The 57,671-nt window shown below is 43.9% G+C and carries 49 protein-coding genes and 1 tRNA gene (1 of these 50 running past the window's edge); 31 read left to right on the forward strand and 19 right to left on the reverse strand.

From position 1 onward, the window contains the following. Positions 1 to 234: the 5' end (the start) of an efflux RND transporter periplasmic adaptor subunit gene (locus ACO05V_RS19855; RefSeq protein ID WP_421855727.1), read on the reverse strand. Its footprint begins 921 nt before the window's first position; only the first 234 of its 1,155 coding nucleotides appear in the window; it begins with the start codon at positions 232 to 234; the stop codon falls past the left edge of the window. Between the two features lie 114 nt (positions 235 to 348). Here ACO05V_RS19855 and ACO05V_RS19860 point away from each other — a divergent pair, with 114 nt between their 5' ends. Continuing rightward, positions 349 to 1,086 (forward strand): response regulator, encoded by a 738-nt coding sequence (locus tag ACO05V_RS19860; RefSeq protein WP_421855729.1) that lies wholly within the window; start codon positions 349 to 351, stop codon positions 1,084 to 1,086. Further along, the gene (locus ACO05V_RS19865; protein ID WP_421855731.1) at positions 1,083 to 2,159 is read left to right on the forward strand and encodes an ATP-binding protein; all 1,077 of its coding nucleotides are present in this window, start codon (positions 1,083 to 1,085) and stop codon (positions 2,157 to 2,159) included. The genes ACO05V_RS19860 and ACO05V_RS19865 overlap by 4 nt, the downstream gene beginning before the upstream one ends. A gap of 94 nt (positions 2,160 to 2,253) precedes the next feature. Here ACO05V_RS19865 and erpA read toward each other — a convergent pair whose 3' ends face one another. From erpA to ACO05V_RS19885, 4 genes are all read right to left on the reverse strand, one after another. Next, positions 2,254 to 2,595: an iron-sulfur cluster insertion protein ErpA gene (erpA, locus tag ACO05V_RS19870; protein WP_421855733.1), complete on the reverse strand. Its 342-nt coding sequence runs from the start codon at positions 2,593 to 2,595 to the stop codon at positions 2,254 to 2,256. Between the two features lie 75 nt (positions 2,596 to 2,670). Continuing rightward, entirely contained in the window at positions 2,671 to 4,257 is a 1,587-nt protein-coding gene (locus ACO05V_RS19875) for a peptide chain release factor 3 (protein WP_421855735.1), read from the reverse strand. A 257-nt stretch (positions 4,258 to 4,514) separates the two neighbouring features. After that, positions 4,515 to 5,120 carry a DUF1349 domain-containing protein gene (locus ACO05V_RS19880; RefSeq protein ID WP_421855737.1) on the reverse strand — a complete coding sequence of 202 codons (606 nt, stop codon included), beginning with the start codon at positions 5,118 to 5,120 and terminating at the stop codon, positions 4,515 to 4,517. A gap of 40 nt (positions 5,121 to 5,160) precedes the next feature. After that, on the reverse strand, positions 5,161 to 5,769 hold the full coding sequence (locus ACO05V_RS19885) for a short chain dehydrogenase (protein ID WP_421855739.1): 609 nt from the start codon (positions 5,767 to 5,769) through the stop codon (positions 5,161 to 5,163). 123 nt (positions 5,770 to 5,892) lie between these two features. Here ACO05V_RS19885 and ACO05V_RS19890 point away from each other — a divergent pair, with 123 nt between their 5' ends. Next, entirely contained in the window at positions 5,893 to 6,447 is a 555-nt protein-coding gene (locus ACO05V_RS19890; protein ID WP_421855741.1) for a TetR/AcrR family transcriptional regulator, read from the forward strand. Position 6,448: 1 nt separating this feature from the next. Here the strand turns inward: ACO05V_RS19890 and ACO05V_RS19895 are convergent, their stop codons facing one another. The 3 genes from ACO05V_RS19895 to ACO05V_RS19905 form a co-directional block, all read right to left on the reverse strand. Then, positions 6,449 to 7,081, reverse strand: a complete 633-nt coding sequence (locus ACO05V_RS19895; protein ID WP_421855743.1) for an oxidoreductase — start codon at positions 7,079 to 7,081, stop codon at positions 6,449 to 6,451. Positions 7,082 to 7,239: 158 nt separating this feature from the next. Continuing rightward, complete coding sequence (locus tag ACO05V_RS19900) at positions 7,240 to 10,365, reverse strand: efflux RND transporter permease subunit (RefSeq protein WP_421855745.1); 3,126 nt, start codon at positions 10,363 to 10,365, stop codon at positions 7,240 to 7,242. A gap of 3 nt (positions 10,366 to 10,368) precedes the next feature. Then, entirely contained in the window at positions 10,369 to 11,559 is a 1,191-nt protein-coding gene (locus tag ACO05V_RS19905; RefSeq protein ID WP_421855747.1) for an efflux RND transporter periplasmic adaptor subunit, read from the reverse strand. Between the two features lie 93 nt (positions 11,560 to 11,652). On the opposite strand from ACO05V_RS19905, the gene ACO05V_RS19910 reads away from it, so the two are divergent. Beyond that, positions 11,653 to 12,231 (forward strand): TetR/AcrR family transcriptional regulator, encoded by a 579-nt coding sequence (locus ACO05V_RS19910; RefSeq protein WP_421855749.1) that lies wholly within the window; start codon positions 11,653 to 11,655, stop codon positions 12,229 to 12,231. Between the two features lie 21 nt (positions 12,232 to 12,252). Here the strand turns inward: ACO05V_RS19910 and ACO05V_RS19915 are convergent, their stop codons facing one another. From ACO05V_RS19915 to ACO05V_RS19930, 4 genes are all read right to left on the reverse strand, one after another. Further along, positions 12,253 to 13,143, reverse strand: a complete 891-nt coding sequence (locus ACO05V_RS19915; RefSeq protein ID WP_421855751.1) for a DMT family transporter — start codon at positions 13,141 to 13,143, stop codon at positions 12,253 to 12,255. Between the two features lie 135 nt (positions 13,144 to 13,278). Then, positions 13,279 to 14,592 (reverse strand): Na+/H+ antiporter NhaC family protein, encoded by a 1,314-nt coding sequence (locus ACO05V_RS19920; RefSeq protein WP_421855753.1) that lies wholly within the window; start codon positions 14,590 to 14,592, stop codon positions 13,279 to 13,281. Between the two features lie 312 nt (positions 14,593 to 14,904). Beyond that, positions 14,905 to 17,244, reverse strand: a complete 2,340-nt coding sequence (locus tag ACO05V_RS19925) for a glucose/quinate/shikimate family membrane-bound PQQ-dependent dehydrogenase (protein WP_421855755.1) — start codon at positions 17,242 to 17,244, stop codon at positions 14,905 to 14,907. Between the two features lie 226 nt (positions 17,245 to 17,470). Next, the gene (locus ACO05V_RS19930; protein ID WP_421855757.1) at positions 17,471 to 18,664 is read right to left on the reverse strand and encodes an FAD-dependent monooxygenase; all 1,194 of its coding nucleotides are present in this window, start codon (positions 18,662 to 18,664) and stop codon (positions 17,471 to 17,473) included. 331 nt (positions 18,665 to 18,995) lie between these two features. Between ACO05V_RS19930 and ACO05V_RS19935 the strand changes: the two genes are divergently transcribed. From ACO05V_RS19935 to ACO05V_RS20000, 14 genes are all read left to right on the forward strand, one after another. Continuing rightward, entirely contained in the window at positions 18,996 to 20,450 is a 1,455-nt protein-coding gene (locus ACO05V_RS19935; RefSeq protein ID WP_421855759.1) for a circularly permuted type 2 ATP-grasp protein, read from the forward strand. Between the two features lie 2 nt (positions 20,451 to 20,452). Next, positions 20,453 to 21,397 carry an alpha-E domain-containing protein gene (locus ACO05V_RS19940; RefSeq protein ID WP_421855761.1) on the forward strand — a complete coding sequence of 315 codons (945 nt, stop codon included), beginning with the start codon at positions 20,453 to 20,455 and terminating at the stop codon, positions 21,395 to 21,397. Further along, positions 21,394 to 24,768: a DUF2126 domain-containing protein gene (locus ACO05V_RS19945; protein WP_421855763.1), complete on the forward strand. Its 3,375-nt coding sequence runs from the start codon at positions 21,394 to 21,396 to the stop codon at positions 24,766 to 24,768. The genes ACO05V_RS19940 and ACO05V_RS19945 overlap by 4 nt, the downstream gene beginning before the upstream one ends. Positions 24,769 to 24,797: 29 nt before the next feature. Continuing rightward, positions 24,798 to 27,377 carry a circularly permuted type 2 ATP-grasp protein gene (locus tag ACO05V_RS19950; RefSeq protein ID WP_421855765.1) on the forward strand — a complete coding sequence of 860 codons (2,580 nt, stop codon included), beginning with the start codon at positions 24,798 to 24,800 and terminating at the stop codon, positions 27,375 to 27,377. Continuing rightward, positions 27,374 to 28,255, forward strand: coding sequence for a transglutaminase family protein (locus tag ACO05V_RS19955; RefSeq protein ID WP_421855767.1), 882 nt, complete (start codon positions 27,374 to 27,376; stop codon positions 28,253 to 28,255). The genes ACO05V_RS19950 and ACO05V_RS19955 overlap by 4 nt, the downstream gene beginning before the upstream one ends. 220 nt (positions 28,256 to 28,475) lie before the next feature. Further along, positions 28,476 to 29,861 (forward strand): DEAD/DEAH box helicase, encoded by a 1,386-nt coding sequence (locus ACO05V_RS19960; protein ID WP_421855769.1) that lies wholly within the window; start codon positions 28,476 to 28,478, stop codon positions 29,859 to 29,861. Positions 29,862 to 29,972: 111 nt separating this feature from the next. Beyond that, positions 29,973 to 30,386, forward strand: a complete 414-nt coding sequence (locus ACO05V_RS19965; RefSeq protein WP_421855771.1) for a hypothetical protein — start codon at positions 29,973 to 29,975, stop codon at positions 30,384 to 30,386. Positions 30,387 to 30,648: 262 nt separating this feature from the next. Continuing rightward, positions 30,649 to 31,926: an ABC transporter substrate-binding protein gene (locus ACO05V_RS19970; protein ID WP_421855773.1), complete on the forward strand. Its 1,278-nt coding sequence runs from the start codon at positions 30,649 to 30,651 to the stop codon at positions 31,924 to 31,926. Between the two features lie 77 nt (positions 31,927 to 32,003). Beyond that, positions 32,004 to 32,900 carry a carbohydrate ABC transporter permease gene (locus ACO05V_RS19975; RefSeq protein WP_421855775.1) on the forward strand — a complete coding sequence of 299 codons (897 nt, stop codon included), beginning with the start codon at positions 32,004 to 32,006 and terminating at the stop codon, positions 32,898 to 32,900. Beyond that, positions 32,900 to 33,766, forward strand: coding sequence for a carbohydrate ABC transporter permease (locus tag ACO05V_RS19980; RefSeq protein ID WP_421855777.1), 867 nt, complete (start codon positions 32,900 to 32,902; stop codon positions 33,764 to 33,766). Before ACO05V_RS19975 ends, ACO05V_RS19980 begins: the two co-directional genes overlap by 1 nt. A 4-nt stretch (positions 33,767 to 33,770) precedes the next feature. Continuing rightward, positions 33,771 to 34,850 (forward strand): ABC transporter ATP-binding protein, encoded by a 1,080-nt coding sequence (locus ACO05V_RS19985; RefSeq protein WP_421855779.1) that lies wholly within the window; start codon positions 33,771 to 33,773, stop codon positions 34,848 to 34,850. A gap of 47 nt (positions 34,851 to 34,897) precedes the next feature. Then, on the forward strand, positions 34,898 to 35,530 hold the full coding sequence (locus ACO05V_RS19990) for an SGNH/GDSL hydrolase family protein (protein ID WP_421855781.1): 633 nt from the start codon (positions 34,898 to 34,900) through the stop codon (positions 35,528 to 35,530). Beyond that, on the forward strand, positions 35,523 to 37,964 hold the full coding sequence (locus ACO05V_RS19995) for a beta-mannosidase (protein WP_421855783.1): 2,442 nt from the start codon (positions 35,523 to 35,525) through the stop codon (positions 37,962 to 37,964). The genes ACO05V_RS19990 and ACO05V_RS19995 overlap by 8 nt, the downstream gene beginning before the upstream one ends. 348 nt (positions 37,965 to 38,312) lie before the next feature. Then, positions 38,313 to 39,200, forward strand: coding sequence for a substrate-binding domain-containing protein (locus tag ACO05V_RS20000; protein ID WP_421857039.1), 888 nt, complete (start codon positions 38,313 to 38,315; stop codon positions 39,198 to 39,200). Positions 39,201 to 39,291: 91 nt separating this feature from the next. On the opposite strand, the gene ACO05V_RS20005 is transcribed toward ACO05V_RS20000, so the two are convergent. Continuing rightward, positions 39,292 to 41,283, reverse strand: a complete 1,992-nt coding sequence (locus tag ACO05V_RS20005; RefSeq protein WP_421855785.1) for a methyl-accepting chemotaxis protein — start codon at positions 41,281 to 41,283, stop codon at positions 39,292 to 39,294. A 187-nt stretch (positions 41,284 to 41,470) separates the two neighbouring features. Then, positions 41,471 to 42,862 carry an L-cystine transporter gene (locus tag ACO05V_RS20010; protein ID WP_421855787.1) on the reverse strand — a complete coding sequence of 464 codons (1,392 nt, stop codon included), beginning with the start codon at positions 42,860 to 42,862 and terminating at the stop codon, positions 41,471 to 41,473. 304 nt (positions 42,863 to 43,166) lie between these two features. Here ACO05V_RS20010 and ACO05V_RS20015 point away from each other — a divergent pair, with 304 nt between their 5' ends. From ACO05V_RS20015 to ACO05V_RS20065, 11 genes are all read left to right on the forward strand, one after another. Further along, the gene (locus tag ACO05V_RS20015) at positions 43,167 to 45,632 is read left to right on the forward strand and encodes an HD domain-containing phosphohydrolase (RefSeq protein ID WP_421855789.1); all 2,466 of its coding nucleotides are present in this window, start codon (positions 43,167 to 43,169) and stop codon (positions 45,630 to 45,632) included. Positions 45,633 to 45,793: 161 nt separating this feature from the next. Further along, complete coding sequence (gene modA, locus ACO05V_RS20020) at positions 45,794 to 46,552, forward strand: molybdate ABC transporter substrate-binding protein (RefSeq protein ID WP_421855791.1); 759 nt, start codon at positions 45,794 to 45,796, stop codon at positions 46,550 to 46,552. A gap of 9 nt (positions 46,553 to 46,561) precedes the next feature. After that, positions 46,562 to 47,245, forward strand: a complete 684-nt coding sequence (modB, locus tag ACO05V_RS20025; protein WP_421855793.1) for a molybdate ABC transporter permease subunit — start codon at positions 46,562 to 46,564, stop codon at positions 47,243 to 47,245. Then, entirely contained in the window at positions 47,242 to 48,396 is a 1,155-nt protein-coding gene (modC, locus tag ACO05V_RS20030; protein WP_421855795.1) for a molybdenum ABC transporter ATP-binding protein, read from the forward strand. Before modB ends, modC begins: the two co-directional genes overlap by 4 nt. Positions 48,397 to 48,961: 565 nt before the next feature. Next, positions 48,962 to 50,260, forward strand: a complete 1,299-nt coding sequence (locus ACO05V_RS20035) for a tyrosine-type recombinase/integrase (protein WP_421855797.1) — start codon at positions 48,962 to 48,964, stop codon at positions 50,258 to 50,260. A 1-nt stretch (position 50,261) separates the two neighbouring features. Beyond that, complete coding sequence (locus tag ACO05V_RS20040) at positions 50,262 to 50,897, forward strand: hypothetical protein (RefSeq protein ID WP_421855799.1); 636 nt, start codon at positions 50,262 to 50,264, stop codon at positions 50,895 to 50,897. Positions 50,898 to 50,977: 80 nt separating this feature from the next. Next, the gene (locus ACO05V_RS20045; protein ID WP_421855801.1) at positions 50,978 to 51,202 is read left to right on the forward strand and encodes a helix-turn-helix transcriptional regulator; all 225 of its coding nucleotides are present in this window, start codon (positions 50,978 to 50,980) and stop codon (positions 51,200 to 51,202) included. Beyond that, positions 51,195 to 51,602: a hypothetical protein gene (locus tag ACO05V_RS20050; protein ID WP_421855803.1), complete on the forward strand. Its 408-nt coding sequence runs from the start codon at positions 51,195 to 51,197 to the stop codon at positions 51,600 to 51,602. The genes ACO05V_RS20045 and ACO05V_RS20050 overlap by 8 nt, the downstream gene beginning before the upstream one ends. A 285-nt stretch (positions 51,603 to 51,887) precedes the next feature. Beyond that, complete coding sequence (locus ACO05V_RS20055; RefSeq protein ID WP_421855805.1) at positions 51,888 to 52,466, forward strand: YagK/YfjJ domain-containing protein; 579 nt, start codon at positions 51,888 to 51,890, stop codon at positions 52,464 to 52,466. A gap of 49 nt (positions 52,467 to 52,515) precedes the next feature. After that, the gene (locus ACO05V_RS20060) at positions 52,516 to 53,052 is read left to right on the forward strand and encodes a hypothetical protein (RefSeq protein WP_421855807.1); all 537 of its coding nucleotides are present in this window, start codon (positions 52,516 to 52,518) and stop codon (positions 53,050 to 53,052) included. Positions 53,053 to 53,109: 57 nt separating this feature from the next. Then, on the forward strand, positions 53,110 to 53,655 hold the full coding sequence (locus ACO05V_RS20065) for a hypothetical protein (RefSeq protein WP_421855809.1): 546 nt from the start codon (positions 53,110 to 53,112) through the stop codon (positions 53,653 to 53,655). A gap of 114 nt (positions 53,656 to 53,769) precedes the next feature. Here ACO05V_RS20065 and ACO05V_RS20070 read toward each other — a convergent pair. The 3 genes from ACO05V_RS20070 to ACO05V_RS20080 form a co-directional block, all read right to left on the reverse strand. After that, positions 53,770 to 53,846 (reverse strand) — tRNA-Ile (locus tag ACO05V_RS20070). 171 nt (positions 53,847 to 54,017) lie between these two features. Next, a complete protein-coding gene (locus tag ACO05V_RS20075; protein WP_421855811.1) occupies positions 54,018 to 54,410 on the reverse strand; it encodes an isochorismatase family protein in 393 nt (130 codons plus the stop codon). Continuing rightward, the gene (locus ACO05V_RS20080) at positions 54,376 to 54,540 is read right to left on the reverse strand and encodes a hypothetical protein (protein ID WP_421855813.1); all 165 of its coding nucleotides are present in this window, start codon (positions 54,538 to 54,540) and stop codon (positions 54,376 to 54,378) included. The genes ACO05V_RS20075 and ACO05V_RS20080 overlap by 35 nt, the downstream gene beginning before the upstream one ends. A gap of 127 nt (positions 54,541 to 54,667) precedes the next feature. Here ACO05V_RS20080 and ACO05V_RS20085 point away from each other — a divergent pair, with 127 nt between their 5' ends. Then, on the forward strand, positions 54,668 to 55,609 hold the full coding sequence (locus ACO05V_RS20085) for a GlxA family transcriptional regulator (protein WP_421855815.1): 942 nt from the start codon (positions 54,668 to 54,670) through the stop codon (positions 55,607 to 55,609). Between the two features lie 13 nt (positions 55,610 to 55,622). Here ACO05V_RS20085 and ACO05V_RS20090 read toward each other — a convergent pair whose 3' ends face one another. Next, positions 55,623 to 56,492, reverse strand: a complete 870-nt coding sequence (locus tag ACO05V_RS20090) for an AraC family transcriptional regulator (protein WP_421855817.1) — start codon at positions 56,490 to 56,492, stop codon at positions 55,623 to 55,625. A 112-nt stretch (positions 56,493 to 56,604) separates the two neighbouring features. On the opposite strand from ACO05V_RS20090, the gene ACO05V_RS20095 reads away from it, so the two are divergent. Then, on the forward strand, positions 56,605 to 57,138 hold the full coding sequence (locus ACO05V_RS20095) for a redoxin domain-containing protein (RefSeq protein ID WP_421855819.1): 534 nt from the start codon (positions 56,605 to 56,607) through the stop codon (positions 57,136 to 57,138). Positions 57,139 to 57,287: 149 nt separating this feature from the next. Here ACO05V_RS20095 and ACO05V_RS20100 read toward each other — a convergent pair whose 3' ends face one another. Then, positions 57,288 to 57,617: a DHCW motif cupin fold protein gene (locus tag ACO05V_RS20100; protein WP_421855821.1), complete on the reverse strand. Its 330-nt coding sequence runs from the start codon at positions 57,615 to 57,617 to the stop codon at positions 57,288 to 57,290. Between the last annotated feature and the right edge of the window lie 54 nt (positions 57,618 to 57,671).

Below are 57,671 nucleotides of genomic sequence, written 5' to 3' on the forward strand. Positions count from 1 at the left end.
CTTTTCTTGTACAATGCCACTGATCTGAGCACGAATTTCAGCAACGCGTACCGGCGCGACTCGGCCAGGTAATGTGTCCCTCACCGTTAATGCTTCAGGCGTTAAAGAAATCGCCGATACTAAAGGTTCGGACAGCAATACGTCTTGATTAGACTGAGGTTGATCACATGCAACAAGCACGAAAGCAAGTGCTGCTATCATGCTATAGCGGGTACTACTAAAGTCAAACTTCATCGAAAATCCTATACCTTATAAGGCAAGCCAATATTGAATAATCTAAATTCTACTTTTACTCAATGGAGCTATGACCGAGAATGCATGTAGATTTGATGGAGATGAATACTTTTTATGAATAACGAGATGATAGGTTCAGCAATAAGCACTGATATCCAAGCCACTGTACTGATTGCAGAAGATGAACTTGATATTGCAGAAATTCTGATTGCCTATTTAGAGAAATCTGGCATGCGAACGTTACATGCATCCAATGGCCTTCAAGCACTGGAACTTCACTTAGAACATAAGCCCGATATTGTTTTACTGGATGTACAGATGCCAAAACTTGACGGCTGGCGAGTACTTTCAGAGATCCGTCATCGTGGCAATACACCGGTCATCATGCTAACCGCCATGGATCAAGACATTGATAAACTTATGGGGCTGCGTATCGGCGCAGACGATTATGTTGTTAAACCCTTTAACCCCGCCGAAGTAATCGCACGAACACAAGCGGTATTACGCCGAACAATGACACAAGAGCCTTTACCGCAAACAAGTACCCTTCAACTGGACAGATTACACATTGACATAGAAAACCATTCTGTGTCGGTAGAAAAAGGAACAGAACAACTCGACGTCATGCTAACACTGACTGAATTCAAGCTATTAGCCCTCATGGCCCGCACACCAAAGCGTGCCTTCAGTCGAATAGAGCTATTAGAAAACTGTTTACCTGAAGGCGACACATTAGAACGCACAGTGGATAGCCATATCAGCAAACTGCGAAAAAAACTGGAACAGGTTGGCATCGACGATATTCCTGCTGGCGTCAGAGGAATTGGTTACCGTTTTTGGGATCGAAAATGAAAATCGTCGGCTTAAGCGGCAAAATAATAGCCTCAATGATCACCATCACCCTGCTTGCGATATTGCTTGTATTCTTTACTGCGTATCTTTTTTACTACTTCATGGATGCATTTTGGCCAGACTATATCTTTGAGGATAATATTATTCCTAAAGGCCCTGAACTCATCTGGGTTGCAGGAACCATTATCATAGCGCTAACAATAACCGTCACTGTGGCCATAAACTTAGCACGCCATATTGTCTCTCCGTTAAACTCCGTCACCAAAGGCATTCGCCTTCTAGCACAAGGAGATTTATCCGCACGAGCCACGTCATTTCATAATGCGCCAAATGAAACAAACCAGCTGATTCGTGACTTTAATTTGCTCGCCGAAAAGTTAGAAAGAATGACCAACGAGCAAAGGTTCTGGAATGCGGCTATTGCCCACGAATTGAGAACGCCCGTCACGATTTTGTACGGCCGCTTACAAGGCATGCTTGATGGCGTATTTACTCCTGACAATCATCAATTTCGAAGCTTATTAGTACAAGTAGATGGTTTAAAAAATCTAGTGGAAGACTTACGCGTCGTTAGTTTAGAGGAAAGCGGACATCTCAATTTGAGAATACAAGATGTTGATCTAAATACGGAAATCACGGCCGTGGTTGAATTCATGAAAGACGCGCTAGCCACAGCCCAACAAGATGTGGAACTAGATTTAGCCGCAAACAATACTTTGTGCGACCCAGTTAGAATCAGACAAGCACTCATTGCACTACTAACCAATGTCATCAAACATGCTGTATCTGGCCACATTAAGATTCAAACACGAAGCATACAAAATTCACTCGTATTATGTGTAGAAGATGAAGGCCCCGGCATTCCTGAAGCACTAGCGCCACACGTATTCACTGCCTTCAGACGCTCATCTGACAATGACGTAACAGGAAGTGGTTTAGGTTTGGCAGTGGTTGCTGCTATTGCAAGAGCACATAATGGCGAAGCCAGTTGCCATCCAACCGCACACGGCGGTACGCGTTTTGAAATGCGCTGGCCATATAAGCAAACAGAACTAACAGAAAAGAACACCTAACTGGCAATAAACCGACAATAAAAAACCCTTCATACGATTCGCATGAAGGGTTTATTTTTTATTGCCGAACTTAATTAACGTTTAAGGCCGAGAGCTAAACACTAAAACTCGCACCACAACCACAAGTAGACGTGGCATTAGGATTTTTCACAACAAAGCGCGAACCTTCTAAGTTTTCTTTATAGTCTACTTCCGATCCAACAAGATATTGGAAGCTTAACGGATCAACAACCAAAGTGACTCCGTTACGCTTTACCTCTGTATCGTCTTCTTGATGTTCTTCATCAAACGTAAAACCATACTGAAAGCCGGAACAACCGCCACCTGTCACATACACACGTAACATGAGTCGATCATTTTCTTCTTCTTCAATTAACGATTGCAGCTTTGCAGCTGCTGCGTCTGTAAATTCAATAGGATCAATCGATTCAACCATGCTCATTCCAATACCACTAAAACCATTTCGATAAATGAATTATCCGCTTATCCGAGTAATTTAGTCAAGTATTGATCAATGTTCACGAGTTGAGCGAAATCGAACTTGCGGCCATTTTTCTTCTGCCATCATCAAATTGACACGGGTTGGTGCCAAGTAAGTCAAATGACCGCCGCCATCAATTGCTAAGTTATCACGACACTTATTCTTAAATTCTTCAAATTTCTTAGCGTCATCACACTCAACCCAACGTGCTGTATTAACGTTTACAGGCTCATAAATACATTCGACCTTGTACTCGTCTTTTAAACGGTAAGCCACCACTTCATATTGCAACTGACCCACCGCACCAACAATCAATTCGTTGTTTCGTTGAGGCATAAACAACTGAGTAGAACCTTCCTCAGAAAGCTGCTGCAGACCTTTTTGCAAAGCCTTCATTTTCATTGGATCTTTCAAGCGTACACGGCGAAACAATTCTGGAGCGAAGTGAGGAATACCGGTGAATTTCAAATCCTCACCTTCAGTAAAGGTATCACCTATTTGAATTGTGCCATGGTTATGCAAACCAATAATATCGCCAGAGAATGCCTCTTCAACACCTTCACGATCACCTGCGGTAAAAGACACCGCATCCGTCACTTTAATATCTTTACCAATGCGACAATGACGCATTTTCATGCCTCGACTATAAGTGCCTGAACACACTCGCATAAAGGCAATACGGTCACGATGTTTAGGGTCCATGTTGGCCTGAATTTTAAAAATAAAGCCGGAAAACTTTTCTTCCTTTGCTTCCACTTTACGACTATTGGTTTCGCGATCAATAGGAGCTGGAGCCCAATCCACAAAGCCATCAAGCATTTCACGAACACCAAAGTTAGAAAGCGCCGTACCAAAGAACACTGGCGTCAGTTCACCTGATAAATACGCTTCTTGATCAAATTCATGGCTCGCACCACGAACCAATTCAATTTCGTCGACATAAGCTTCCCAATCATCACCAAGCAATTCTTTTGCTTCATCAGACTGTAAACCCTCGATGCGAATATCGTCCATTAAGGTATGACCACGACCACGAACAAACACATGAATCGTATCGGTATAAAGATTGTAAACACCTTTAAAGAAATCGCTCATGCCAATCGGCCAAGTAATAGGCGCCGCTGCGATTTTTAGCACTTCCTCTACTTCATCCAACAAATCAATCGGATCGCGAATATCTCGATCCATCTTGTTAATAAAGGTCAAAATAGGCGTATCGCGCAAACGACAAACATCCATCAACTTGATAGTACGATCTTCTACACCTTTTGCGCCGTCGATAATCATCAATACAGAGTCAACCGCAGTAAGAGTACGATAAGTGTCTTCAGAGAAATCTTCGTGCCCAGGTGTATCAAGCAAGTTAACGATACGATCTTTGTATGGGAACTGCATCACAGAAGAGGTAATCGAGATACCACGCTGCTTCTCCATCGCCATCCAGTCAGACGTAGCGTGCTTATCACCTTTGCGGCCTTTTACAGAGCCAGCCGTCTGAATAAGCTGGCCAAGCAACAGAAGCTTCTCAGTGATGGTTGTTTTACCGGCGTCGGGGTGGGAAATAATCGCAAAAGTGCGGCGTTGTTCAACTTGTTCAAGTAACTCTTTATTCGACATGGATAGAATCTTCTAATTTAACGCAGACTGGTGACTCCTAATTAAAAAATAGGAAAGACACAAAGCTGGAAGGTTAATTTTCAATGACGCTATTTTCACCGATCTTATCGCTAGACACAATCAATGCTTAGAAGATTAAAAAAATTCTTGTTCTGAAACTCACTCAACAGCTTCATAAACTGCCGAAACAACGAAAAAAGCCACTTAGAAATTAACTAAATGGCCTTTTCATCACGCTTAAACATGTTACTTACGGATTAAGCAAAACGAATATTATCTAACGTCTTTTTCTCTAATGTGAAATGCTCGAAATGACGCTCGCCGCCACTACCAACCGGGGCTTGAGCGACAAACCCCACTTTCACTGTTTCTTCAACAGGTAAAGTAAAGACTCGCGTCATATTGAAGTCTTCGCCGTCTACGGAATAATGAAGAGCAAAAGATTGACCAATTCGAACTACTTTTAGCCAAACGCTATTAGAGTCGATATCGTTACCGTTTGCGTCGTCAGTAAATTGGTTCATCACCACACTAACAACAGCACGAGTACCAAAGTCTGTTTTTTCAAAACAGGACTTCACCCAAGTATGGTCATTTTTCATTACCATAACAGCGGCCGCATCGTAGGTATCCACAAAATCTACAGAAACCTTAACCGTTAAAACAAAATCCCCTAACACCTCAGTGTAGTAAAAAGGTGCATTGCTTAGGTTTTCTGGGCTAATGCCTGTTTCTGATGCTGCGTCGTTGTTATAAAAAAAGTCGCTTTTTGGTGGTGCTAATAAAGTTAAACGGCCATTTTTAACATCCGCTCGACTCTCATTCAGCCACTTAAACCCTGCAAACGTTTCACTATTTACCATAAGTCCTCCGGTAACATTATTAAGATCTCTATCTACTTAATTATGCATCGACTGTTAGAACTTGCCCAGAAATGAAGCCATCAACTGAACGCTGAAAAGCCTTACCAACCAGTGTGCTTGGCACAGGCTGGAAGCCAGGCATCATTTCGCCATAAACATCCCATGATTCTGCTAGAACTGTTGGGTTAATAACGTTAACGCGAAGACCACGAGGCATTTCAAAAGCGACACATTTTGCAAAAGTTTCAATCGCACCACTTGTTGTCGCATCAGCAATCGCATAAGGAATAGGCTTAACCGACAAAATGCCTGAAATCAATGTAAATGAACCGCCATCGGTGACGTACTCAGTACCAACACGAACGACATTCATCTGACCAATCAGCTTACTATCAATCGTTGCACGCCATTGTTGATCCGTCATTTCGTGAAAAGTTGCATACTCACAAAAACCCACTGTATTTACTACAGCATCAACTTTGCCAATGGTTTCGAACAATGCCTTTAAAGACGTTTCGCTCGTGATGTCCACGGCATGGTCTGCGCCCTCTCCAGAACGATTTGCCGTAATTACTTTATGTTCAGAAAGTCCTGTTAGTGCTGCTTTTCCCATACTTCCTGTAGATCCAATCACTAAAACTGTTTTCATTGCTCACCTCAATTGTGTGTCATGCGTTATAAATACAAATTAACTTAAAATAAGTTACCATTGGTAACTTGACGACGACATGCTATCTTTCGCCCCATCATCTGTCAACACAATACTGAGCTTATGAAACAGAAACGAATGACCGCTAGCCGACGCTTTGAACAGCTTCTTGAATGTGCCTTGGAAGTACTAAAAGAGGATGGCGCTGATGGTTTAACTTTAGGACGAGTAGCCCAAAAAGCAGGCGTGACAAAACCCATTGTTTACGGGCATTTTGAAAGCCGAGCAGGCTTATTATCGGTTTTGTACCAAAACTATTGCCAACGCCATCTACAGGCCACACAAGATGCATTAGCCGATGTTAAGGACTCAAACACAGCAGCTAACGCGCTGGCTCGTTGCTACATTGAATGCGTCTTGTCCTCTGATTCTCTTTCATTAGCCGTAGATGCCGCTTTAGATGGTTCAGCAGAAACAGAAAAGGTAAAGCAAGATTGTGATGATGAGATGATGGCTTTTTGGGAGGAATCTTTGCAAAAATTCGAAGGGAAAACGGCCAGTAAAATCGCCTTTATTGCTTTTTCAGGAGCCGCAAAATCCCTATCAAAAGCCGTATCAGACGGCTTTATTAACCAGCAGGATGCAGAAGTTTTTTTGGCAAATTTACTGACTAAATAAATCAAATAAGCTGATCAGAACTCACCACACAGACACCATCAGAGCCTTGAATAGCCGACTCCAACAAAGCCTCAGCAATTTTTGGAGCAGGATTGACACGCAGACGGCGCGGCAAAATTGGCCCAAGAAAACTCAAGACAGCCGCTCCGACGCTTTCCCCAAGACGAAATTCAGAACGCTCTCCACCGATTAAACCCGGGCGAACTAACGTCAACGAGGCAAAACCCAAGCCAATCAGAGCCTGCTCTAATTCTCCCTTAACCTTATTATAAAAAATAGAAGAGTCTGGATTCGCTCCTGATGCAGAATTCAAAACATAAGCCTGTGAGCCATGTTCATAAGTCTTTTTGGCAATAGCAAACGGATAAGTGAAATCGACCAATCGAAAGGCTTCTTTCGAACCTGCCACACGCATGGTTGTGCCCAAGGTACAAATGACGGCGTCGACCTTCCATAAATCAGGATCGTCTGGCAAATTTTCAAAGTCGACCAACAGGGTTCGTAATTTTGCATGCTCTACCGATAAAGCCTTTCGAGAAAGCACAACAACCTCACTAACCCGCGAGTCCTCTAACGCTAGCGTTAAAACAAGACGCCCCACCAAACCTGTCGAACCAACTAATAATAACTTCATCTAAAACCTCCTCTCTTGTATGGAATACATACCAAACAAAAATGTTAATCGAACCATCTAAATCGATGATTGAGGATCTACAACCTTGCAAATACTTCAAACCCCATAAAAAAAGGAGCTGATAAAAGCTCCTTTTTCATTTATATCCTTTTAACGAATTACTCAGCGTTTTCGTTACTAGATAAAGCCTCAGGGCGACCTGGGAAGATACGTCGTACGATTACAAAGAATAATGGTACAAAGAAAATCGCCAACACGGTAGCAGTTAATGTACCACCAACTATCCCAGAACCAATTGAAATTCGGCTGTTCGCGCCAGCGCCAGATGAAAGTGCTAATGGCAAAGTACCTACGATAAAGGCCATCGAGGTCATAATAATAGGACGCAAACGCAAGCTTGCCGCTTGAGCTGCAGCGTCCCACACATTAACACCTCGTCGATAAGCCGCTTCCGCAAATTCCACAATCAATATGGCGTTTTTCGATGACAAACCGATAGTGGTTAATAGTGCAACTTGGAAGTACACATCGTTTTCTAAGCCACGCAAATGCGCCGCAGCAGCAGAACCGATAACACCAAGAGGAATCACCAAGATCACCGACAAAGGCACCGTCCAGCTTTCATACAAGGCCGCAAGACATAAGAACACCACTAAAATAGAGATACCGTAAAGCAATTGCGTCTGACCGCTCGATAAACGTTCTTGATAAGACAAACCACTCCAAGAGCCAGTTACACCCGGCAAGCTGTTTGCGACACTTTGTAATTCATCCATTGCTGCACCAGAACTTACGCCAGGCGCACCTGAACCTTGAACTTCATAGGATGCCAAGCCATTAAAACGTGACAAACTCTTTGGCCCATAAGTCCATTCACTTTTAGCAAAAGCAGAGAATGGCGTCATTGTATTGTCGTTACCACGAACATACCAATGCTGTAAATCTTCAGGCGAAGAGCGATATTGAGCATCACCTTGCATATAAACCGTCTTAACTCGTCCACGGTCGATAAAGTCATTTACATAACGCCCCGCCCAAGCACTGCTCAAAGTTGAGCTAATATCGGATAAAGACAAACCAAGCGCCGACGCTTTTTCTTGGTCAATATCGATATGCAATTGCGGCCCTTCAGACTGAGACCCCAAACGAACACCTGTTAATAACGGACTAGCGTTAGCATCGTTAAGCAAAGCATTTCTCATTTCCAACAGAGTTTCACGGTCGGTATTACCCGTAGCTTGAAGCTGGAAAGTAAAGCCGCTGCTTTGACCCAAACCTTGGATAGAAGGCGGAATCAAAGAGAAAATTTGCGCATCACGTATTCCAGCAAAAGCACCGTATGAACGCCCAACAATGGCGCTAGCACTGTTCGCCGGTCCAACACGCTCACTCCAATCTTTTAAAGCGATAAATGCCAAACCAGCATTCTGACCGCTCCCCATAAAGTTAAAACCAGAGATAGTGAAAATATCGTTTACATTCTTTTTCTCGGTTTCTAAGAAATAGGTTTCAATCTCTCGCATGACTTTATCAGTACGAGACATAGCGGCACCTTCGGGTAAAGACACCATGACCATTACTCGGCCTTGATCCTCTGTTGGCAAGAAACCAGATGGTAAGTTCATCATTAAACCACTCAAACCAGCGACAATCAGTCCGTAAACCAACATCCAGCGAACTGGTTTCTTAATGATGCTGCTCACACCTTTGAAATATTTTCCTGTTGCACGATCAAAGTTACGGTTAAACCAACCACCAAGTCCTTTTTTGTTTGAGTCGTGATTTGCTTTTAACAAAGTCGCACACAAAGCTGGCGTTAAGGTTAACGCCACCACAACAGACAAAATCATTGATGCCACAATCGTGATCGAAAACTGACGGTAAATAACACCCGTCGAACCACTAAAGAATGCCATCGGCAAAAATACCGCAGACAGAACAACCGCAATACCGATTAGAGCACTGGTGATCTCTTTCATGGATTTGATCGTCGCCTCTTTCGGAGACAACTTCTCTTCTTCCATAACGCGTTCAACGTTCTCCACCACTACGATGGCATCATCCACCAGCAAGCCGATAGACAGAACCACACCAAACATAGTCAAGGTATTGATCGAGAAGCCAAACAATTCCAATACACCAAACGTACCCAAAAGCACAACAGGTACCGCAATCGCAGGAATCAAAGTGGCACGCCAATTCTGCAAGAAGACGAACATAACAATAATAACGAGAGCTATGGCTTCAAACAGTGTTTTGACCACCTCCTCGATAGATATTTTGATGAAGTCCGTATTATCGACAGGGAAAGAAAACTTATAACCATCCGGCAGACTGTTAGATAAATCATTCAGTGTCTTTTTAACCGCTTCAGACGTCGACAAAGCATTCGCACCAGGCGCCAGCATCACAGCTAAACCAGAGGCAGGATGTCCATTCAAACGCGGAATATAACCGTAAGACTCACTACCGAGTTCCACTCTCGCCACATCACTCAAACGAACCGTCGCACCGCTGTCATCATAAGCTAAAATAATATCTTTGAACTGCTCTGCGGTTTGAAGTTTAGATTGTGCGGTTACTGTGACGTTTAGCTCTTGACCTTTGATGATTGGATAAGCGCCAAGACTACCGGCTGCCACTTGGCTGTTTTGCGCATTGATCGCTGCCGAAATATCGGAAGGCATCAATTTGTAAGAGGCAAGTTTTAGCGGGTCCAACCAAACACGCATTGAATAGGCCGAACCAAATACCTGAATACTACCAACGCCGTCAACACGGGAAACTGGGTCTTGAATACTCGATACTAAAAAATCTGAAATATCATTTGCAGAATCTTTATCTGTTTCGTCGTAAACAGCAGCAACCATCAAAAAGTCTGAGTTAGCTTTTCGAACAGAAACACCATTTTGCTGAACCGAAGTTGGCAAATTAGACGTTATTTGCTGAATCTTATTCTGAACTTGTACTTGAGCAATATCGGCATCCGTACCTTGTTCAAAAGTAACATTAATGCTGGCACGACCACTTGAGCTACTGGATGAAGAAAAATACAACAAACCATCTAAACCAGTAAGCTGTTGCTCCAATACTTGAGTCACACTATTCTCAACTGTTTCAGCTGACGCACCGGAATAGGTCGCAGAAATACTGATCGTTGGTGGAGCCACATTCGGATATTGAGATATTGGCAAGGTCGTTATCGCACCTAGACCTGCCAGCATGATTGCAATGGAAATAACCCATGCAAACACCGGACGATTTATAAAAAAGTGAGCTAACATAAATTAGTTTCCTTGAGCCGAAGAACCACTGTTATTCGCATCGACAATAACACCTGTTTTACTGTCTCGTTTCATCGCAACAGTCGTTACTTCACTGCCTGGCTTTGCCTTCATTGAACCTTCAACAATCACTTTTTCACCCGCATTGATTCCAGAAAGAACCAACCACTGATTACCAAGAGAACGCTCAACCGTTAAAATACGACGCTCAACTACATTTTTATCGTTAACCACCAAAGCAATTGGATTCCCTTTCACATCACGAGATACAGCCTGCTGAGGGACCAAAAGTGCAGCGTTATGTGTCAGCTCATGAATCAAACCACGAACGAACATACCCGGTAATAAAAGATTATCAGGGTTTGGAAACTCCGCACGTAACGTCACGCTGCCAGTCGATTCGTCAACACTGACTTCCCTAGCCTTCAAACTACCTTGATATTGATATTTGGTACCGTCTTCAAGAATCAAAGACACTTTATTAGAGCCTTTTTCAACATCATCCTGAGCAAGGAAAGTACGTTGTTTCAACTGATCTAAACTGGTTTGTGATAAATCAACAAAGATAGGATCTAAAGAGCGAACTGTTGTCATAACCGTTGCTTGGCTACCCGTTATCAAAGCACCAACAGTCACACGAGAAATACCAATTCGACCATCAATTGGGGACTGAATTTTGGTATAACCTAAATTGATTTTGGTATTCTCTAATGCCGCTTCTGAACCTTTTTGCTTCGCTCTAGCTTCCAAGTAAGCAACCTGAGCATCATCTAAATCTTGTTGAGATACGTTATTTTGCTTACGCAATTCGGTGTAACGTTCTTTTTTCAATTGTGCAGATTTCAGGCTGGCATTTGCTGACTCTAAGTCCGCTTGAGCTTGCTTGTAAGATGACACATAAGTGGAATCATCCAATTCATAAAGCAAATCTCCAGTTTTAACATTTTGACCTTCTTCAAAAAAACGCTTCTTTACGATTCCGCCAACCTGAGGACGAATTTCTGCCACCAAACTAGAGGTAGTTCGTCCAGGTAATTCAGCGATTAAATCTGTTTTTTGAGGTTCTATAGTCACAACACCAACTTGAACCTTAGGTGCAGGTTTTGCAGCAGCAGACTTTGGAGCCTCCTCCTGACAACCAACCAACAACAAAACAAGTAACACGCTTGAAGCATATTTAAATTTAGACAACATTGAGGAGACTTCCTTTCGAAACATTGAGAATGATCATTCACAAGCACTATAATATAAGCAATCCGCCTAATATATGACAAAACGTGCAAATAAATGAGAACTAATAAATTACCGTGTAATAATGATCAGCGTAAACAATGCATTATTGATGCCACTGAGCAACACGTACTTACCAAAGGCTTCCATAAGGCAAGCATGAGCGAGATTGCAAAAACAGCAGGGTTAAGTGTCGGTCAGATTTACCGTTACTATGCCCATAAAGATGACATTATTTGTGCATTAGTCGAGCAGCTTACACAAAAAAGGTTACAGTTTATGGCATCTTTTTTAGACAAAACAGACTGGCTTGATCGACATTTTTCTGAAGAAAATCAAGAGACTCATAATATGAGAATCATGCACACTGAGATTCAGGCGGAAGCCACACGCAACCCTGTTATTGCTAAAATCTACAAAGAGTCCAACATGCGATTGCAAAATCGCGCGGTAATTATTCTACAGTCACGCTACCCGACCATCACGGAAAAGGAAGCCCTCGCCCGTATTGAAATGCTGGTAACTTTAACAGAAGGGCTTTTAGTCCGTTGGGACTTCCAGGCCAGACCGTTCAGCAAAGAAATGCACCAAATTTATAGTCAGACACTGGATACTATTTTGCCAGACACAATCTAATCTTTGCCAGACACAATCTAATCAAAAACTTTTAGTTGGTTTAAAAATTGCCCTAATTTGAGGCCAACGACTCACCAACATGGCGATAAAGATTAAAAAGCAACCAAATACCTGACCTGTGGCCATAGACTCACTAAACCAAAAAACCGCAAAAATAGCCGTCCAGACCGGTTCTAGGTTCATAATAACTGCTGCATGACTCACTGGCGTTAAACTCATGCCATAGGTCTGTAATAAGAAACGCAGACTGCTTGCAATCAAGGTACTGGCTAAAAACCATCCAGCCACAGCCATACTAATATTATGAGGAAGCGTTTCTGTTAACAGCGATAGAAAAAGCAACAAACAACCCGCCATACTCAATTGAATAGCAGTTAATACTAAAGCATGCATCCGCATCGAAAAACGCGATAATAAATTTAACTGGAAGGCAGACCCTAAAGCGGCACCCAAAAAATACACATGGGAAAACTCAAACTCCAAGCCATTATTCAGCGCTAAAAAGCCTAAACCAACAACGGCAATGGGCAAAGCAATCCAAATACTTAACGGTGGCCTTGCACCAAACAGAAAGCGTGCAATTACTGGAACAAGAACAACCCCAAGACTGGTAATAAAAGCGCCAACACCTAGATTTGAACCTTGATCCAATCCCGTGACCCAAAACATCATAGTGATGCCCATTACCAAACCAACCACGCTAGCACGTTTAACGTCTTGCCAATCTAGACCTCGGAAATACTTTAGACCAGCAAGGTACAATACAAACCCAGCGACAATAAATCGTATCCCCATAAAAAATAAAGGTGGCAAACCAGCCAGTGCTTCTTTGGAAAATATCCAACCAAACCCTGCCAAAATAGTGACAAACACTAGAATTAATTCGGCTTTAACATGTGATTCTTGCTTCAAAAATATTCCTTACGAAAAAAATGACTAGATAAAACTCACAGAGACCTTTACAAGAAGGCACGAAAAAGCCCGCTAACCTGGGCTTAAAATGCAGGCTGGCGGGCTTCCAAAGAAATATTTTACTTTTTGCAATGTCTATTTAGCGCCTTTCGGCCAAGCGATAAAAATAGAAATCAAAGCGGCAACAGCCAATAACCAGCTGTATTGAACATAACCTACGAGCTCTAATGGTGACACTTTTGCCAAAGAAGACGCCAATAAAATCTGCGCGCCATATGGCAAAACACCTTGAACCACACAGGAAAAAATATCCAATAAACTGGCACTGCGTTTCGGATCAACATTGTAGCGTTCAGCAATATTTTTTGCGACCGAACCATTAATTAAAATAGAAACTGTATTATTAGCCGTACATAAATTAGTTAATGCTACTGCCGCACTGATACTCAACTCGCCCGCACGTGTTGATCCCGCTTTCGCACCCAACGCTTTACTGATACTTTCAATTGCGCCAACCAACCAATTCAAACCACCTTGTGATTTCATGAGTGCCGCAAGGCCGCCAATCAACAAGGAAAGAATCAAAATTTCCTGCATCCCAGTGTAACCAGCGTAAATATCAGAAGACCAAGATGCCACTGAGTAATCAGGCTGCATGGTCAAGCCAATTACACCAGCCAAAACGATACCGCTAAATAACACCAACATGACGTTAACGCCAGCGACCGCCAAGCCGAGAACAACGACATAAGGCAAAACACGAATCAAATCATAGTCTTTAATGTCTGTAATGTGCGCATCACTACTCTGGAAAAACAACCAAACTAAAGTAACCAAAGCCGCAGGCAGCGCGATTTTGAAGTTCATGCGGAATTTGTCGCGCATGTCACAACCCTGAGTTCGCGTCGCTGCTATTGTCGTATCAGAAATAATCGACAAGTTATCCCCGAACATCGCGCCGCCAATAACAGTGCCGACAGTCAACAACAAAGATAAATCTGCCGCTTCTGCAACGCCAATCGCTATCGGAGCAATGGCCGCAATCGTTCCCATCGACGTTCCCATAGAAGTCGCGACAAACGCCGTAATAACAAACAAACCAGGCAATAACAGCGAAGGCGGAACCACACTTAAGCCAAAGTTAACAGTCGCATCAACACCGCCAACACTTTTAGCAACACTGGCAAACGCACCAGCCAATAAATAAATCAGCACCATGGTAACAATCGTATTATCACCCACACCTTGAATAAAAGTTTCAATACGCTGATTAAAATGCCCTTTACCTAATAAAATCGCCAAGGCAATAGCAGGTAAAATAGCGACAGGGGCAGAGATCTGATAGAAGGCAAAGTCGACGCCTTCAGATTGATACCAAAGGCCGCTGCCAACAAAAAGAACAAGAAAAAGTAATAATGGCAACAGTGCCAGAGGAGATTTAGAAGTCATATCGTCTGAGGATTCCAGATTGAGTTAACCCTGCAACTTGTGGTCTTAGGGAAGAAAGACGCGAATAATAGTAAAAAGTTATCGATGAGACCAATAATAAATTGTGATGTCGTTGTCACAAAACGTTATAACTAAAAATACAAAAAAGTATTTTTCATTATATTAAATTGCTATATGCAATGTAGTAACGATAAAAAGCCCAGTCATCAAAGCTGTCAGCGACCTAACAACTTCAACACTGGGCTTTGTTATAACTTATTAAAGGCAGCCTCTTTATCAAAATAACGACTCAATAAAAAATACTGCCAAAAGTTACTTTTTCAGTTTATAAGCAACCACATAATCGCCAATAGTTGTGCCAATGGAACCATGTCCACCAGCTACCTGAACGACCATTTGCTCACCTTTGCTGTTTAAGTAAGTCATTGGTGTCGCTTGACCACCTGCTGGCAATCGGCTTTTCCATAATTCTTCACCAGTAGACAAATCATAAGCTCGTAAATAATCATCAACAGATGCCGCCATGAAAACCACACCGCCATCCGTAATCACAGGACCACCAATACCGGGCACGCCCATTTTGATTGGTAATTTAAATGGCGTCATATCTTCAATAGTGCCGTTCTTATGTTTCCAAACAGTCTTACCTGTTTTAAGATCTGCACCCGCTACATAACCCCAAGGCGGTTGCTGACAAGGAATCCCCAGAGGCGATAAGAAAGGTTTTAATTCAACGGCAAACTCAGCCCCTTCATTAGAATTAATCCCCTGCTCCCCTTTATTGGCTACACTTAAGTCAGCCCCTTCTCTTGGTTGCAGAGTGGAAGTGAAAGCTAAATAAAGCGGCATACCAAACATTTGCTGGCGCTTAGGATCAACAGCGATACTGCCCCAGTTAAACACCCCAAAATTACCAGGGTAAACAATGGTTCCCTGCTCAGATGGTGGCGTGTATCGACCTTCATAACGCAACTGCTTAAATTGAATCCGACACATTAATTGATCCAGAGGTGTCGCGCCCCACATATCCGCTTCCGTTAACTTAGCTGGCTTAAAAGAGAACGCAGAAGTTGGTTGAGTTTTCGCAGCGTAATCACCAGGAATCGTCCCCTGTGGCGCTGGCTCCTCAGTGATAGGAAAAATAGGTTCACCTGTTTTACGATTCAACACGTAAACATCACCCTGTTTGGTCGGTACCACCAAGGCTGGCTGCTTACCCGTTGGCGTGTCTAAATCCAACAACGCGGGTTGAGCTGGCGTGTCCATATCCCATAGATCATGATGAACAAACTGCTGAACCCAAGCAACCTGACCGGTTTTCAGACTCAATGCCACCACTGAAGTCGCGTATTTTTCTTCCGCCGGAGTACGATACATACCGAGCTGATCCGGTGTACGGTTCCCCATGGGGAAATACGCCAAACCAAGCTTTTCATCCGCACTGGCAACCGACCAACTATTTGGTGAGCTTGTCGCGTAAGTTTCGTCTGGACCTATCGGTGTTGTATCTTCTGGATGACCAGAATCCCAGTTCCATTTCAACTCACCCGTTTTCACATCGTAAGCACGAATCACGCCAGATGGTGAATTCACATCATAGTTATCATTCACGGAGCCCGCGACAATGACTACTCCACCAGCCACTAATGGCGGCGATGTAGAATAGTAATAACCAGACTGTTTAAACGGCATGTTGTGCATTAAGTCCAATTCACCATTATCGGCAAAGTTAGCACAACGTGCGCCCGTTGTTGGATCTATGGCTACTAAACGCGCATCAGACGTTGGTAAAAACAATTGAGCATCACACTGCATGCTGGTTAAGCTTTCCGTCGGAGCCGACTCTTTTTGAATAGGTGGAAGCTGTGCTCCATTGGAAGGAGGTAAATAAGACACACCCCGACAGGTCTGATGTTGACGCTGACTTTCTGCCGGCACTTTCGCATCGTAAACCCATTGTTCTTCACCTGTATCCGCATCTAATGCCACAATCCAGTTGTGTGGAGTACAGACATAAAGAGCATTACCGAGCTTCAATGGCGTTGCTTCGTAAGTTGTTTCTCCCACATCTTTCGGGCCTTTTTTATCGCCAGTTTGATATTGCCAAGCGACTTGAAGCTGATCTGCATTATCCGGTGTAATTTGAGCCAATGGCGAGAATCGCTGACCTAAATTACTACGTCCGTAAGCGTTCCACTCACCCTGAGTAACATCACCAGTATCGGCATCAGGCATGCTCACTGAACGCGTTATTGTGCCTTCAACAGTTGTAGGCGACATCATAAATAGAGGTGAGATGGTGACCAAAGCCGTCGCTAACCAAACTGGAAACAACAAACGTCCGCCACTTTTACGTTTAAAGAAAGCCAACAAGAGAAGAGGAATAGCGAGTACTAAGAAAAGCCCCATTCGTGTTGCTAGAGGCCACCAACTTAAGCCTGATTCCATAATTGACCAGATTAAGGTGCCAACCAACAATAGAGCATAAATAAGATTGGCGATTTTATTACGCTTTCTTAACAACAAAGCAACGGCGATAAAAGCAACGCCTGCAACAACATAATAAAGGCTGCCATCAAGAGATAGGAGCCAGCCACCACCTAATAGCAAAGCCAAACCAATGACTAAGAACAGTACCGAGAGAACAATCATATGACACAATCCCTTCGAGTTTAAATTCGTTCATTTAATTCGTTTGTTTAATTCAGGAAATAAGAAGCAAAACGACCGCTAAACAGCCGTCAAGCAACCTATTCACCATAGATGATTACAACTCAAAGGAAAAGTGTAGAGCATAAAACAACAAAATAGACTCTTTTCTTACATATTTATAAAGCGCCCTTATATAACCTCACTAATAGCCTCCCGCTCATAGCACTCAATCCTTAGTCACATCATAACCATACACAGCATCTAACTTAGACTGGATAACATTAGGAACAAAGCGGCCAGCGGCTTGCAGCACTTTTAACTTCATCTTACCTAGAGCGCCACCATGTATGTGATATAAGCCAGCATTAGCTTTGGACATTTGCTGAACCTTAGTCGCGCGGGGTTTACGAATTTGCTCGTATTTAAACAAGGCATCACTAAGCTCAAAGCGGGACAAACACTTAGCTAAAACATATGCGTCTTCAATCGCCATCGCAGCGCCTTGCGCCATGAAAGGCAACATGGGATGACAAGCATCGCCCAACAAAACCACTCGACTTTTGTGCCACATTGGAAGCTCATCACGACCGTTTAATGCCCACAAAAACGTACTGCTCGCGGACTTTATTAATTCACTCACTTCAGGGTGCCAATCAGCAAAAGCACGTTTTAACTCGCCAACATCGCCTTCTTCACGCCATGACTCCGATTGCCAATCGCTGCGTTCTTCCACGGCAACGAAGTTTACATAATCGCCACCACGCAAATAATAGCTAACAAAATGTCGGCCCGGTCCAGCCCAAATACAGGCATCAGGTTTAACATCCACCGTCAGATCACTCACAGGAATAACGCCACGCCATGCCACTTGTCCCATAAAAATTGGGCGTTCTTGTCCTAGCATTTGCTCACGCACTTTTGAACGAATACCGTCCGCCCCGATCAGCAGATCGGCACCAACTTCACGACCATCATCGAGCAATAAATAAACTTGCTTGAGCTCAGTATTTTCACGATAACCGGTTACTACAGCATTCAATACCAATTCAACGCCTGCTTGTGCACACGCTTCAGCTAAAACCTGGTGTAAATCAGCACGATGCAAATGCCAGTAAGGTGCACCATAACGAGCCTCAGCTTGCTTGCCCAAAGAGGATTTTAGGTAGTATTCACCCGTTTTATAATCTCGAATGGCGGCATGCTGAGGAACAAAAGCGAACTGACTTAACTCATACTCCAAACCCAGTTGGCGCAATACTTTTAAAGCATTAGGACTAATTTGCAGACCGGCGCCAACCTCACCAAGACTCGTGGCTTGTTCACACACCACAACTTGAACACCTTGCTTAGCCAAAGCCAACGCAGCACACAAGCCACCAATACCTGCTCCAGCAATCACAACACGATTAACCTGTCCCACTCACCTTTCCTCTTTGTTGATGATGCTTTTGCAAGAATTAAAGCGTCATAGTAGCGAATTCCTGTCCAAATAAAACCGATCTATATCACTTAGAATGGAACAAAAAATGTGAAAATACTTTTCAAATACTATGGCTCGATCCTTGCTTTATTCTCTCAGTAGTGCGAAAACATTATGAGCAACCTAGTAAATCAAGGTAATGATATGGCTAGGTTCAAGCTTACAAACTAAAGAAGTCTCCCCAATGTGGGGCGGATGCACAAAAAAGCCCACAAAATGTGTGCAAGTTTAAGGCACCCACCTCCGGCTTGATAAAGAGAACGAGGTATACATGGAAAAACTAACCAGCCATTATCAGTCATCTGATTTTTTTGACGAGTTAATAGATGACAAAGGCGCCCCAAGATCTCCAGCAAAACAACTCTTGGGGTATTTAGACAGTCTTTCAGAAGACGAGCTAGAAAAAAGACGCCTCACCGCAGAAGCAACGATACAAGAGATGGGCATCAGCTTCACGGTCTACACAGAAGAAGGCAATATAGACAGAGCATGGCCCTTCGATATTGTCCCCAGAACCATAGAAGCCTCAGATTGGAAAATAGCTGAAGCAGGATTAAAACAACGACTCACCGCTCTTAACCTTTTCATCAACGACCTCTACCACGACCAAAACGTCATCAAAGACGGCATCATCCCAGAACACATCATCAAAGATTCCAAAAACTTTAGACCTGAATGCGTTGGCGTTTCACCAGCCTACGGCGTCTGGGCGCATATTTGTGGTACCGATTTAGTGCGAGATGAAAATGGCGACTTCTTTGTTTTAGAAGATAACCTACGCGTACCTTCTGGCGTATCTTACATGTTGGAAAACCGAGCCATAACAAAGCGAGTTCTACCTGAATTATTTGAAAACGAATCCATCTTGCCAGTCGATTCTTATACCTCGCAATTGTTTGACACCTTGGCGTCTTTATCGCCAAGAGACATAGAAAACCCAGAAATCGTAGTATTAACACCTGGCATTTATAACTCTGCCTATTTTGAACACGCTTTCTTGGCGCAACAAATGGGCGCTGAACTAGTAGAAGGCAGCGATTTATTTGTCGACAATGACGACTGCGTCTACATGAAAACCATCGATGGGCCAGAGCGTGTGGATGTTATTTATCGTCGTATTGACGATTTATTCATCGATCCAGAAGCCTTTGATCCAGAATCTGTCCTAGGCGTTGCAGGTCTAATGCGCGCATGGCGAGCAGGTAATGTTGCACTGGCAAACGCGCCAGGGGCGGGGGTTGCCGATGACAAAGTGGTTTACGCTTATGTGCCAGACATTATTCGTTATTACTTGAACGAAGAGCCGATTCTTAACAACGTCGAAACCTTCTTATGTGACGATCCAGAACAGCGCGCCTACGTTCTTGCCAACCTAGATAAATTGGTGATTAAACCAGCCAACGAATCTGGCGGTTACGGCATGTTAGTCGGTCCTCATTCAACCAAAAAAGAACAAGCACTGTTTGCCGAGTTAATCACTAAAAACCCGCGTAATTACATTGCTCAACCAACGTTGAAATTATCCACCGCACCAACGCTTATATCCAAAGGGATCTTAGAGCCTCGTCACCTAGACCTTCGTCCATTCATCTTGCAAGCGAAGGAAACCTACGTCACTACAGGCGGGCTTACCCGTGTTGCCATGAAAAAAGGTTCCTTGGTCGTTAATTCGTCACAAGGTGGTGGTAGTAAAGACACTTGGATTGTAGAAACAAAGGGGCACTAATCATGTTATCTAGAGTCGCAGAACGCTTATATTGGAGCGCACGGTATTTGGAACGCGTTGAAAACACAGCCCGCTTGGTCAGTGTTTATGACGACCTATTATTCGACCTTCCAAAAAACATCGAAGTATCTTGGTATAACTTAATCGAGATACTCAGTGGCGAAGAAATCTTCGAACAACGCTATAAAGTCAAAGACGAACGCAACGTAGTGAAATTTCTTTTGGCCGATGACACAAACTCAAGCTCCATGTTGTCATCATTAAAAATGGTCCGAGAAAATATCCGTACCACTCGTGATGCGGTTCCTAAAGAAACATGGGAACTAATAAACGAACTGGATCTATACGCACAACAGAATATAAAGCAAGGGATTAACCGTTCAGAACGACATCTTTTCTTGAATACCATTATTGAAGGCTGTCAAAAAATCATCGGCCTCTTTGCTGGCGCCATGAGGCGTGATTCTGGCTGGCACTTTCTCATTATGGGCCGCTATTTAGAACGTGCCGACATGGGAACTCGTATTCTTGATGCGGCGGTGTCTTTAATGCTGCAGTCCGAACCAGAAGCACGAATTCAACTTGGCCAAGTGACGTGGTCAAAAGTATTAAAGTCCCAAAGTGCGTATTTGGATTATCGCCGCACCGTAAGAACCTCTATAAACGGAGCAAAAGCCACGACATTCTTGATGAATGATCCTTGTTTCCCACGATCTCTAGCTTATTGCTTAGGTCAAATAGGTGAAGCGGCAACAAAATTACCACGTGCTGGTTTGATTACCGCTCAGGTAGATAAGCTTTTAGAATTTGATTACCCAATCAATAGTTCAGAAGATTTGGATAAAGACTTCCATAATCATCTCAACGATATACAGATTGCCATTATCGAAATAAATCACCAGATCACCGAAAACTGGTTTCATTTTCGGCAAGGAGACGCTGCATGACCATTAGAGTCGCAATACAGCACAAGACTACCTACGAGTTTGATCGTTTTATCAACGTGGCTCCCCATGTTTTAAGACTGCAACCGGCGGCGCACTCACGTACAAAAATTCATGCATATTCCCTCAAAGTCTTGCCTGAAACACATTTTATCAATGTACAACAAGACCCGTTTGGCAACTTCCAAACTCGCTTAGTGTTTCCTGAAAAAACCAATAAGCTAGAGTTTTACGTGGAAGTGATCGCCGATATGACGGTCATCAACCCATTCGATTTCTTCGTGGAAAGCTACGCGGAAGAATATCCATTTGCCTACGACAAAGCCCTTAAAAAAGAGCTAGATCCTTACTTACAAGTCACCGAGTCTTGCCCGTTATTGGATAAATGGCTATCAACAGTTGATCGTAAAAATACGCCAATCAATGATTTTCTCGTTGCGATTAATAGCCGCTTAGCAGCTGACATTGGTTACGGCATTCGTTTAGAGCCCGGCGTTCAAACCTGCGAAGAAACCTTAACCCTTAAAAAAGGCTCTTGCCGAGACACCTCTTGGTTATTGGTGCAGATCCTTCGTAGCCTTGGTTTAGCGGCACGCTTCGCGTCTGGTTATCTGGTTCAGTTAACGTCTGACGTGAAAGCACTCGACGGCCCATCTGGCCCAGAAGAAGATTTCACTGACTTACACGCATGGTGTGAAGTGTTTTTACCGGGTGCAGGCTGGGTTGGCTTAGATCCTACTTCAGGCCTATTCGCTGGCGAAGGTCATATTCCTCTGGCTTGTACACCAGAACCAGCTTCAGCTGCACCGATTACAGGCTTTGTTGACGAATGTGAGTGTGAGTTTAGCTACAGCAACATTGTTACTCGTATCCATGAAGATCCACGTGTGACCAAACCCTATGCCGAAGGCGAATGGGACACCATCAAAGCCTTAGGTTTTGCGGTGGACAAACAGCTTGAAGACGGCGACGTTCGTCTAACAATGGGTGGAGAACCAACGTTTGTCTCCATCGATGACATGGATTCGGAACAGTGGAACACAGGCGCATTGGGCGCAGAAAAACTCAAACTAGCCAAAGACTTGCTGATCAAAATGAAGCAAGAATTCGGTGCTAACGGCCTACTTCATTATGGCCAAGGCAAATGGTATCCGGGCGAAGAAGTACCGCGTTGGGCTCTGGGTTGTTTCTGGCGTACTGACGGCGAAGCCTTGTGGAATGATCCAAAATATTTGGCTCGTGTAGACAAAGACTACAAACACACCATCAAAGACGCCCAAGCGTTTGGCGAATTGTTGTGTGAAAAACTGGCACTAGATAAGCAATATCTTCAAAGCACCTACGAAGACACCCTGTATTATTTATGGATGGAACAATCCCTTCCAGCCGATGCCGACCCAACAAAAGCCGATTTAAAAGACGATTTAGAACGCCGTCGTCTAGCAAAACTGCTTAGCCGTGGCTTAAGCACCACGACTGGCTTCGTACTACCGCTAGAATTCGATACGGTAAATAATCGTTGGAACAGCTCACTTTGGCCAATGCGCAGTGACGTTATCACCTTAATTCCGGGTGACAGCCCAATGGGTTATCGTTTGCCATTGAATTCTTTGCCAGCGCAAGCTGAAGAAGATCGCATTCCTGAGCGTGACCCATTTGATCCTCGCCAACCTTTGGCGAACAAAAAAGACAACGCGGTATTAGACAGTGTTGCCAAGCAACATTTCGCTAAGAAGTCAGTAGCGCCCATTTCTAGACCTGAAAAGCTAGCACCAGAAAAAACACTGAAAAACGTGATTCGTACGACCTTGTGTATCGAACCACGTGATGGCCGCTTGCATGTATTCATGCCGCCAATGACGCATCTTGAGCATTTTGTCGAGGTTCTTGAACACCTTGAGTCGGTTGCGAAAACCCTTGATAAACCTATCGTTGTCGAAGGTTACGAGCCTCCAAAAGATCCGCGCTTGCAGAAGTTCTTGATCACACCAGATCCAGCTGTTATCGAGGTGAACATTCATCCTGCGGCGAGCTGGAAAGAACTGGTTCACAATACCGAGACCTTATATCACCAAGCCTATCTTTCTCGCCTTGGCGCAGAAAAATTCATGCTTGATGGTCGCCATACTGGCACTGGTGGTGGTAATCACGTGACACTGGGTGGTCGCACACCAGCAGACAGCCCGCTGTTGCGCCGCCCTGAGTTGTTACAGAGTTTAGTGACGTTCTGGCAGCATCATCCAGGTTTATCTTATCTTTTCTCAGGTATGTTCATTGGCCCAACCAGCCAAGCACCTCGTCCAGATGAAGGTCGCGATGAAGCCTTGTATGAAATGGAAATTGCTTTCCAGAACATGCCGTCTGGTTTAGTCGATGAACCTTGGTTAGCCGATCGTTTGATGCGTAACTTGTTGGTCGACATCACAGGTAACACCCATCGTTCTGAATTCTGTATTGATAAGCTTTACGCGGCTGGCAGTGCCAGTGGTCGACAAGGTTTATTGGAATTCCGTGGCTTTGAAATGCCGCCACATCCGCACATGTCTCTGGTGCAAATGCTGTTGTTGCGCTGTTTAGTGGCTCGTTTCTGGAAAGAACCGTATAAAAAACCCTTGGTTCGTTGGGGCACAAGCCTGCACGATAAATTCATGCTGCCGCATTTTGTTTGGCAAGATGTGAAAGAAGTGGTCGAAGACCTTCAGCGCCATGGTTTCCCATTCAAACTAGAATGGTTGGCGCCATTTGAAGAGTTCCGTTTCCCTCATTACGGTCGTCAGAAAATCGACGACATGGAAATTGAGCTTCGTTGGGCGATTGAGCCTTGGCACGTACTAGGCGAAGAAATCACTGGATCAGGCACCGCTCGCTATGTAGATTCTTCCGTTGAACGTTTGCAGGTGAAACTATCAGGCTTAACGGATGGGCGCTACGTACTGAGTTGTAATGGCCGTCGTGTGCCAATTCGTTCCACAGGTCGCAAAGGCGAATACGTTGGTGCGGTTCGCTACAAAGCTTGGGCGCCACCATCAGCCTTGCACCCAACGTTGGGAACCGATACGCCATTAATATTTGATTTGATCGATACATGGAATGGCTTATCTGTTGGCGGCTGTACTTATCACGTGTCTCACCCTGGTGGACGTACGTATGACAATGTACCGGTCAACAGCAATGAAGCGGAAGCCCGTCGTGTTAACCGTTTTTGGGATCACGGCTTCACTCAAGGCACGCTGTCTCCACCGCCAGCATTCAATGCATTGCGCGGTTTTTACCCGAATGGAGACGAGCCTCGTGCCATGTCGCCACCAGCAGAAGAGCCAATGAACGAATATCCGCATACATTAGACCTAAGGAAGCAGTATAATGTTCTCTAATAATTAATTTTTTTAGGCTCAAGCACATTATGCAACTTCAAACAGGTACCTTTGTAACGTCGGTGATAGATGAGAAGCCGACGTTATCTTCCGCCTATGATAAACCTATCAATGCTTATGATGAGGCCTTCACGGAAGATCGCCAACCGCGCGCACATTGGGAAGCCCTGCTACGCAACATGAGCAATTTGTCTGACGAGGAGATGCTGGACCGACAACGTCGTGCTCAGCGCATTCTTCGTGAAGACGGAGCAACCTATAATTTAACCAGCGATCCACTCACACCAAGTGTGTGGTCGCTGGATCTTATTCCCAATATTATTCCGACCGATGAATGGCTTGCCATCGAACAAGGTTTAGCTCAGCGCTCGAACTTATTTGATCTGATGTTGAAAGACCTTTATGGCCCGCAAGAATTACTAAAAAACGGCATTATTCCGTCTGAGATTATTTTTAGTCATCCCGGTTTTTTGCGCCAATGCCACGGAGTTATGGTTCCCGGTGCTCATCAATTGCTGCATCATGCGGTCGATCTGGTTCGCGACCATACAGGCCAATTCCAAGTCATTGGTGATCGTACCCAAGCGCCAAATGGCGCAGGCTACGCATTGGAAAACCGTACCGTGGTGTCGCGTGTTATTCCAAACAGTTTCCGCGATAGCCAAGTGCGTCGCCTTGCAGGATTTTTCCAATCCTTCAAAAATATGCTGTCTTCTCTTGCCAGCCAATGGACGGATACGCCACGTATCGTCATGCTGTCTCCTGGCGCCTACAGCAGCACGTATTTCGAACAAGCTTACTTATCAAACTATCTTGGCTTTCCATTAGTTCAAGGTAGTGACTTAACCGTGCGTAATGGCGCAGTGTGGATGAAGTCTTTAAACGGCTTGGCACGCGTCGATGTTATTTTACGTCGCGTCGATGATGCTTACTGTGATCAAGCCGAATTAAGAGCCGACTCTTTCCTTGGTGTTCCAGGATTATTAGAAGTGGTTAGAGCTGGCAACGTCGTATTAGCCAACCCATTAGGCAGCGGTATTTTAGAAGCTCCTGCTTTAGTGAAATTTTTACCTGCCATCAGTGAGTTTTTAACCAGCGAACAACTCTCTTTGCCTTCCGTAACAACTTGGTGGTGTGGCGATAAGAACGACTTCAATTACGTTATCGCCAATATTAGTAATCTAATCATCAAACCAGCGATTCGCAGTCATAGCAGCAACAGCATTTATGGGCACACGCTGAGTGAAAAACAAAAACTCAGCACCATAGAAAAAATCAAGAAAGCCCCTCATCTCTACACGGCACAAAGTTATGTGCCGGGCTCCATGTCACCTATTTGGTTAGATGGAAAAATACAAGCCAGACCTAGCCTATTACGAGCTTTCACTATTGCTGGCCCAACCAGCTACACTGTCATGCCCGGCGGTTTATCTCGTGCTGGCGAGTCGACAAAAGAAAGCATTGTTACCAATATGTCTGTCTCAAAGAGTAAAGACACTTGGATCATCGCCGCAGAACCAGAAGCACAAACCACCTTATTCAATGATCAAGTCTTACTACAAGACGAAGCCTTACAAGCAAACTTACCAAGCCGAGTAGTCGAAAACTTATTTTGGATGGGACGCTATGCCGAACGTGCAGAAATTAGCATGCGTTTACTGCGTACTATTTTTAAGCAAATGAATGGCATCGACCCACTGCCAGAAGAAAGCCGCCGCATGTTACTTGAAATGGCATCTACGCAAACTGGCTGCCTACCCGGCTTTATGGAAGCAGACGAAAAGCTGCTTGCCAATCCAGAAGCGGAACTCGTTTCTATCATCACGGATGGCAACCGAGCAGGATCGGTCAAAGCCAATCTGCAAGCCATGTTAAGTTGTGGCGAGCAAGTCAAAGAAATGCTCTCTGCCGATACTCGCATTATCATCAATGAGCTGCGCGACCACATTCATGAGCTAGACCGTGCTTATACCAATGGTTTGCCCTCTGCGCCGGAAGAATCCTTAGACAGCCTAGTTACTTCCTTGTTGGCACTGTCCGGCTTGAATCATGAAAGTATGTTACGTGGACTCGATTGGACGTTTCAGGAAATTGGCCGTCGTACCGAGCGCGCATTGCAAACGGCCACCTTGTTACGTTCTGCGCTCACCACACCTCTGCCTTCTGGACCACAACAGCAAATTTTAGAGTCTGTTTTACTAAGCGTAGAAGCGCTTATTTCCTTCCGCCGCCGCTATCGAAATCGTGTACGTGTCGCTTACGGATTAGATCTATTGATGATTGATGGCACCAATCCACGCTCTTTGCTTTATCAAGTAGAGCAGCTGCGTAAATACATCAGAGAACTGCCCAGAAATGAGACAACAACGGCTGGCCTAAGCCCAGAAAATAAAATCATTTTAAAATCGTTAAATGATATTCAACTTGCTGACTTGGAAGAGCTTGCCCAAATCGATCCAAACACCCAAAGCCGTCTAAAACTAGAACAACTCATGACTGAATTGCTGGATCAATTAGAGCAATTCACCGTTCTCATTAGCGATAAATATTTTGACCATACCGCTGGCCCGCAGTCATTGACTGAAGCCATCAGAGGAACAAATATATGAGATACCGCGTCCGTCATATAACAGAATACACTTATGGAGCGCCAGTGAGCTTATGCTACAACATGGCTCACTTATTACCGCGAGATACGCGCAATCAGCGCTGCTTGAATCAAAAAATACAAATCAATCCACCACCAGTTTATCAAAACGATGGGGAAGATTATTTTGGCAATCAAACGTTTTATTTTTCAATTCAAGAAGCCCATAAAAAACTCGTAATCGATGTCACCACTGACTTTGAAATCGCGCCATTGGATGTACTGCAATGGCAAATGCAAAACACCTTTACTTGTGGTCAATTACGCGCCCAACTCAGTGCACCGAATACACCTGAGCTGCGCATGGCAAAAGAATATCTATTGGATTCGCCACAAATACGCTGCTCAGAAGATTTAAAAGCCTACGCGCTAAGCACTTTCACTGATGATAAACCGATCTTGCAGGCCGCGCTGGCTTTTACACATAAGATCTTCACCGAATTCAAATTCGATCCGGCTAGCACAACCGTTGCCACGCCACTTGAACAAGTACTTAAACAGCGCAGCGGCGTATGTCAGGATTTCGCACACTTAGCTATTGGCTGCTTGCGCTCGGTTGGTATTCCAGCTCGTTACATGAGTGGCTATCTGGAAACTTTACCACCACCGGGACAAGAAAAATTGGTTGGTGCAGACGCATCCCATGCTTGGTTCGCGGTATTTATCCCTGAATTAGGCTGGGTAGAATTTGATCCAACCAATGACTTAATGCCAAGCGATCAACATATCGTCACCGCATGGGGTCGAGATTATGCTGACGTGACGCCGTTACAAGGCGTTATCTTTGAAGGTGGTGGCTCTCAACGGCTTGCTGTTTCGGTAGATGTAAAACGGGTCTAAAGAAGAAAACAGGAAAGATAGAAATGAGTCTTTGCTCGATAGGTGAGCGGAGCAAAGACGCTTTTTACTGCACTTTTTACTACAACTTCAGCCAGTACAATTATCGTTCAAAAGCCATACTACATAGCATGTAGAGCCGATATAAGGTAAGCTTCGCGAAATTCTTGCATAACCTGACCTTTCAGCTTAGCACCTGCCTTTATAAAACATGAGAACATCTATGAGTTTCAACAACCTTGGGCTTTCTGCCCCCATCCTAAAAGCCATTGAAGATCAAGGCTATACTGAGCCGTCTGCAATTCAAGCTCAGGCAATACCAGCCATTCTTGAAGGCCAAGATGTGATGGCCGCAGCCCAAACAGGAACAGGCAAAACAGCCGGTTTTACCTTACCCTTGCTTGAAATTCTTAGTAAAGGTGAAAATGCACAAAGCAATCAAGTTCGTGCTTTGGTATTAACGCCAACTCGTGAATTAGCAGCGCAAGTTGCAGAAAGCGTCAAAAATTACGGTCAGCATTTATCGCTTAAATCCACCGTCGTATTTGGTGGTGTCAAAATCAACCCGCAAATGATGGCACTACGCCGCGGCGCAGATATTTTGATCGCAACGCCTGGCCGCATGATGGATTTATACAATCAAAAAGCCGTCCGTTTCGACAAACTAGAAATCCTAGTGCTAGACGAAGCTGATCGCATGTTGGACATGGGCTTTATCCATGACATCAAAAAAATACTCGCCATTCTGCCGAAGAAACGCCAGAACCTATTGTTTTCTGCGACCTTTTCGCCTGAAATTCGCCAGCTTGCCAAAGGCTTGGTAAACAATCCTGTCGAGATTTCCGTTACACCACGTAACGCGACAGCAGTGTCAGTTGAACAATGGCTACACCCTGTCGACAAGAAGCGCAAAACTGAGTTGTTAATTCAACTTATCGCAGACGGTCGTTGGGATCAGGCATTGGTTTTTTCTCGCACTAAACACGGTGCCAATAAGATCACCAAACAATTAGAAGACGCGGGCATTCGTGCTAGCGCCATTCACGGCAACAAAAGCCAAGGTGCACGTACTCGTGCCCTATCCGACTTTAAAGAAGATCGTATTCGCATTCTTGTCGCGACTGACATCGCGGCGCGTGGATTGGACATTGAACAACTGCCTCATGTAGTCAACTTTGACCTACCTGATGTAGCCGAAGATTATGTTCACCGTATCGGCCGTACTGGTCGTGCTGGCGCAACAGGCAAGGCCATTTCATTGGTAGCCGCCGACGAGCTAGACCAATTACGTGCTATTGAGCGTTTGACTCAGAAGCTAATTGAGCGTCGCTACGAAGATGATTTCATGCCAACGCACATGTTGCCTGACACCACTCTTGATACACGTCCAATCAAGCCTAACAAGCCGAAAAGACCGCGTGAGCAAAACAGTGGTAATGGTGCAAGACAAGGCAATGGCGCGAAACAAGGTGGCAATCCTGCAAGACAAGGCAACGCGCCTAAATCTGGCAACCGTCGCCCTACTACTCCCAAAGCAGAAATGACACCCGGCCAAGGCCTACGCAGCAAGCCTTTAGCGCCAGCACGTCGTAACCGCAAGCCTGATTAATTTTCTACCAATCTGCTAGAATAAATAAAGCCACTGTGAGACTAGTCTCATTGTGGCTTTTCTTTAAGTAATCAATAAGTCTCGACGACTCACCAACAGCAAGGACGTGTTATGGGAATCATCATCCTTCCACTGAGTTTATTCTGGATACTAAGCTTTCTTTTCTCGATTCGAATGGGCTACGTCTTACTGAAAGAGGAAAAGCTATTTGTTTATAGAATACTGCCAACGATAGCTGCCATTCTTCTTGCCATTGCATATAAGACACTCTCCATCAATCAGTTTGAAGACAGTGAGTCGTTATGGACATTTGAGATATTGTTTTTCTTCTTGTCCAATTCAGAAGCCGCTTTCTTATATTTAGCGGCGTTTTTAGCCTATTTCTTCCTCAAAAAACGCATTAAAAACCCATCAATTAAATCTCTGATTTTCATTGTCGCACTGTCTATTTCTTTAGGTTCACTGCTTGGCGCTTTCAGCAACGATGCTTTCATGGCAGAACACCATATCAAGCAAACACATTAATAAACCAACTAAAATGATTTAATACGCGATTCACGAGCGATAAATCAAAAATAATTCAACATACAACCTTCCAAAAAAGGTACTGCAACGCGTTTGCATTTCACCGAACTTTCAAACACTTAGAGTAAAAAGCGTAATTTCACTTCGTATTAAACATATAAAAACAAAAAAGAGAACGTTTGTTTTTTGTTTTTAAGCGTTTTATTTCATGCTTTATTTAGTACTACAAAAATAACAAAAACCCAATAAATGAGGTAAATTCATGAAGATACTACCCAAAACATGTGTTGTTTCAACACTACTCCTATCAATGACAACGTTTTCATTTGCGCAAGATAAATACTCAGCAGATGACGTCAAAGGCTCTATCGTTTTTTACACTCACTGGACCAATATGATCGAAAACGGTGATATGGCGAAATGGGTCGACACCTTCAAAAAGAAATACCCCAATGTAGAAGACATCCAAGTACAAGGTATTGGACGATACGCTTCGACCATGTCTACTCGTCTTGCTACTGGCGATTACGGCGATGTGATGGAAGTGACAGCGCAAACACTGCCAAACGCTGAGTTAGGCGATTTTTTCTTGCCACTAAACGACATGAACCTTTCTAAAGACATGTATTTTCCTGATCAGTGGGGATACGAAGGCAAAGAGTATGCTTACACTTATGGCGTCAATATCGAAGCCGTGGTGTATAACAAAGCCGCTTTTGCTAAAGCCGGTATCAAAGACATTCCAACCACTCGAACCCAGCTTTTTGCCGATGCTGAAAAACTCAAAGCGGCGGGAATCATTCCCTTTGTCAGCAATATGGGCACTGGCTGGGCCTTAGTCGCTTATGACGGATTGGCGGCGGCCATTTCAGGTTCGAACGACTTTGCTGGCGATTTGATGAAAGACAAAACGCCTTTCTCAGCCACTCAACCTTATGGTCAATCATTCAGCGTTCTGCGTGAGTTTATAGATCGAGACCTAACAGAAAGCGATTTGACCACAGACAACTGGAACAAATCACGTGGTTGGATGGCTTCAGGGAAAGCCGGCATGTGGTTTCTCGGCAACTGGTCTATCAACCAAATCGCCAATGAAGGCGCCACTTCAGAAGGGCTAAAACCATTAAGCTTAGATGAGTTGGGCTTTTTCCCACTGCCTTACAATGACACTGGAAAATACAACATAAACTCCGGCCCAGATTACGCCATGGTCGTCAGCAAGCACACCAAAAATCCGATGCTTGCCAAAGCATGGATAGATTTCATTCTGACCAAAACAGACCTGTCACAAAAAGCGGGCTTTATTCCTGGTTATAAAAAGCTTGAACCCACGCTTCCTCAGCTGAAAGAAGTCATGAGCTACAAACCAACATTAGTGTATCAAGTTCCCCCTAGCGCGAAATTCACCGAAGCCATGAACTTAATCGGCTTTCAAAATGGCAGTACAACACGCGACTTGATGTATAAAAAAGATTATCAATCTGCCATAGATCGCCTCAATCAACGTTGGGCTAACGCCGTAAGACGTGTACAACGATAACGCCTTTTTCAGGGAGATTTTAAGTCAGGGAGGTTCCAGCAACCTCCCTTTCCAACGGCTTATTTGAGGACAAAATAATGCTAAGCGCACGAGTACAAAAAGGGCTCACGACAGCTACCTTTCTGATCATCCCCATCACGTCTTTAGTTTTGTTTGGGGTTTGGCCTGTCGTTCAGCTTTTCTATATTTCTTTTCTGGATTTTAACGGCATCAACTGGCTCAGAGCCGAATGGGTTGGCCTTTTAAATTACACCGACCTATTTACTTGGGATGTGCAACTTCTGTATCCCATTACAAACAGTTTTTATTATTTATTTGGTAGCTTTATTCAATTAATTCTCGCTACTTGGTTTGCCGTCATCTTGCATCAAAAACTACCGGGATCAAGGATGTTTCGCACCATTCTATTCATCCCTTTTGTATTGAATTCTGTGGCGGCCGCCATCATTTTTCGCAATCTTTTGGATGTAAACGGCGCATTAAATGACATTCTCACGCTCTTATTCGGGCCCAGCGCACAAGTGCAATGGCTGGACGCATCGGAATCCTACACCAATTTCTCTCTTGCGGCGGCGTCTGTCTGGCGTTATCTAGGCTTTAACCTAGTTATTACTTTCGGCGCGCTGCAATCCATTCCACAAGATCAATACGACGCTGCTCGCATTGAAGGTGCAAATGGCTGGCAATGTTTTTGGCGCATTACTTTCCCATCCATCAAGCTCGTTCTGCTGTTACAAGTGATGCTCTCCGTTGTCGGCTCCCTTGAAGTATTCGAAATCCCTATTCTGATTACCGGTGGCGCGGGCAATACGTCCACTTTCGCGATTGAAATGGTAAGAACAGGATTTCAAAACCAGCGAGCTGGAACCGCCGCCGCCATGGCAATCTTAATGTTGTTATTCGTCATCTGTGTCGTGCTGCTTGTCCGCACACTCAATGCATCTCAAAACCGCGCAGCAGGGAGGGAATTCTGATGTCTCGCCGTCGCCTTTCAACCGGAAGAAAAATATCTCGTGCTTTTCAGTATTTTACACTGATCTTAGCCAGCATTTTTGTACTCATGCCACTTTGGTCCGCCTTTGTAGCCTCATTCAAAACCGCATCGGAATACGCTAATTCTACGCATATTTCACTTCCCGAAAGTTTTTTGCATTTCGACAATTATCGAGCGGCTCTGTTTCCTGAACAACAAACCGGCATTGGCTTGGTCGGCGCATTTGCTAACACACTTGAAATACTGTTGTTTTCACTGGCAGTTCTAATCCTAATCGGCGCTGCGGCGGGCTATGCCCTTGAACGTTTCCGCTTTCCCGGTCGCTTAGTCATCATAGGTTTGTACGCCATGTTGGCGGTTGTACCACAGATTCTCACGCCAGTTTCTACTTTTCAGATTTTGTCTTTTCTTGGTGTGGTAAATACACGTTGGGCACTGGTTTTACTCTACTCTGGCGCGGATATTGTTTCCTTACTGGTACTGATTCAGTTCGTGCGCGCCATTCCGGTAGAAATAGACGAAAGTGCGCGTATTGAAGGCGCTAATTACTTCCAGATCTTCTTTCGTTTGATCATGCCAATGATGCTTCCGGCCATTTCAACCGTGATCATTTTACGTACAGTGAGCATCTACAACGATTTTGTCGCGCCTTATCTTTACGCCAGTAAACCCGGCGACCAAACCGTTTCCATGATTCTCTATCAAATGGCCGATGTTATCTCTGGCAGTTCACCTACCGTCATCATGGCCACGGTTATTATCGTTATTTTGCCTACATTGATTGCATTCTTTTTTATCCAAAAATTCATTTATGCCGGCATCACTCAAGGTGCGGTAAAGGGTTAATAGCATGTCTTATTTACGTCTTGAGAATATCAATAAATCCTTTGGGGCCGTTCAAGTGCTCAAGGACATCAATCTTACTGCCGAAGAAGGCGATTTCGTTGTTTTGCTTGGGCCATCAGGCTGTGGTAAATCAACTTTGTTAAGGCTCATCACAGGGCTGATCGAAGAGCATGAAGGCGATATTTTTATCGGTGATCGCGATGTCACACCACTGGATCCGAAAGACAGAAAAGTCGCCATGGTATTTCAATCTTATGCGCTTTATCCGCATTTGACGATTGCGAAAAACATTTCCTTCGGCATGGAAATCAAGCGCCTTCCCAAAGCCGAACGAGAAACACGCGTTTTAGAAGCCGCTCGTGCACTGCAACTGGAACCCTTGCTTAAACGCTATCCAGCGCAGCTTTCCGGAGGACAACGCCAACGTGTTGCTATCGCTCGTTGTCTGGTTCGAGAACCGAATCTGTTCTTGTTCGATGAGCCGCTTTCCAACCTTGATGCCAAGCTGCGTAACGAAACCCGCATCGAATTAAAACAGCTTCACCAGCGCCTTGGGGCAACCACAGTGTATGTTACCCACGATCAACACGAAGCCATGACTTTAGCTTCTAAAGTGGTCTTAATGAAAGACGGAAACATCATACAAGCTGGCACGCCCATGGCGCTTTACGATGATCCAGTAGATCGTTTCACCGCGACGTTTTTGGGTTCACCTCAGATCAACCTTGTCCGCGGACAACTTGAAGCAAGCGATGAGGGCTTAATTTTCAGCAATAAAACACTGACGCTGAATTTGCCAAGCAGCATTCTGAAAACCTCGTTTTCTGGCACTCGTGAAGTGGATTTTGCCGTACGAGCTGAGAACGCAGAATTGGCCGAAACCAAACCTGTTCACCTGAACTTGCCAGTAGATTTTTCAGAAGCCACTGGGGCGGATATTTATATCAACGGCACACTAAATTCTGCCGTATTTACCGTTCGTTTAGCGAAGTCCGCCAATGTCCTTGGCCGAGAAAATTTACCGATTCATTTACACCTTGATCAAACCTTTATTTTTGACGCCAGCAGTGGCGAGCGACTTTAAGTCGTAAAAATGATGACGTAAGAAGCATCTAAACCATGGAGACAATCATGCAAAAAAAACGTGTTCTTTGTTATGGCGATAGCAACACTTGGGCGCCTGATATGGACAATGGCGGCCGTTTAAATGACAGTGACCGCTGGACCGGACGACTCGCCCAACACCTTGGAAAAGACTGCACCATTATTGAAGAAGGTTTGAGCGGAAGAACTACCGTTCTGGACGATCCATACGAGCCATTTCGCAATGGTCGCCAATATCTCACGCCTTGTTTATTAAGCCACCAGCCGCTGGATTTGGTCATTATCATGCTTGGCACCAACGACTTAAAAAGTCGCTTTAATGTGACCGCCGAAGACATAGGCCGCGGCATTAATTTGTTATGCAATGACATTAAAATCACGCTAGGAGAAGCCCTTCCCATTTTAATCGTTGCGCCAGCAGCCTTGGGTGACAAGGTCGACCCTGAAGACATGTTCGCCTCTGGGATACAGAAATCCCGTGCCTTAGGACTGATTTTTAAGCAAGTCGCGGAACAAGGCAAGCATGCTTTTTTCGATGCGTCGAACGTTATCACTCTAAATCACCACGACGGCATTCACCTCTCTACTCAAAACCACCATGCACTTGGCGATGCCCTCGCTCCTTTAGTACGCAACCTATTGGGAACAAACCATGAATAATGATTTATTGCTTTTAAATGACGGCTGGACAGTCTGCGCCGAAGATAAAACAGACGCCGTGCCATTAAACGTTCCCGGCGATTTACATTCTGCCTTACTCGATGCCGGAAAAATTGATGACCCTTATTGGCGAGATAATGAAACAACACTCGACTGGATTCACCAAACCGTCTGGATTGCCAAAAAAACGTTCCAAATCAACAACCTTGCCGACGCGTTTTATACCTTACGTTTTACCAGCGTAGATTGCTTGGCTGAAGTCACCATCAACGGTAAGCCTGCTGGTGTTTGTGAAAGCCAATTTTTGCGTTATGACTTTGATGTCACCGAACACCTAATCGCGGGTAAAAACACCATTGAGGTTCGCTTTTTATCGAACACTCTTGAAGCCAAAAATCGCGCCGAAAACTCGACTATCCCGATTCCATACATGGCGCTAAATTCTCGCATCGGCCATCTTAATTTCCTAAGAAAGGCCCAATGTCATGGCGGATGGAATTGGAACATCGCCCTTTCACCTTTGGGTTTTTATGGTGATATCTCTTTGCTTCGCACAAACGATGTTCGTCTGGACGATGTGTCAATTCGCCAACGCCACGAAGATAACGCGGTAGAGCTAGACGTCACTTTTTTTATCGATGCTGTCGCGCCTTGCGCAGCGGATTTGTCTGTCACCATCGATGATCAACAAGTATCCGATGTACTGCATACCGTAAAAGGCCGCAATCAAATCAGCCTAACGGCACGAATCAACAACCCTGAACTCTGGTGGCCAGCGGGACAAGGCTCGCAAAAACGCTATGAACTGATCATTAAAATTGGCAAAGAAACCCGACAATATGAAATAGGTTTGCGAAACATAGAGCTGCTAACCAACGCAGACGAAATAGGTCATCGCTTTGCTTTTAAAGTAAACGACCGAGAAATATTCATGAAAGGCGCAAACTGGATTCCGGGAGACGCGTTACCCGCTCGGGCAACACCAGAACAAGTTCGTGACTTATTGCAATCCGCCGTCGATGCCAACATGAACATGCTGCGTATTTGGGGCGGCGGTCAGTATGAAGCCGAATGGTTTTACGAGCTTTGTGATGAATTGGGCATTATGGTTTGGCAAGACTTTATGTTTGCCTGCAATCTCTATCCAGCTCACCAACGCCAATGGCTTGATCTCGTGCGCCAAGAAGCCCGCCAGCAACTGCGACGTCTTTCACGCTTTGCTTGTGTCGCTTTGTGGTGTGGCGATAACGAACTGGTTGGCGCACTTAAATGGTATCAAGAGAGCAGCAACGACAGAGACCGATATTTAGCGATTTATGACCGACTCAACCACGCCCTTGAAGAAGCCGTGGAAGATGAAAATACCGGCATTCCATTTTGGCCGTCTTCCCCTTCTATCGGACGTTTGAACTTCGGTGATGGCTGGCACATCGATACATCTGGAGACATGCATTTTTGGGATGTATGGCACTCGTCAAAAGACTTTGAACACTACCGCACGGTTCGGCCACGTTTTTGCTCAGAATTTGGCTTTCAGTCCTTTCCATCCATGCGAGTCATTGAAAGCTTCACCGAAGAACAAGACAGAAACGTGTCGTCCTCAGTAATGGACGTCCATCAACGCAATGATGGCGGCAACAGTCGTATTGTCGAAACCATTGCGCGTTACTTTCGCTTTCCAGACGGCTTTGAAGACTTGTTGTACTTAAGCCAGTTAGGCCAAGGCTTAGCGATGAAAACCGCCATAGAATTCTGGCGGTCCAATAAGCCGCGCACCATGGGCACATTATTCTGGCAACTCAACGACACTTGGCCAGTGGCAAGCTGGGCGAGTCTGGAATATGGCGGCGGCTGGAAAACCACACAATATTTGGCAAAACGCTTCTATGCCAATGTCCTCGTGACGGCGCAACCCGATAGTGAAACTGGCGATATCCTACTGCATGCCATTTCCGATCTTGCCCAAGGCGAAGCAGTTAGGGTGCGAGTTCGCAGTATCAATATTGACACCAATAAACAAACGGAAATAGGCCAATACGACGTCATAACTTCGCCAACGAACGTCGTTGAAGTCACGCGTATCGCCCCTGAAAGCATCGCAGAAAACGACATTTTGCTGTTTGATTGGCAGGATGGAAACGGCATGAACAACGGCGAAAACGAATACTTACCCAAACGCCCAAAAGCCTATCGACTTCAGGAGCCGACCATACATATTGAGGTAACAGAAAACGACTCGCAGACGAAGCAAATTACGCTGACGTCTGATCGTCTTGCTTTGTTTGTCACCTATGACCATGGCGGTGATGATATTTATTCCGACAATTGCTTCACACTTGTGCCTAATGAACCCAAAGTGCTAACAGTCATCCGGAAGCGTCACTCCCATTTGAAACAAAATGGAACACCTAAAATTGAGTTTTTAAAAGGCTAAACAAAAAGCCTAGCGGGTGTTGGTTTACACTTGCTAGGTTTGCTCTTGCTAGGTCACCACAGTACGCAGTTAGACTTTTATATTTATAAGATGCCAAAAGTGTCGAATTGGCCTTTGGTCAGTTTTTCGCTAAACTGCTGGTTAAAAGTCGCCTAACATCGCTAAAAAGCATCAAAATGCGCTTTTTCCCTATCATTTCAAATCTGTTTCAGGATTTTAATACCAACCCCTATGTCAAAACGCTCCGTTATCATCAAAACAATCGCTGATGACCTTGGTTTGTAGCCTTCTACCATTTCACGTGCCTTACGCGGAGAAGAACCCGTATCAGAAAAAACCATCAAGTTGGTGCACGAAGCCGCCAAAAGGCTGGGTTATCGTCGAGACTTACGTGCGGTGAATCTAAGAACAGGCAAAACCAATGTCATCTTCGCCATTATCACGGCGCGAACATTAGACGAATACGGCGATCCGTCTGTCATGCTGATGATACAAGGACTGATAGAAGGCGTGGCAGGCACAGACAAAACCGTCATTTTACTGCCAAGTAATTCATTCGAGGCACAATTAGACATCATCCATGATGCAGTGGAAGGCAATCGCTGTGACGGCATTATTCTTGATCACACCATGCCACAAGATCTTCGGGTTAAGTATTTACTAGAAAAAGAGTTTCCCTTTGTCACCTTCGGCAGAACCGAACTTTTTACGCCGCATGCTTTTGTCGACATTGACAACAACCACGCTGCAAAAGCCGCCACAACCGAGATGATATCTCGTGGTTTCAAACGTATCGCATTGCTAACACCGCCACCCATTTATTTGTTTTCTGGCCATTACAACGCCGGTTATAAGCTCGCACTAGATGAGCACAAACTGCCCATCGACGACGAGCTAATTGTACAAGTGCAGTTAGACACAAAAACCACCACAGACGTGGTGAATAAACTGATGAGTTTAGACAACCCACCGGATGCCTTTGTCTTCCCAAATGAAGTGGTTGCGATTGCAGCTATTGAAGCCTGTGACAGATTGAATCTGGATATTTCAAAGCTAGGCTTCATTAGCCGAGATGGAACCCATCTTTTCGATTATTTCCGCCCAGCTGTTTCCAGCTGTTATTTCTCATCGTTTGATGTGGGTAAGGAATTATCGACTGTGATGTTGAAATTATTAAAAAGCGAACCGGTGGAAACACTGCAATTTCTTGAAAAAACGACGTTACTGTCAAGATAAAACACGAAGATAAGCGCCACGAAAATACACCAAGACAAACACAAGAAAAAGGACTCGAACAACACTTTGTTCGAGTCCTTTTTTACGAAAATTAACTCAGTTTGTAAGAGCTAATTTCTTTCAGTACATTTTCAAAACGTTGTTTGGCTTGGCTAGAACCTTCGTCGGTTTTATTAACCATGTCCAGAATTCGTTCGGAACGCTCACTGACGTTTTGGATATTTTTATTAATTTCTTCCGACACCTGAGATTGCTCTTCTGACGCAGTGGCAACGCGCTCGATGGTTTGCGCCAATTGCTCAATGGCATCAAACAAACCTTGCATCATGGTGACGTTTTCGCTGACAACACTCGAAGTTTGCTCCGCCATGCTGGCGCATTGATCCATGGATTGCAGAGCACTTTTACCGGAACCAACCAAGGCTTCGATCATCGAACGAATTTCTTCTGTAGAGTTTTGCGTACGCTGGGCAAGTGTTCTCACTTCATCGGCAACCACGGCAAAGCCTCGTCCTTGTTCACCTGCACGAGCGGCTTCTATCGCCGCATTTAGTGCTAGCAAATTGGTTTGTTCAGCAATGGATTCAATGGTTTGCAAAATGCTGCTAATTTGCTCTGTATGACCCGTAACAGATTGCACCGCTTTATGACCACCACCAACTTCCGACGACAAGTTGGCAATGGATTGCAAGATCGTCTGCATACGCGCTGAACCTTGAGTACTTTGCTCACGAATATTATCGGTCGCTTCTGCTGAAGACTGCATGTCTTGGGAAATGGTATTACTTGTCAGTGACATTTCTTCCACTGCCGACGCCATAAGATCGGTTTGATTAAACTGATCTTTGGTTTCTTGCAGAGCACTTCTCGAATAGCCGCTGAGCACATTCATACTTTCTTTCGATTCTGACGCCATATCGACCATTAAGTGGAAGGATTCGCTCAAATGATCCAGATGGATATTTAAATACTGAATGATCTCGCCCAACTCATCTTTTGATGTGTTTTCAATTCTACCGACCAAATTACGGTCAGTAGACACATTGGATAAAGCCTGACTGATACGTTCCACACGTCTTGAAAGCGAGCGTGTCAATGTAAACGCCAGCCAGATTACTGGCGTAATCAACACAATAAAGCCAATAACAAGACCATTACGATACAATTTGCTTTGCGACGTCATGGAAGCACTTAAATTTATGATTTCATTACTGATCTTATCGGCGACGCCTTTTATCAATCCTATTTTCGCGGTCGCAAGTGCAAACCAATCCGCAGGACCATTCACAGAAGACACATCGGTTAACGCCAAGAAGCTGCCTGTTGCTTGATCGACCGCTAGCCACTTCTCATTTTTCATAGCGGCTTTTAAGAGCGCTTCTTCTGCATCCGATGCCGTCACAATAAAATGTTCTAACTGATGATGTTCATCTTCAATAAAGGCCGAAATCTGCGACTGGCGCTTTAATGTAGTGGTTTTCGCTGCAAAAACACCATTCAATGCCCCACGATATTGGCCTGCGCGTTCCTTCATCCATAATAAACTTAAACGAGCCTCAAGTGCTTTGGCTATATCTCGATTACTAATATCGAGAATGACTCGTTGAATCGAATTTAACGCTTGGCGGTTCACCTCAGAGTAAAAATCAAAAGCGCCGTTATTCGCCGCCAAGGTATCCACTTTTTGGCGAACCTGATTTTTATCCTTCAGCATGGTTAAGACAGGCGCTCGTAAACGATTCAAACGCTCAGCCGTAAGTACTTCAAAGGCACTGTTATCTACATCTCTAAGTGCTGCTTCTGCGTTATCTGCTACCTTACGCTGCGCCAACAACGCGTCTTTACCGCTGCTGCCCTTGCTACCGAGAAAGCCCGCACTCAAACCTCGCTCCACCGCAAAGTTATGGGCTACACCATCTAAAATGGTCGACAACTTCACCATATCTTCTGCGATACGGCCCTCATGAACACGTTCATTTAAATCTGAGACTAAAAACGCCACAATAATAATGGCAAACAGAGAGGGTAGAATGCCAACAATGGCAATTGAATGGGACACTTTGAGATTGGAAAATAGGGACACATGTCTCTCCTTGTCGATGATATTCAAGTAAACCTAAAGCAAGCATAGATCAAACTATGCACTTTGCATGCCCAACGCTTAATTTCTACTTAATCATGTACTCGTTTCTGGTTCTACCTTTACCTCCAGACACAAAAAACCACCCGAAGGTGGTTTTATATAGAAAAAGATGTTGTTTCCTTTACTGTTAGCTGGTTTTCAGCTCAGCCTCTGGCACTTCATCTTGTTCAAACACATTCGAATCAGTATGACCAAGCCATTTGGACGTTATGCTGCCTGCTGTCATTGCACCATTTACGTTCACTGCAGTACGACCCATATCGATCAAAGGTTCGATAGAAATCAACAAGCCAGCTAACGCAACCGGCATATCCAACGCGGACAACACGATCAAAGCCGCAAATGTCGCACCACCACCAATGCCCGCAATACCAAATGAACTGATAGTAACGATAGCAATCAGTGAAATAATGAAGCTCGGATCCAATGGATTAATGCCCACTGTTGGTGCAATCATCACTGCCAACATTGCCGGATACAAACCCGCACAACCATTTTGCCCCATGGTTGCACCAAAAGAAGCAGAGAAATTTGACTCCCCTTCTCCGTTACCAAGACGTTTCACCTGAGTATCGATATTCAGCGGAATCGTTCCCGCACTTGAACGAGAAGTGAAAGCAAACAGCAATACAGGCAACACTTTCTTGAAGTAGCGAAGCGGTGAAATACCGTTGAACGCCAACAAACATAAATGCATCACTAAAATCAGTGCTAAACCCACATAAGACGCCACGACAAAGTTAAGCAAAGTCAAAATATCGTCGATATTAGAACCAGCAACAACCTTAGTCATCAAGGCAAGAATACCGTATGGCGTAAGGCTTAACACCATACGAACCAAGGTTCTAACGATAGATTGAGCTACATCAACAAAACGTTCAAAACTTACCCCTAATTCTGGCTCGGCACGAGAAACCGCGACACCAGCCACACCAACAAAGGCAGCAAAAATAACCACAGCAATCGTAGAAGTAGGACGGCTACCCGCCAAATCTGCAAAAGGGTTACCAGGGAAGAAAGACGTAATCATGTCAGCAAAGGAGACATTTGCCAGCCCGTCTAAACGAGTTTCCAAAGCCGCACCACGCGCCATTTCACGAGCGCCCTGCACGATACCGTCAGCAGACAAGCCAAATAGATTACTAACAAACACACCGATCAAGGCAGAAACCGCTGTCGTCGCTAACAAAATACCGATAATGCCACCAGACATCTTGCCCAAAGAGCCTGTGTCTTTCACCTTGATAATAGCGCCAATAATAGACACCAAAATTAACGGCATAATGATCATCTTCAGCAAGCTAACATAGCCATAACCAACAATGTTTACGTACTCTAACGTCTCGCTCGTTTCAGCACTGCCAACACCATAGATAAATTGCAATGCCGCACCAAAGGCAACACCTAAACCCAAACCTGTGAATACCTGAGTGGATAACGTCTTTTTAGCTTTTTGCAGTTTGAACAGCACAGCGATCAACAAAGCGAAAATCGCTAAGTTAATAATGGGATACAACATGGAAGAAGAACCTTAAAAAGTAAGTCATAGAACACCGATTCCCTGCTCATATAAACATCAATAAACAAGGCAAATCGATAAGTTGGCGCCATGGTAACAAAATGCTGACTAAATGGATAAGAAGGAAAAATCATTAACTTATATAAGAAAAACGAATAAGGAAAAAACTTGAACGTACTAAAAAATAATCAGAATCACAAATCGTCACATTTATTCGATTGAATAAAGAAACGAATTCGAATTGTATTAAAAAAGTATAAACTCTTGCCTTACTCGGTATTCAAAACGTATTACAAGGAAGTGAATGGTGGCTAGCAAAAAATGGGGATTAAAGCGATTACCGATCAGAATTCTCGTCACTAACATGTTTCTTCTTGCCATTCTTATTACGGCAAGTATCGCTATTGCGTTGCAATACAGCGCCAGCAAAAGAATGGCGGTCGATCACATGTTATCGAGTATGAACCTGCTTTCTGATCATATGAGCGACAGTGTTTATAACCTAGAAAATGATGCGAAACAGACGGTCAAAGTACTTGCAGAGCTAATCAATTCAGATTTATCAAACACAAGCATCGAACACAAAAGCAGTTTATTTGCCCAGTTCCTACAAAAACGCCCTGAGCTATACAGTCTTTATATCGGCGACAAACGGGAACATTTTTTTCAATTTATCAACCTAGACTCAGCCAAAGACATAAGACAACGGATGGGAGCGCAACTCGATGATCGTTGGGCAGCTGTAGATATTTCAGGTAGTGGAGAAAAGCGTTTGCGCCAAACCTATTATTATTCCAATACCTTTCATCTTAATCACCATAAAACCGAGTACAGTAATTTCTATCCCACCGATCGCCCATGGTTTGCGGCATCAACACAAAATAGTATTTATAAAACACCTCCCTACCTTTTTCAGCATTTACAAATATCAGGACAAACCTACGCACAGAGGATGCGCAATACAGATCAGGTAATAGGCTTAGATATCCTTTTATCCTCTTTGTCTGATCAGTTATCCCTGTCTTCATCAAGACTCATCAATGGGCAAGAACAAGCCTTTTTATTCGGTCAAAATGGTGAAATCATTGCTTCAAATACAACCCATTTTAATTCAGACAATTCGACGCCTCAGTCTATGCAAGATTATCTTGGCATAGCATCAAAAAAATTGATCAAGGCCGCCGAAAACACAAGCCTAAAACAACCACTGCTTATCGATAGCAAAGACGGCCCAAGATACTATGTTTTTATTAAAAGCATAGGTAATGACATATTTACTAAGCATTACTTTACGGCCGTCGTAACAGAGAAAATACTTTTCCAACAAGCGACCAAGGAGGCTTTTCGTTCTGCCCTATTAAGCGCCTTAGTCATGGTTATCTTAATACCTATCATCTGGCTTTTAAGCTCGCCAATAGTGAGACCAATTCGACAATTACAACTCGAAACAGAGAAAATAAAACAACGCAAATTTGATGATGTTGCCTTCACAGACTCACACATCAAAGAAATCTGGCAACTGTCTAATTCCTTTGTGTCCATGGCAAATGACATTAAACAACACGAAGCCAGCCAAAAAGAATTCATGGAAGCATTAATACGCCTGATAGCCACTGCGATTGACGATAAGTCAGCTCACACCGGCGGCCATTGCTATCGGGTTCCTGAACTTGGATTGATGCTTTCTGACGCCTTAGAAAAAGCCGAAAAAGGCCCTTATAAAAACTTCAAATTCGCCAACGATAACGAACGTTTAGAGTTCCGTGTTGCCGCTTGGCTACATGATTGCGGTAAAATCACCATGCCAGAACACATCATGGACAAAGGTTCCAAACTCGAATGTATCTACAATCGCATTCATGAAATCCGCACTCGCTTTGAGGTCTTATGGCGCGATGCAGAAATAGATTTCTTACGTGCGGTACACATTGAAAATCAAGATCCAAATACTGCCTTAGCGAAATGGAAGGAACGCCAAACGACCTTACAAGAAGAGTTTGCTTTCGTAGCCAAAGCCAATGTCGGCAGTGAATTAATGAGTGAACAGGACAGACAAAAAGTAAAAGACATTGGCGAACAAGAATGGACACGCCATTTTAGTAATCGCTTAGGCTTATCTCCTGCGGAAGAAATGATGCTCACCAAGCAACTACAAGCAGGCAAACAAGAAACTGAACCGCTAAGCCAGCAAGCCGTGACAGAAACCTTGCTATCCGATAAACCTGAGCACATTATTCCACGCCATAAAGAGATCACATTTGACACATCTTTAGGCATCAAAATGGCGATACCAGAACATCAATATAACCAAGGTGAAATCTACAATCTCACCATACAAAAAGGCACACTGACTAAAGAAGATCGATTTAAAATCAATGAACACATGATCAGCACCATCACCATGCTTGAAAGTCTGCCCTTTCCACCCGAGCTAAGTCGAGTCCCTCATTACGCTTCCACTCACCACGAAAGAATGGACGGCCAAGGCTACCCACGGAGACTCAACGCGGAACAACTCAGCCTGCCTGATAGAATCCTCATGATCGCCGATGTATTCGAAGCCCTCACCGCCTCAGATAGACCTTATAAAAAAGCCAAGCCAGTCAGCGTCGCCATCGACATCATGTTTAATATGTGCCAAGAAGGCCACCTCGACTTACAACTCTTCCGCTTCTTCCTAACAAGCGGCACCTACTTACAATACGCACAGAAATTTTTACCAGAAGACCAAATCGATACCGTTAATATCAAACTTTATTTAGAAGGCTGACCTAAAAAACGCACCTAAAAAACGTACTTAAAAAAGTACCTAGAACACCGCCCAAAGATAAGCCAAAAAACACAGCAGCGTTGCGCCATTTCGCTATATAACGCACTATACAACGCATCGATATAAATCCTATTGTCAGACCATTCCATAAGGTTAAATCTATGCGATTATTCAACTCGCTAAGTGTCATATTATTGAGTTTCTTAATGCTTAGCCCTTCGACTTACGCAGAAGAAGTTTATGCTGCCGTCGCCTCGAACTTCACAATCGCCATGAAAGACATAGCCAAACAATATGAAGAAGAGTCTGGCAATAAAGTTGTTTTATCCTTCGGTTCCTCGGGTAAATTTTTCGCACAAATTCAACACGGCGCGCCTTTTCAAGTCTTCCTATCCGCCGATCAAAACAAACCTGATGCCTTAGAAAAAGCAGGATTTGTCGTCCCAAATAGTCGCTTTACCTATGCCATTGGGGCTCTAGCATTGTGGTCAGCTAAGCCTGATTTTATTCATAACAATGACGCTCGTTTAAAAAGTGGGGATTTCAATAAGCTGGCGTTAGCCAACCCAAAACTTGCCCCTTATGGCGTTGCCGCTACAGAAGTATTGCAGAGTTTAGGACTAACAGAATCGACCAAATCAAAATGGGTCATGGGTGAAAACATTTCACAAACCTATCAATTTGCGAGCACGGGCAATGCAGACTTAGGATTCGTTGCCCTGTCACAAATAATGAGCAAAGGTCATATTGAAAAAGGCTCAAGCTGGATCATTCCCACAGATCAATACAGCCCAATTCGCCAAGATGCCGTATTATTAAAAAGCGCAGAAAATAGCACCGCAGCAAAAGGGCTTCTTGACTACCTGCGAAGTGACAAAGCTCGTAACATCATTCATTCATACGGTTATAAAACGGAATAACACCACAGCATGCTTTCTGCATCAGATTTAGAAGCCATTTGGCTAACCTTTAAAGTGGCAACCACTGTTACTGTTATTTTATTGCTGATTGGAACCCCAATCGCATGGTGGCTCGCTCGTACCCGCTCGCGTCTAAAAGGTCCAATTAGTGCCATTGTTGCCTTACCGCTGGTGTTACCACCAACCGTGCTAGGGTTTTACCTTCTCATCGCAATGGGCCCCAATGGCTTTATTGGTCAACTAACTCAAGAGCTGGGCATAGGAACCTTGCCTTTTACGTTTTTGGGGCTGATCGTGGCGTCTGTGTTTTATTCTCTGCCCTTTGTCGTGCAACCCATACAAAACGCCATAGAAGCCATTGGAGAACGACCATTAGAAGTGGCCGCCACCTTGCGGGCAGGCAGCTTAGACCGCTTTTTCACCGTTGTCTTGCCATTAGCAAAACCGGGCTTTATTACCGCCGCGATTTTGGGCTTTACTCATACGGTCGGTGAATTTGGCGTAGTCTTAATGATTGGCGGCAATATTCCGGGGCAGACTCGTGTTGTATCCGTACAAATTTACGACCATGTTGAAGCATTGGAATATGACCAAGCCCATAAACTCGCCGCAATCATGATCATTTTTTCATTTTTAGTATTGCTCAGCCTGTATACCTTCCAGCGAAAAAACACACTCTGGGGAGCGAAATGACTATGCCAATAAAAAACGCCACGACAAAGAATACAGAAAGCATAGAAAATACAGAGCGCGAAGAAACAACTGAGCAAGGCCTGCATGCCAGATTTCACTTACAACACCCAAAATCCCGCTTTGCCTTAAATGTCGATCTCACTCTTCCGGACAGTGGCGTAACGGCGATCTTTGGCGAGTCAGGCTCTGGCAAAACCACCCTGCTACGCTGTATTGCAGGGCTAGAACGAGCACAGCAAGGGCATTTTGTGATGAAGGGCGAAACATGGCAAAGCGACACTGTTTTTTTACCCACTCATAAACGACCATTAGGCTATGTGTTTCAAGAACCAAGTCTCTTTCCTCACCTGACGGCGAAGGGCAATTTAGATTACGCCATAAAACGCAGCGGCATTCCTCTGCCAACCAATTTATATGAACAAGTCATCAACTTAATGGGCATCGAATCCGTACTGGCGAATAATTCACAGCAACTGTCTGGCGGTGAAAAACAACGTATTGCCATCGCCCGAGCCTTATTGATCCAGCCTAAATTATTACTGATGGATGAGCCGTTGGCCTCGCTAGATAACGCCAGAAAACAAGAGATTTTGCCTTACCTAGAAAAGCTCAGATCCACACTGAAAACGCCTATTTTATATGTCAGTCATTCTGTCGAAGAAGTCATGCGTCTAGCGGATCATGTTGTATTGATGCAAGACGGCAAAGTCGCCACACAAGGACAGGTAGAGGACGTTTTCTCACAGCTCAACTCGCCACTGCTGGTTAACAATGACACAGGCGTCATCTGGCAAGGCAAGATTATCGAGCAAGACGATAAATGGCACTTATCAAAAGTCTCTTGCGCAGGCAGCGACTTATGGATTCGTAACAACGGCGACACGCTAGGGCAAAATGTTCGAGTAAGAATACTCGCCACCGACGTCAGCCTAACCCTCACTTACCATGAAGATTCCAGCATATTGAATCGACTACCGGTAAAAGTCCTCGACATTGTTCCTGACAAAGACCCAGCCATGGCGTTAGTACGATTACAAACAGAGCAAAACACGCTTATAGCAAGATTGACCTATCGATCCGTTGAACACCTAGCCTTGGCGATAGGAAAAACACTCTGGGCTCAAATTAAAAGCGTGGCACTTGTCAGATAAAAGAGACTTTATTATTCATCTTTTAGCAATATCACGCTTGGTGCTTTAAACAAAGCACTAGTCAACAAACGTAAGGTTGTACCAACCAGTTTATCTTAGAGAATATTTTCATACCCATAGTATTAAAAAACATCATCAGATAAACCAACTAGAAGAAGTAACCAGCTTAACTTCGAGAGAACATTACTGGCATATCCGTCGATATGAAAGTGAAGTAGATGACAAACGGCTTAAACAACTTACTGGAAATCATCGGCTGGACCACGCAGAATCGCAGACAATAAAAAAGCCCCGATACGTCAGTTTTCACTAACCTATCGGGGCTTATTTTATATGGTGGGCCTGCCCAGACTTGAACTGGGGACCTGCCGATTATGAGTCATGATAATACTGTTTACCAACCATTCCCATAAAACCCCAAAAAAAGAAAAATCCCATACTAGTCAACACCTTATATTCAATTATAGTTCTCACCTTTTCTTATGGAATAGCATTAAGGTACACTCTTACTTGACTAACTACTTGACTATAAAACCGTATAGTCAAGTAAGCATGGGGAAGAGTGATGCTCACAGCGAACGAGATAAAAGGACTAAAGCCAAAAACTAAACCGTATTACGTTTGGGACTCAAACGGTGAGCGCGGGACAGGGACGCTAGGTATTCAAGTAACCCCAAAGGGAAGTAAGCGTTTTGTATTTCGCTTTTTCATTGATGGCAAAGCCCAATTCATCCAATTAGGTCAATTCCCTGAAATCTCTCTAATATCAGCGAGAGCTAAGAAAAAAGAGCTCGGCTCAATACTCATTCAAGGCATCAACCCAAAAGAAAGCCTAGAAGCCACCAGAAAAGCCACAGAGCACGAAAAAAGAGAAGAGGCTCGCAAAGGTTCAATAGAACAATTATTCAACGCCTATACCGCTCAAATGGCGAAAGATGCCAAACGAACACATAAAGCCGTGTTGAGCGCCTTAGAAAAAGAAGTCTATCCTCACATTGAAAAAACAGTAAAAGCAAAAGATGTGACCAGTCACGATTTAATGATAGTGCTCGCGGCTATGATTAAACGGGGCGCGGTAACACAATCAAATCGAGTTCGTAGCTATATCATTGCGGCCTTTAACTACGGTCTGAAACATGATCACGATCCAGCAAACTTTATTGACGAAGCAAAGTTTGGTTTAACCCTAAACCCTGCGGCCGCCATCCCCAAACAAAAAGACGGCGAACGTGTTGGAGAGCATTACCTTACCCTAATTGAAGTAAAGCAACTGTTAGCAGATGTAGGCAACGAATACGAACGCTTTAAAATGGGCGATACAATACGCAACCTAATCAGCTTTTGTTTTTATACAGGTGGGCAACGGCCTTACGAGTTAGTCGCTTCTCAATGGTCATCCGTAGACTGGGAACAAAAAACATTGCTTATCCCTGCGGACATATCAAAGAACAAACGCCCTCACCTAATCCCCCTTACAGAAAGCGCATTAGCAACCCTAGAGCGTCAATTTGAAGCCAGAACAGACAACCCTTTTATATTTCCCCATAGGCTCAATACAAGCGAGCACATACGCCCAGATTCATTATCACAAGCCATTACACGCTACCGAGAAAACACGCCAACCATACGCCCCTTTGTGCCTCGTGATATTCGCAGAACCTGCAAAACCCTTATGGGGGAAGCTGGCATATCAAAAGCCATACGCGACCGCTTACAAAATCACGCCCTAAGTGACGTATCAAGCAAGCACTATGATAGGTACGAGTATTTGCCAGAAAAGCGTAGAGCTTTAGAAGCGTGGGAGAGAAAACTCAATAATTCCACAATATCGTCAACTGTCATCAACATATTCGGTAATTATTAAAATGAATAAAGAAAATTCGGCAATCATTAAAATAAATAAAGAGATCTTCATTGATAACCTTACTCTACTTGAACTTGGTGACGAAAAACAAAGAGTGACTTTATGGGAGCGCTTTGAACAGTGCGTGGCTATATTACCTACACATCAGCTATCAATTTATAAATTCTTAATAATCTATGGTATACACATTTTAAAAAAGGACGTCCCTTTTTCTAATGAGAAAATTGAAGTCGCTATTTCTGAAAGTACAGAGAATGGATATATCTGGGGTATTGATAAAAAGACACGTTCAAAATTAATTCAAAAACTAGAAAAAGCAGAAATAGACACTTTATTAATTGCCTCTAAGTTAAATATGGAATCCAGTTTGTATCCAGACTTTTCCCACATCAAAAGAATTCTTGAAAATACTCCAGTTAAAAGCAAAACAGATCTTAAGAAAATACTCACAGCTGGAAACACATACTGTGATCAATATGTCAATTACTACGATTTTTTCGCGAAGTGCGGAAAAGGAACGCAAGAAAGTGGTGAACCATTGTCATTAGGAAAAATGCTCAACGTACTTTTAGATGATCAGGGAGCCGCAATGGCAATGACAAGACTCTACGAACGAAAGAGGAAAAATCAGAAATAAATAATCCTTTTTCTACTCCATACCTTCCCAAGAACACTCGTCACTATATGAGTCATAGCATATTCAAAGAGGAGCTAGCTATGACTTTTAAATCAAATAACTTTCAGAATCAAACACACGAAAGAGTGTTAAGCCTAGATGAGGTTGCTCATATCTTGGGGCGATCAAAGAAGTCTCTTTGGAGATACTGGGCTAAAAACAAAACAATGCCAAAACCAATCCAATTAAATGGCCGCGCATTAGGGTGGAAAGAAAGCACTATTGAAAAATTCCTAAATGAAAAAGCAGGAGAGTGCGATGAATAATTTGTACAAGATCGCACCAGAAGCATCTATCCCCCCCATCGGCTCACCTTATCGGCTGGCATTAGATTGTATGTCTAAAGATACTCCAGCACCTCGAGCTGAATTAGTCGCTATTGACGATAATTTTAGACGACTATTGCAAGAACTCGAAGGAGAGAGATTCGGCTATTGGACTATAGACCGAATACGAGAAAGCGGCTCTAAAAAAGTAACGCACTATCAAGTTAATCAGGCTCATTTCATTAGCAAACTCGATGACATGCAAGCTAGATTACAAAGGAAGTTTACTTTAAAAAGAGTATCTCACCACCAAGCCGTATCCGAATCAGGGCGTTTATCAAAAGCTAGTAAAGAGCTACATGATGCGTTGATAGAAATGGAAAACGCCCAGAAAGGTTAATTCCTGAGCGCTTGTTTTATTCGCTGGTGGCTTGAGCCATCAAACCTAGCCACCAGCATTCCAAGAATATTCTATAAACAATTGAAAAACCAATCGACTCTAAAAGCATTTTTGTAGTGTCGCCCAATGAGAACCCATTACGAGGTTTTTACCCTTTATTTTATAGTGACGAATAAGGCCCTAGAAAAAAACAACTTCTTAGGTCATTAGAAGCACTCAGTATGTGAGTACTAACTATAAAAATCGTTTTGTCGGGGGTATTTCATAATATCTATGGTGTCTTTAATGAAATATCTATCTATCAGTCCATATATCAAAATGGATGGTCAAATTTGGTCAATCAAGGCAGACCCAGACAAGGGCCATTCAATTTACACGGAGCAGATGAAAAGCATCATTAGACAAATCAACATCATGTGTAACAATTATCGTAGGGTATTTTGGATCGTCTTTGACTTACATATGCCACACGATAGCTATACAGCATGTAACGAAGTAATAAGCCGATTTATGAAAAGCGTTAGTCGTGTCATCAAATCTAAATATACGGTTAAAGAGATAGGTTATTGCTGGTGTCGTGAAATGGAAAAAGCCAAGCAGCAGCATTACCACTTTATGATCATGCTAGATGGTAAGGCTATCAGGCACTCAGATACGCTTTTTGACATCCTTTCTAAGCATTGGGCAAAAGCTAGTCATGGTGGCAAAACATGGATGCCTAAAAACTGCTATGGAGAGATATTAAAAGCCGACTTTGGTGAGAAACAAAAACTCATTGATCGAGTGTCTTATCAGGCGAAAGGGCGCGGTAAAGGCCACAGAGATAAGCAAGCTAAGGACTACAGCATTAGTAGGCTCAAGTAACGCTAAAATAAATTTAACAAAAAATGGTTATTTACAAGGATAGCAAATCATGACGAAAATCTATTGTACTCAATGTGGTCAACCACTTTCTATTTCTGCCAAACAATGTACTGAGTGTGGGAACCAATACCCGTTTAAAACCCTTACACTCAATGCTAAGGAGTCAAAACCATTCGACTCAAAAGAATTAAAAGCGTTTCAAAAAGCTGGTGGGAAAGTAAAAACATCATGGTTTCAAAAAATAGTGACCTTAGGCATTATTTCGCTAATTTTATACTTAGTATTTTCTCCATCTACGCCCTTAACTCCCGAAGAACAAGCTGCCGAGGCAAAAAGACTGCTTGAAAGTTCAGCTAGGCATGCTTGCCAATATCAGCTAGAACAAAGGCTTTATGTTCCAGATAGCGTTGAATATCTCAATGATACATTAGATAGAATCGTCATAGACCAAGGTAAGAACAACTGGTTTGTACAGCTGAACTACAAATCAAAGAACAGAATGGGCGTCATGCTGAGAGGACAAGTCCAGTGTAGCTTAATACATAAAGGCGATAAATTTATAGTCACTGGGATATCTAGCAAGTAAGTAAAACCTAACATTTCCTAAGATATTATAACGTTAGCCAATTAATTTGGGTGCCTTATGGCTTATATAATTGAGAAACACAATCAAATTAAAATAAACCAGATCCGTAAATTCTTGAGGCGTGGTAATGGCTTTAGTACGACTTTTTCAAGGAATGGGAATATAGAGCAAAGGCTTAATGCCTACTGGAAAAACGATCACCTCATTTTTGAGTGGTTCAAGGAAGGTAAGAAGCTAACCCAAGAAACCTACCTAGCGAAAAGTAAAACAAATTTTGGAAGTGATCGTCTTTGGTGGAAGTGCCCTAAATGCTCGCGTAAATGTGGCGCATTGTTTGACTATGGCGGTGTATGGTGGTGTCGAGTCTGCGGAAACCTCAAGTACCAAACAGAGAGCAGCAACAAGAATGAACGCGTATGGCCTAAAGTTGATCGTTTATTAGATAAGTGCCAATACCGTGAATATTTAACACGTATAGACACGCTAGAAGACTGTAACAAGCCTAAGTGGATGCGCTGGAAAACATGGGAGCCACTTAAAAAAAGGCATAATCAGCTTATCGGTGACGCTTTTGATCGAATTATGAAAATAACGAAAAGATAATCTATGAATAAAAAAGCAGATTAACCTTCTGCTTACTTGACTAAGTACTTGACTATATTTAGTAAGCAATAAAAAAGGCGTAGTAGGCACTAACCTGCTACGCCTTATTTTATATGGTGGGCCTGCCCAGACTTGAACTGGGGGCCTGCCGATTATGAGTCGGATGCTCTAACCAACTGAGCTACAGGCCCTAAAAGCGTTGCAGATTATATCGACATGATCGCCGCTTGCCAAGAAGTGCGTGCAATTTATGTGTAATAAATATTTGAAAGTGGTTGATTATCTGATGTTTTTTTAACCAACCACTTTGCCTATCTGCTAAGCCATTGCTTTCAGCTTGGCTTTTGGTTCGCTCTTACTTATCAATTAGCACGTTCAAATGCGTACTTAATTTCAGTAAAGGTGACTTTTGCTTGAATCGCTTCTAGGGCGATCAAATGCAAAAGCTCTTCACGTGTGGTGCAGGCATCCGGCAAGATGCTGATTTGGTAAGGGTCGGCGGCGTCAGAAATCGCAGTATGGGTCACGCAGTTTTGCGTCATCATGCCACAGATAACCAAGCGGTCGACTTCCAGCTCTTCTAGCACTTGCGTTAGGTTTGTCTCTTGAAAAGCATCGGCGTGTTCTTTGGTAATCACTGGCGCATCAGGTGCGGCGTCTAGAATCGCTTGGTGAAGTTTCACCCCTTCGGTGCCTTCTACAAAAAATGGCGATTCGCTGTCAGAGACATGTTGTACCAGTACCACTGGCGGCATCTTGCTCTTTGGCAGCGTGAATGGCATTCACCATTTCTTTTAGGGCTTCATCGGCATTCCATAGCGGAAAGTTACCATTTGCGAAGTAGTCGTTTTGTGGATCAATTACTAATAATGCAGTGCGGCTCATTGTTGGCTCCTGTTGTGTTGTTTACAAAGACCTTTATTAAGAACCCTAGAATCGCAAAACGATGGGTTCCATTACAGTGTCAAATTTGCCATATTAAAAGCCAAAATTGACAAAATGAGTATTTCCCTTGAAACATTATCAAATCGCTGTGCTTGCTTATCCTCATTGTCTCTTGTCGGCGGTTTATGGTTTTGCCGAGACATTCGAGCTTGCCAATGAAGCCTGTGAGGAAGCAGGTTTAGAAGTTCGCATCACCACGCATATTTTGCATGCAGCCGACCTTTTCAAAAGCCAAGAGATTCAACAACTTTATCACGCCGTGTTGTTGCCTCCCAGTTTGGAAAAAGCCAGTTACAGCGAGAAAAATACCAGCATCAATGATTTTTTAATCGCGCAACATCGACAAGGCGCCATGCTTTGCAGTGCCTGCGCTGGGGCGTTTTTCTTGGCTTACACAGGTCTTACCGACAAACGCTTAATGACAACACACTGGGCGCTAGAAGGCCTGTTTAAGGAACGCTTCCCTCAGCAAACAATGGACACATCGAAGATATTGATTAACCAAGGCGATGTGATCAGCGCCGGTGGCATGATGTCTTGGGTGGATTTAGCGATGGAGCTGGTACAAGCCTTGATGAATGCCAATATTGTTCGTCAGCTGGGTAAAACCTTGGTGATTGATACAGGCAAAAGAGAGCAACGCTATTATCAGCAATTCCAGCCAAATTTCGACCATGGCGATGCGGCGATTCTGGCGGTTCAACATCATTTACAAGGCCATTTTGCCGAACTGCAACGCACCGAGAGTATGGCCGCTCTCGCCAAACTCACACCGAGAACCTTTTTAAGACGATTCGCTAAATGCACTGGATTCAACCCAAATGAATATTTGCAGCGACTTCGTATTCAAGTAGTTTGCGACAAGTTGGAGAAAACGACACTGCCGTTCGAAAGTATCGCCCTACAAGTGGGATATGAAGATGCCGGCAGTTGCCGCAAAGCATTTCACAAAATTATTGGATTAACGCCCAGCGCTTTTCGGCAACGCTTTGTGTCTTCCTCGGTTTAATGCTTGAAACGAGTTAGTGATTTAGCGCTGTTCTTTTTGACTCGCGAAGCATGGCACCGGGCGCAATGCCCATATACTTTTTAAAGGTGCGACGAAACGCGGCTTCGCTTTGATAACCCAGCGTCTGACTTAATATCGCAAGATTGTGTTCGCCATTGATTAAGCGTTGCCCTGCCAAACGCATTCGCCAAGACGTGAGATAACCCATAGGCGTCATATTTAAGGTTTGTTTAAAATGCGAGCTAAAACCTGAACGAGACATGCCCGCTTCGGCGGCTAAACTCGACACTTGCCAGTCTTTGTCTGGCGCATCGTGCATGGCAACAATGGCTTTTGCCAACTTATCATCGCTGAGCCCTGCCATTAATCCCACATTGATAATGTAAAACTGCAAGAAAAACCGTAATAACTGGATGAGATAAGCTTCGGCCAAACGGGCGACAACAACTTTTGAACCACAGTGAGGATCAAGATTTTCTTGTAATAACAAGGCCGTCATAGGCGCTAAATAGGTCGCAACGTTATCGCCTTTGGTCACCTTAATCCATTGCGATTGGGAATCTAACAATGGATTTAGCTGCTTGCTTCCAAAGGTATAATCACATCGAAGCAAACAGGCTTTCTCACTGAGTCGTCGCAATGTGATGTCTTGACCAGACGGCAACCATAAACCGTCGCCTGAGTTCAATAGCAAAGAATCCTGCTCGTTTCTTCGTCTTTTGTCACTCTGTGACGTCAGAATTTCTAACTGCCCTTCCACCAAATAAAACCAATAACAAGCGTCAGTAGATAACACTAAGAGACTGCTTGATGGCACAGCATAACAATCCACTAAGGTAGCAGTGGGACGAAAAGTTTCGAGTACCGAAGAGAGCTTGTCCATGAAAATTCACCTGCCACAAATTATACGATCTGCAATTATTTATATATTAATGATCACCTATCGTATCAAATATTCACTTAATATGGCGATATTCATTCATCAGGAGATCAACATGATTGTATTAAAACCAAGACAAGCAACCCCAGCATTAGACGTTAATACACTAAGCGGCCCTTGGTCCTTAGCGGAACAAGCACCAGAACATTTCACTATGGTTGTGGTTTACCGTGGTTTGCATTGCCCTATTTGTAAAGGCTACCTACAAGAGCTTAACCGTTTGCACGATGATTTTATTACACAAGGCGTCAGCACCTTGGTGATCAGTTCAGACAGCAAAGAACGCGCACAAGAAGCGTTTTCTGCTTGGAGAATCGACAAGCTAACCTTAGGTTACGAGCTAAGTGTGGAACAGTCTCAAGCATGGGGATTACATCGCAGCGCAAGCCGAGGCGATACAGGCCAAGGAGCGTCTCAAGAGCCAGCAGAGTTTACCGAGCCAGGTTTGTTTTTGATCAAACCAGACGGCACACTTTACTGGAGCAACATCAGCACCATGCCGTTTGCTCGCCCTCATTTCAAAGAAGTGTTAACGGCGATTGGTATCGTATTGGATATCAATTATCCAGCCCGTGGTGAATTGGTTTAAGGCTTCTTTTCGTCTAAGACGTTTGCTGTTTTAGCGCCTTGAATGCAGTGACATAGAAAAAGCAAAATCACTTGCGTGGTGTTGCTTTTTCTATTTATTCGCCATGTTCAATCTACAACGCTTAATCTACAGCTCTTAATCTACAACTCTTAATCTACAATAAAGAGCGTGGCGCCTTCAGAGGTCGAAGAGCGATGCGGTTCCGCGTCATCCGCCACTTGGTAACTCATCCCCGCCGACAACAAAAAAGTACGGCCATCTTGTAATACGGTTTTCAGCTCGCCACTCATACAAAAAAGAATGTGGCCTTTTGTACACCAATGATCCGCCAAGTAGCCAGCAGAATACGTGACGATTCGAACACGAATATCACCAAATTGTTTGGTCTGCCAATAGGCAAATCCGCTCTCGCCTTTGTGGGTGGTTTTTTCCACGCCTTGCCAATCGGTAATGCCAAAGGGTAAATCTGTAATCTTCATATCTAACGCCTTAAAAGCCTTCTATTTACAAGACAATGCTGCTCCATTTGAGCG

It is taken from the genome of Marinomonas sp. (genome assembly GCF_965225885.1).
In the GTDB taxonomy this organism is placed as follows: Bacteria; Pseudomonadota; Gammaproteobacteria; order Pseudomonadales; family Marinomonadaceae; genus Marinomonas.

Bases quoted from the DNA above. Each gene is read 5' to 3' on its own strand.
- ACO05V_RS19990 (WP_421855781.1), top strand. From the start codon at position 34,898: ATGCAAAAAAAACGTGTTCTTTGTTATGGCGATAGCAACACTTGGGCG.
- ACO05V_RS20055 (WP_421855805.1), top strand. From the start codon at position 51,888: ATGAAATATCTATCTATCAGTCCATATATCAAAATGGATGGTCAAATT.
- erpA (WP_421855733.1), bottom strand. From the start codon at position 2,595: ATGGTTGAATCGATTGATCCTATTGAATTTACAGACGCAGCAGCTGCA.
- ACO05V_RS19895 (WP_421855743.1), bottom strand. From the start codon at position 7,081: ATGAAGTTATTATTAGTTGGTTCGACAGGTTTGGTGGGGCGTCTTGTT.
- modC (WP_421855795.1), top strand. From the start codon at position 47,242: ATGACTATGCCAATAAAAAACGCCACGACAAAGAATACAGAAAGCATA.
- ACO05V_RS20045 (WP_421855801.1), top strand. From the start codon at position 50,978: ATGACTTTTAAATCAAATAACTTTCAGAATCAAACACACGAAAGAGTG.
- ACO05V_RS19865 (WP_421855731.1), top strand. From the start codon at position 1,083: ATGAAAATCGTCGGCTTAAGCGGCAAAATAATAGCCTCAATGATCACC.
- ACO05V_RS19875 (WP_421855735.1), bottom strand. From the start codon at position 4,257: ATGTCGAATAAAGAGTTACTTGAACAAGTTGAACAACGCCGCACTTTT.
- ACO05V_RS20095 (WP_421855819.1), top strand. From the start codon at position 56,605: ATGATTGTATTAAAACCAAGACAAGCAACCCCAGCATTAGACGTTAAT.
- ACO05V_RS19995 (WP_421855783.1), top strand. From the start codon at position 35,523: ATGAATAATGATTTATTGCTTTTAAATGACGGCTGGACAGTCTGCGCC.
- ACO05V_RS20035 (WP_421855797.1), top strand. From the start codon at position 48,962: ATGCTCACAGCGAACGAGATAAAAGGACTAAAGCCAAAAACTAAACCG.
- ACO05V_RS19975 (WP_421855775.1), top strand. From the start codon at position 32,004: ATGCTAAGCGCACGAGTACAAAAAGGGCTCACGACAGCTACCTTTCTG.
- ACO05V_RS20100 (WP_421855821.1), bottom strand. From the start codon at position 57,617: ATGAAGATTACAGATTTACCCTTTGGCATTACCGATTGGCAAGGCGTG.
- ACO05V_RS19985 (WP_421855779.1), top strand. From the start codon at position 33,771: ATGTCTTATTTACGTCTTGAGAATATCAATAAATCCTTTGGGGCCGTT.
- ACO05V_RS20065 (WP_421855809.1), top strand. From the start codon at position 53,110: ATGGCTTATATAATTGAGAAACACAATCAAATTAAAATAAACCAGATC.
- ACO05V_RS20010 (WP_421855787.1), bottom strand. From the start codon at position 42,862: ATGTTGTATCCCATTATTAACTTAGCGATTTTCGCTTTGTTGATCGCT.
- ACO05V_RS20080 (WP_421855813.1), bottom strand. From the start codon at position 54,540: ATGAGCCGCACTGCATTATTAGTAATTGATCCACAAAACGACTACTTC.
- ACO05V_RS20090 (WP_421855817.1), bottom strand. From the start codon at position 56,492: ATGGACAAGCTCTCTTCGGTACTCGAAACTTTTCGTCCCACTGCTACC.
- ACO05V_RS19885 (WP_421855739.1), bottom strand. From the start codon at position 5,769: ATGAAAACAGTTTTAGTGATTGGATCTACAGGAAGTATGGGAAAAGCA.
- ACO05V_RS19955 (WP_421855767.1), top strand. From the start codon at position 27,374: ATGAGATACCGCGTCCGTCATATAACAGAATACACTTATGGAGCGCCA.
- modB (WP_421855793.1), top strand. From the start codon at position 46,562: ATGCTTTCTGCATCAGATTTAGAAGCCATTTGGCTAACCTTTAAAGTG.
- ACO05V_RS19880 (WP_421855737.1), bottom strand. From the start codon at position 5,120: ATGGTAAATAGTGAAACGTTTGCAGGGTTTAAGTGGCTGAATGAGAGT.
- ACO05V_RS19965 (WP_421855771.1), top strand. From the start codon at position 29,973: ATGGGAATCATCATCCTTCCACTGAGTTTATTCTGGATACTAAGCTTT.
- ACO05V_RS19945 (WP_421855763.1), top strand. From the start codon at position 21,394: ATGACCATTAGAGTCGCAATACAGCACAAGACTACCTACGAGTTTGAT.
- ACO05V_RS19950 (WP_421855765.1), top strand. From the start codon at position 24,798: ATGCAACTTCAAACAGGTACCTTTGTAACGTCGGTGATAGATGAGAAG.
- ACO05V_RS19920 (WP_421855753.1), bottom strand. From the start codon at position 14,592: ATGACTTCTAAATCTCCTCTGGCACTGTTGCCATTATTACTTTTTCTT.
- ACO05V_RS20060 (WP_421855807.1), top strand. From the start codon at position 52,516: ATGACGAAAATCTATTGTACTCAATGTGGTCAACCACTTTCTATTTCT.
- ACO05V_RS19860 (WP_421855729.1), top strand. From the start codon at position 349: ATGAATAACGAGATGATAGGTTCAGCAATAAGCACTGATATCCAAGCC.
- ACO05V_RS19935 (WP_421855759.1), top strand. From the start codon at position 18,996: ATGGAAAAACTAACCAGCCATTATCAGTCATCTGATTTTTTTGACGAG.
- modA (WP_421855791.1), top strand. From the start codon at position 45,794: ATGCGATTATTCAACTCGCTAAGTGTCATATTATTGAGTTTCTTAATG.
- ACO05V_RS19905 (WP_421855747.1), bottom strand. From the start codon at position 11,559: ATGTTGTCTAAATTTAAATATGCTTCAAGCGTGTTACTTGTTTTGTTG.
- ACO05V_RS20015 (WP_421855789.1), top strand. From the start codon at position 43,167: ATGGTGGCTAGCAAAAAATGGGGATTAAAGCGATTACCGATCAGAATT.
- ACO05V_RS19970 (WP_421855773.1), top strand. From the start codon at position 30,649: ATGAAGATACTACCCAAAACATGTGTTGTTTCAACACTACTCCTATCA.
- ACO05V_RS20050 (WP_421855803.1), top strand. From the start codon at position 51,195: ATGAATAATTTGTACAAGATCGCACCAGAAGCATCTATCCCCCCCATC.
- ACO05V_RS19960 (WP_421855769.1), top strand. From the start codon at position 28,476: ATGAGTTTCAACAACCTTGGGCTTTCTGCCCCCATCCTAAAAGCCATT.
- ACO05V_RS19890 (WP_421855741.1), top strand. From the start codon at position 5,893: ATGAAACAGAAACGAATGACCGCTAGCCGACGCTTTGAACAGCTTCTT.
- ACO05V_RS19910 (WP_421855749.1), top strand. From the start codon at position 11,653: ATGAGAACTAATAAATTACCGTGTAATAATGATCAGCGTAAACAATGC.
- ACO05V_RS19980 (WP_421855777.1), top strand. From the start codon at position 32,900: ATGTCTCGCCGTCGCCTTTCAACCGGAAGAAAAATATCTCGTGCTTTT.
- ACO05V_RS19940 (WP_421855761.1), top strand. From the start codon at position 20,453: ATGTTATCTAGAGTCGCAGAACGCTTATATTGGAGCGCACGGTATTTG.
- ACO05V_RS20040 (WP_421855799.1), top strand. From the start codon at position 50,262: ATGAATAAAGAAAATTCGGCAATCATTAAAATAAATAAAGAGATCTTC.
- ACO05V_RS19900 (WP_421855745.1), bottom strand. From the start codon at position 10,365: ATGTTAGCTCACTTTTTTATAAATCGTCCGGTGTTTGCATGGGTTATT.
- ACO05V_RS19925 (WP_421855755.1), bottom strand. From the start codon at position 17,244: ATGATTGTTCTCTCGGTACTGTTCTTAGTCATTGGTTTGGCTTTGCTA.
- ACO05V_RS20075 (WP_421855811.1), bottom strand. From the start codon at position 54,410: ATGCCGCCAGTGGTACTGGTACAACATGTCTCTGACAGCGAATCGCCA.